Below are 40,689 nucleotides of genomic sequence, written 5' to 3' on the forward strand. Positions count from 1 at the left end.
TCAAAAAACGCCTAATCACATTTAAGTGATTAGACGTAAAATTTCATAATCAACTCCAATTACTGGGGTTCATTGCAGGTAGGGTCCTTTATTCGGGTTCATCAACTGCAAAATCTCCGAAGTCTGCGTTAACAACTTTAGCCAAGGCATGAGGTTCGATTAGAAGTGATTGTCCAAGTTTACCAGCTGAAACGATAATCTTTTCGGAACGCTCAGCTTCATTATCAAAGTATATTGGATAATTATGTAATGAATGTATCCCAACCGGACTATTTGCTCCGTGTTCAAAACCACTAGTTTTGATCAAATCTTTTAAAGGCACCATACCGACTTTTTTATTACCGGATATTTTTGCCAATTTTTTGTAGCTGAGATGTTTATCTAATGGAATCATTCCAACAAGTGGACCAGTTTTATTTCCTGTCAAAACCAATGTTTTGTATATCTTATATCCATCCTGCATACTACCATCATGGACCAATTCTTGAGTATCACCCTCGGCTTGAGTGAGGAAAGTCATTGCTTTATATTCGACTTTCTCTTTATCAAGAATTTTTTCGACTAATGTTTTTGAAATTTTTTTATTTTTCTTACTCATTTTACCCACCAGATTAATAAATTACTTCTTTAATAATCATAACAAACAACAAAACTTTTGAAAGTTTTTAAGTCTTTAATTAAAATAATAAGTAAATCTTTAATAATTTGTTATATAATGACAACGTTTAATAGTCAAAGGAGCGAAAAGAATGAGTTTTTTTAAACGCAATAATAAGGACAATGACCCTATTCAAAATGATTTCAGCAAAATATCTCAAGAAATCAATAAAAGCCCAAAAAGGTTATCAGAAGCACAGAAATTATTTAAGGATAATGAATCTTTAAGAAAAATTGCTGCTAAAGAAAAACTTAATGAAAAAAGTTTAGATTAGATCTATCAAAGATGATTCGATTATGAAAATAATCGGATTATTTTTTTGAACTTAACTAATATGTAGAAAAAAAGTAAAATACAAATACTTTTATAGTATTTATAACTTATGGTATGCATAAGTAAAAATCTATGATATATTATAAAAAACAAAGATAAGAGGTGTTTTAAATGGGAAAAGTAATGGCAAAGAATCAACTATTAGAAACTAACGTATTTGTAGAAAGATTTTTAACTTATCGTGAGGTTTTCGTTGAATATTTCAAAACTATGAGTTTAATTGAGCGAGGGGAAGCTTTGACACATGAAAATTATTCTCGTTTGACACATAATTATGTGATCAATGTAAAACGATTCAGCTTACTTTGTAATTCATATATCACAAAGTATAAATTAGAAGACTCCACAATCGATAAGACACTAAATAGTTACTTCATTGAGTTGATCAATGGACTAGAGTGCATGGATGAAAAACAGAATATTCTAAATAGAGAACTTTCTAATAAGGCACAACAAAAAATTAAGAAGTGTGAACTAAGCTTTATGGAAACTATTGGAAAATATATTAAATAAGACGTCAGAAACGTCTTTTTTTTATGCTCAATATTTAGTAATCTTAATAGTAATACGGAGGAATTTTTATGATTTGGAAAAAAATAAGTGTTTCAATTCCCAACAACTTTGATCAGGAAATTATTTCTGATGTATTTATGAAAATTGGTGCTAACGGAACCGAATTAGTTGATGATGATGATCAATCTGTTTGTACTAAGATAAATTCGTATTTCGATGAAGATAGTTATAAACCAGAGTTAAAGAATAATTTAATAAATGAAATTTCAAGATTAGCAGACTTTGGATTCGATGTTTCCAATTTAACTGTTTCTGAAAGTGACGTTGATGATAATAGTTGGGTCAATGAATGGAAACAATATTATCATCCAGTGCACATTAGTCGTTATTTAACGGTTGTTCCTAATTGGGTCGACTATCAGCCTAAATTTATGGATGAACATTTGATAGTTATGGATCCAGGCAAATCATTTGGTACAGGGACACATCCCACTACATATTCTTGTATGCAGGCTCTGGAACTGATTCTAGGTGATGCAGAGTCATTATATGATGTCGGAACTGGTTCAGGTATTCTCTCCATTCAAGCACGACAACTAGGTGTTTCAAATATTAAGGCTTTTGATCTTGATCCAGAGGCAGTTGAAGCTGCTAAATTGAATTTACAATTAAATGAAGGCTGCCAGAATATTGAAGTATATGAAAATTCATTATTAGAAGGTGTAACTGGAAAGGTTGATGTAATCGTGGCTAATATATTGGCCGATGTTATCATGCAATTTATCCCAGATATAGATGAACATTTAAATTCTAATGGATTTGTTGTTTTATCAGGTATAATTAATGAGAAAGAATCTTTGATCACTGCCGAAATGGAAAAACATGGCTTTAAAGTGCTAGAGGCCTTTCATTTAAAGGGCTGGTCAACACTGATTTGTAAAAGAGTAAAGGACGCTGAATTACAAGATGGAGCAATACTTCGTTAATCAAATATTTTCTACTGAAACAACTACAATAGAAGATACTGAAATTTTTAAACATGTCATAACTGTATTAAGACATAAGGTATCAGACAAAATTTATTTAGTTGATGAACTAAAAGGACTTTATTTAGCAACGATCGAAAAAATTGATAAAGATAATAAGACGATTACATTCAAACTTTTGAAAAGTGATAAGTCTTCCACAGAATTGCCTGTTAAAGTCACAGTTGCTTGTTCATTGTCAAAGAAAGACAAAATTGAATGGATCACGCAAAAATCTACAGAATTAGGCGCAGCAGAGATCGTATTCTTTAATTCTCAATATTCGATCATGCATTGGAAAGAAAATGTAATTGAAAAGAAACTTGATAGATTGCAAGAGATTGCTAAAAATGCGGCTCAACAAGCGAAGCGTCGTATAATTCCTCAAGTTAGTTATTTGAATGATTTAAAAAAATTAGCCGATGATGAATCTAAATTAAAGTTTGTTGCCTATGAAGAATCGGCCAAACAGGGTGAATCGAGCCTTTTAGTACAAAGTTTGGATCAATCTTCAGCAAAGTCGGTGATTGGTGTTTTTGGACCAGAAGGCGGTTTTTCACCTGAAGAAGTCGACTTTTTGCAAGACAATGATTATTTGTCAGTTGGATTAGGCCCAAGGATAATGAGGGCCGAAACAGCACCATTGTATTTCCTATCAGTGCTATCATATAATTATGAATTATCATCAAAATGAGGAATGAAAATTGAAAAATCTTTGGAAAAAAGTTGAAGCATCAAAAACAACTTATATTGCACTTATATCTATCGTTCTAGTATTTATCATGCCAATTCTGTTTAATCTATTTCATTTAGGAAAATCTAATCGGATCATTTGGTTATTCTTTGTGATCAATATCTTCTTTTCTGGATTTCTCGGTTGGTTTTGTCGAAAGTATGCGCTATCGTTTTATAATTTGATCATTTTCCCAGTAATATTTGTGATCAGTGTTTTCATAAAATATGGACGATATGGATACTTTTTAGCAGGAATATATTTAATTTTAAGTATTTTAATTTATTTCTTATTTGATAAGGAAAATTGATTGTTTTTTTTAAATAAAGAAAGCATAATAATACGTAAAGAAAAGCACTCATAGAGTGCTTTTTATTGTAGAAGGGGTGGGACAAAATTTGAAAAAGAATAGAGATTATACTCCTGACGAAGTCCTAGACATTTGCCGCAAATATATGAATGAGGAACATGTTGAGTTTGTTAATAGATCATATAAATTTGCTGCCTATGTCCATAAAGAGCAAAAAAGGGCTACTGGTGAGCCATATATTATTCACCCAACTCAAGTGGCTCAGATTCTTGCTTCTTTACACATGGATCCATATACTGTAGCGGCGGGTTATCTTCATGATGTAGTTGAAGATACTAATATCACACTTGGTGATGTTAATGAGTTATTTGGAGATCAAGTTGCTACTATCGTTGACGGAGTCACCAAGATAAGCAAGTATAAGTATCGCTCTCATCAGGAATTGTTGGCTGAGAATCACCGTAAGATGCTTTTGGCAACCGCTAAAGATCTACGAGTAATTATGGTAAAACTCGCTGACAGATTGCATAATATGCGTACTCTTAAAGCTTTACGTCCTGACAAACAACGTCGAATTGCCACAGAAACGTTGGAAATTTACGCTCCACTTGCCGATAGATTAGGTATTAGCAAGATCAAATGGGAGCTTGAGGATCTATCTCTTCATTATATTAACCCTCAGCAATATTACCGTATCGTTCATTTAATGAATAGTAAGCGTGATCAAAGAGAGGCTTATATTGCAGAAGCAATAGATTATATAAAAACTAGTGTTGATGCGTTAGGTATCAAGTATGATATCTATGGCCGGCCTAAACATATTTATTCTATTTATAAAAAGATGCGTGATAAACACAAGCAATTTTCAGAATTGTATGACCTTTTAGCAATTAGAATCGTCGTTGACTCTGTTAAGGATTGCTATGCTGTATTAGGTTCAATTCACTCAAAATGGAAGCCTATTCCTGGTCGTTTTAAAGACTATATTGCTGTTCCAAAAGCTAATGGTTATCAATCTCTTCACACGACAATCATCGGACCTGGAGGTCAACCACTTGAAGTTCAGATCAGAACTTATAAGATGCATGAAATTGCTGAATATGGTGTTGCCGCTCACTGGGCTTATAAAGAGGGAAACTTTGAAGGCGTCCAAATTGATGAAAATGAGCAAAAAATTGATGTCTTTAGAGAAATTCTAGAGTTACAAGAAAATTCTGACAATGCTGCTGATTTTATGAAGTCAGTTAAGGGCGAGATATTTAATGATCGTGTATATGTCTTTACACCTCAAGGTGAAGTTGTAGAATTGCCAAAGGGTTCAACGACACTGGATTTTGCTTATCAAGTACATACTGAAGTTGGTAATCATTCAGTTGGTTCAAAAGTTAATGCCAGAATGGTTCCTTTGAATTATCAATTAAAAAATGGTGATATTGTCGAAATTTTGACTAGCGCCAGTGCTAAACCAAGTCGAGATTGGGTAAATGTTGTCTATACATCTAGATCTAGAAATAAGATCAAACGTTATTTCCGTGTTAAAGATCGTCAAGAAAATATTGATATTGGTCGAGAATCTATCGAAGAGGAATTAAAAAATCGTTCACTATCTGCTAAGAAGTATCTCGATAAAAAACATTTGGAATTAGCAATGGAAATCTTCAACTTTACTGATCCAGATGAATTGTTCAATGCCGTTGGTTATGGCGAATTGTCTGCTATCAATGTGGTCCATAAGCTACTAAGTGAAGATCCTGATAAGAAAAAGGAAGCTGAGAAAAAAGAGCTTGAAGATTCATTGATAACCGATGATACTGAAGAAAAGAAAACACAACAAAATGAAAGTACCCAAGTAAAGAAAACACAGGATAATCCTAACAACAGTATTTCGGTTCAGGGTATCGATAATCTATTGATACGCTTGGCAAAATGTTGTAGTCCTATTCCTGGGGATGAAATTGTTGGTTATATCACTAAAGGACGTGGATTGACTATTCACAGAGCTGATTGTCCAAATGTCCAAAGTGAAGAAGCCAAACGACGTTTTATTGAAGTTAGTTGGGATAATGTTACTCAAGATAAGCGTTATTCAGCTGAACTAGATATCTACGCATTCAATCGTAATGGATTGTTAAATGAAGTATTGCAAGTTATCAATTCCACAACTAATTCATTAAATAATGTTAATGGACGTCTTGATAGAGAGAAAATGGCAGTCATTCATGTGAGTGTCGGAGTTAATAATAAAGAACATCTCGATAAAATAATTTCTAAACTGAATAATATACCTGACGTTTATGAAATCAAAAGGACAATAGAATAATATGAAAGTAGTTATCCAACGAGCTTCAGAAGCAAAAGTTTCGGTTAATAATAAGGTCTTAGGTCAAATTGATCAGGGACTTTGCTTATTGGTTGCCTTTGCTGATGAGGATACAACAGAGACATTGAATTATATGGCTCATAAAATTGCTAATATGAGAATTTTTACTGATGATGAAGGTAAAATGAATTTATCGATTAAAGACGTCAAAGGTAGCATTTTGTCAATCTCACAATTTACGCTCTATGCTGATACTAAGAAAGGGAATCGCCCTAGTTTCACTGGAGCAGGAGATTTTGAGTCATCTAGTCAAAAGTATGACCAGTTTAATCAAACATTAAGAAGTTATGATTTAACTGTCGAAACTGGTGAATTTGGTGCAGATATGCAAGTTGCTCTGACTAATGATGGACCAGTAACAATAATAATGGAGCGATAAAATGACAAGTATAATTTGGGATTTTGACGGAACTTTAGCCAATAGTTATCCAGGGATGGTTGCAGCGACTCAAAAGGCCTTGGAAGAAAATTTCAAAATAAAACTTTCAAAAGATACTATTTATAGTGGGATCAAGAAAACATCTATCAGAAAATTTGTAGCTGAACTATTGGAAAAAAATGAGAATACATCAATTGATGATCTTGGTAGTTTTTACAAAACATATACACTATATGAGAATGAATTTCATGATCAGATACGATTGATGCCACATGCAAAAATAAGTTTAGATTATTGTAGGATTCAAGGTTATCAACAATTTATCGTTACTCATCGTGATAAGTCGATCCATGATATTGCTAGAAAATTAGAAATATCTGATTACTTTGAGGAAATCGTCAGTGTTGCCGATGGACATACTAGAAAGCCAGATCCTGATATGCTGAATTACTTGATAGCTAAATATAGTTTGCAAACGCGGGATATATTTGTTATCGGTGACCGTAAGATTGATATAGATTTTGGTAAAAGTGTTTCCGCTAAAACTATTTTATTAAACGATGAAGAAAGTTTTAATGAAGATTATAAAATTAATGATTTAAATGATTTGAGTAGAATTATATAATTAAAGATGTGTAAATAACTGCACATCTTTTTTTGCTGTCATGGGAGGTAATTATGCCAAAATATCTAACGTTTGATTGTTATGGAACACTGATGAATGAGGATAATACTTATGACGAGGTTGAACGTTTGGCCAAAATCATAGGAGTGGATCCTAAAAAAGCACGTGCAAGGTTCATTAAGTATCAAGATGATCCATCGAATGTTCATCCTTATCAAGATTATGATCTTTTGACGAGAAGTAATTTGATCAATCTGGATTTTCAATTTGATTTAGACCATCAATTTGAAAAATATTATGTTGAGGTTTTAATGGCACATCGTGAATTAAAGCCATTTCCTGAGGTTAATGAGACACTTCATAAGCTGACCGATATGGGATATAAATTGATTATGATGTCTAATTCATCGTGGGATATTATTCCTTATAATGCTGATCAGCTCGATGCCGAATTCGATATTTGGACAGCAGAGGATGTGCATGTTTATAAACCTGATATCAAGTTTTTTAAGAGAATTCAAGAACATTATGGATTCACTAATGAGAATCATATTCACATTGCTCAAGGATATGATACTGATATTGTGACAACTAATAAATTAGGATGGAATTCAATATGGGTTAACCGTGAATATATGAAACCTACACAAGCGGCACGTCCTACACACGAAATACATACCTTAGATAAAGTTATTGATATATTATCTTAATTTTTAAAACGTTTTCTGCTCCCTTAATTGATAATAAGTTGTAAAATATTAAGTTGCACGTTATATATTTTATATTTCATTATCGGGGGATTTATTTATGGAGAGTTTAGAACCGAAGAAGTCCTTTATTAGTTGGCCTGTGCTGGCCCTAATGAGCTTCGTTACGGTAATTGGTTTTGATGACTTAACCTACAACTTTCAAAACCAAGGAATGGGTGTTATCACATCCTGGGTTATCATGCTATTTTTATATGTCATTCCATATTCACTTATGGTTGGACAATTAGGATCGGTCTTTAATCACGAAGGCGGTGGATTGACATCTTGGGTTCGCGGAACTAGTGGCGAATTTTTGGGATACTTTACAGCATGGACATACTGGGCTGCATCAGTTCCTTATGTTGTTGATACGGCTAATTCAATCGTTGTTGGATTAGGCTGGGCTTGGAACGGAAATGGTAAACTCCAAGACACAATGTCTAATGGTTGGTTTGCATTTTGGACCGTTATAACTTTTATCGTTTTTATTTTTGTCCAATCAAGATTTAAACATTCACTTGAAATATTGAGTACTATCGGTGGTGTTGCAATGTTTGGGATGACAGTATTATTTGTTATCATGACGTTTGCCGCTTTGGCAATGGGTGGACATATTGCCACTCAACCTATGAATGTTCATACAATTGTACCTAAGTTCGATTTACATTATTTGACTACTTTAGGACTATTGATCTATGCCATGAATGGGGCCGAACTTATTGCGCCATTCATTACTAAGATGCGTAAACCTAAGAGTGAATTTCCTAAGGCTATGATCATGTTGGCTGTTATGACAGCTTTCTTAACTATTTTTGGATCATTCTCATTGGGTGTTTTCTTTAATGCCTATCATTTACCAAATGATTTGAAGATGAACGGTTCATATTATGCTTTTCAGGCGTTAGGTGAACAATTCCACATAGGTAATTCATTGATGTATATTTTCTCTTGGACGGAAGTGTTCTACTTGGCAGCGTTATTGGCTGTTTTATTGGACGCTATGACAAGAATGTTGATTTCTGATACTGGGGCAAAGTTTATGCCAAAAGTTCTTCGTAAGAAGAATAAGGCTGGTTTACCGGTAAATGGTTATCTATTAACTTGTGGCTTGAGTGCATTTATTATGTTATTGGGTATTTTCTTACCAAGTATGAATGATATCTTTAACTGGCTATTGAATCTTAACGGAATCATTTCTCCAGGTGTTACATGTTGGATCTTCTTTGCCTTTATTAAGATTCGTATGGATAGTAAAAAATACCCATCAGATTACGTTTATATCAAGAATGATAAACTAGCTTTATCAGTTGGTTGGTGGTGCTTAATAGTTACTGGTGTTGCCACAGTATTTGGTATTGCACCTCAAGATGTTTCTTTAGGTTCAAGTACATGGTGGTATGAGTTGATCATTAACTTTGTTGCTATTATTGTTTTGATTGGTTTAGGAACAATTATGCCTTATGTAACACGTCGTGAAATTAGAAGCAAGACCGGTTCTGCATTTACACGTTTGCAATGGACAGGTATTTTGTCAGCATTACTAGTAGTAATCGTTGGTGATTTATATCTTGGTGGTTCAAAAATGAATAACAATATTGCTATGGTCGCTGGATTAAGTGTTATTGGTATTCTTATAATTGTTGCTATTGGCTGGCATGAACGTGATTTAATTTCAGAAGGTTAATTGAAAGGCTGAGAGAAATCTCAGCTTTTTTGTTTGCAGTGATTTATTAACAAGGAATAATCTAATAAATATGAATTATCAATTTGAAAAGTATTATTTTGATGTACTGGATGACCATCGAAATTTGGTTCCTTTCCCAGAAGTAATTGATATTTTAAATAAATTTATTGATCTTGGATATGCACTTGTTCTAATGACTAATTCGTCATGGGGTGTGGTATCTAAAAATGTTGAAGCCCTAAAAGTTCCATTTGATATTGGGACGGCAGAAGATATACATGCTTATAAACTTGATTAAAATTTTTCAGAATTGTTGAACAATAATACGGATTCAATAACAGCAATGATTATCATATGGCCAAAGGTTATGGAGCAAATATTGTTCCATGTAGCAAAATTAATTAGAATAGTATTTTGGTAAATAGTGACTATAAAGAAGCTACTACTGTTCAATCCACGTATAAAGTTAAAATTTGTTAAATAAAAAAGGGTACGGTTTCGACCGTGTTTTTTGTATCTATATCCTCTACATAGTTTTGAAAACTAGATTGAATGATAATTGATATTATGATAAATTATATTGGTAATTACAAAGAGGTGCTTTTTAATGGACGAATTGCAAGAATGGTTAGATAATTTAGAAAAGTTCAAATTGCCTAGGTGGAATGACCTTCCGGAACTTGATTTATATCGTGATCAGTTATTAACACTCATTGAAAAATATTTAAGTCCCATTTGGATCGAAGATGGACCAATAGTTACATCTTCGATGGTGAATAATTATGTGAAGAATGGTTTACTGCCGCGTCCCATTAAAAAGAGGTATACCAAGGATCATTTGGCTTATTTGATTGCTATTACCTTTCTAAAACAAGTGATTTCCATGAATGAGATCAAATCTGGATTAGAAGTAATGACTAGCCTAAATGGTGGGATAGAGAAGGCGTTTGACTTCTTTTGCGAGAAGCAAGAATTGGCATTTAGAATGCTAAATTATCGTAATGAAAAACAAAAGATTTCTGAAGATAATTCAACATCGGCCTACTTGATGGTAGAGATGGTGACTTTGTCTTTTGCCACCAAGTGGATGACACGTAAAGTATTAATGATCGAAAATGGAGCATTAGAAGAAGAGAGTAAAGAATAATGACTGAAAAAATTGCTGTTTTGGTAGATTCTTGTTGTGATATACCAGAGGAATACTTAGAAAAGAATGGTATCTATGAAATACCAATGCAAATTATTTATAAAAATAAAACATATCTTGATCGAGTAGATATTTCGGCAGTTGAAGTATACGATGATTTGGAATCAGAGATACCTAAGACGTCATTGCCTTCAGGTGAAGTAATTCAAAGAACGTTAGATGAAATTCATGAAGATGGTTATACTCATATTATTTCAATATCTATTTCGTCAGGATTGAGCGGAACCTATAACTTTTTAAAGGTCTTACTAGATGATGATGGCAGATTTACTTACACATCATTCGATACAAAACAAGTTGCTGTTGCGGCAGGTCTTATAGCCGTGGGAACTAAAGATGAAATTGATGCCGGATCGGATTATGAAACGGTTTTAAAAAAGACTCAAAAGATGATCGATAATACTGTAGTTTATTTCTGTATTCCAACTCTTGAGTATTTAAGAGCAGGAGGCAGAATTGGATTAGTTACGTCGGTGGTCGGAAGTATGCTTAAACTAGCTCCAATAATCACTTGTAATTCCGATGGTATATATACAATCGCCGCTAAGGCTCGAGGAATGAAGCGAGGGCAAAGAATGATGTTAGATATGGTTACAAAGTTTATAGGTGATCATGAGAAATATTTATTGGCCGTTGGACATGGAGCAGATGAAAAATCCGGCGGGAATATGATGGCATTATTAGATAGTAAGGGAATCAATGGGACTGAAAACTTCTTTGGTCAAGTTGGACCAGCATTGGGCGTACATACTGGGCCGGGCTTAGTAGGTGTCGGAGTTTGTTTACTGGATTAAATTTTGGCAGAACTTTTTATGAAGTTCTGTTTTTTTAATTGACTTTAAAAATAAATAAATGTATTATAGTTCGCATACGAACGATAGGAGGAAACATCATGATTAATCCCAAGACAACGATTACGTTTCAAATTAGAGATCTATCTTTAAAAATCGATCGGTATGTTAAATCAAACTATCCGATCTTTAATCATGACGATAAGCATTTTTCAAAGCTTCAAGGGATGGCTGCAGGATATTTATTTTTGAATGATAGTAAAGAAATTTTTCAAAGGGATCTTGAACACGCCATGTCTATCAGTAAGTCAACGGCCAGTGGATTGGTCAGCCGAATGGTAAAAAATGGCATTATTGAAACAACACCCTCGGGTAAGGATGCTAGGTATAAACGTCTTATTCTAAGGCAAGAAGCCAAGGACGCTATGATTGAAGTTGATGCATCTGCTCAAGAAATTGAAAAATCACTTAGCGAAGGGATTTCAAAAGAGGATATGAAGACCTTTTTTAAGGTTATAAAAATGATTTCTGATAATGCTGAATAAAGCATTTTATTTTTAGATATATAGTTCGCATGCGAACTCATGATTAAGAAGGAGTTGCTAATGTTTAAACTGTTAAGAAGAATGAATAAAAAAGAATATGGAATGATTGGTTTAAGTACAATTTTTATCGTTATACAAGTTTGGCTAGAATTGAGCATTCCAGGATATATGTCGACTATTACGGAAAAGATTGAAACCAAAGGGACAACAATTGGTCAAATAATACAACCAGGCATAATGATGATTTTACTATCCGTTTTAAGTGTTTTAGCGGCTGTAATAACTGGATATATTGTGGCAAAAATTGCAGGTGGTTTTACTGCTCGTGTCAGGAAAGATGTCTTCAATCAAGTTATGGATTACTCGACGCAAGATATAAAGAAATTTTCTGTTTCCAGCTTGTTAACACGATCTACTAATGATATAACTCAAATTCAGCAATTTGTAGCTATGGGATTACAAGTTATTATAAAGGCTCCAATCACAGCAATATGGGCTATTACTAAAATTGCCGGTAAAGGATGGCAGTGGACTACAGCAACAGCAGTAGCAGTTGTTATTTTATGTATCATGTTGACTTTTATTTTAACTAAAGTACAACCTAAATTTAAAATGGTACAAAAATTAACTGACAGGTTAAATTTAGTAACTCAAGAAAACCTATCAGGTATTCGGGTTGTACATGCTTATAATGCAGAGGAATATCAAAATAATAAATTCAATAAGGCCAATAATGATTTAACTGATACAAATTTATACGCCAATCGAATTTTAGCATTAATGAATCCAGGAATGAGCTTTATCTCTAGTTCATTGACATTAGCTGTTTATGCAATTGGAGCAATTATTATCAATCAAGCAAACGGGGCACAAAGATTAAGTTTGTTCAGTAATATGATTGTCTTCTCATCTTATGCTATACAAGTTATTTTAGGATTTTTACTTTTATCAATAATATTTGTTATTTTACCTCGCGTTTTGGTTTCAGCTGGCAGAATTAACGAGGTCCTTGATATTAAGCCATCAATCCTTTTTAACGATAAATCTAATGAAAAAATAAAAGAAAAGGGAACAATTAAATTTGATAATGTTAGTTTCAAATATCCTGATGCTGAAGATACAGCAATAAAGAATTTAACTTTCCAAGCTGATCAAGGACAAACAATCGCTATTATTGGATCAACAGGTAGTGGTAAGAGTTCGACTTTGAATCTTATTCCGAGATTATATGATGTAACTAAAGGCCATGTTCTAGTGGATGGAATTGATGTTAAAAATTATTCCGAATCTGATTTAAACGATCGTATAGGATATATTCCTCAAAAGGCTGTCCTATTTAGCGGCGATATCAAGAGTAATATTAATTTTGGTGAGAGTAGCAATAAATCTAATAATTTGAGTGATCAAGAAGCATATATGGCCTTGGAATTAGCTCAGTCTAGAGATTTTGTTGAAGAGAAAGAAGCAAAATTAAATTCTAATGTAGCACAACATGGTGATAACTTCTCGGGTGGTCAAAAACAAAGATTGGCAATTGCACGTGCCATTGCTAGAAAACCTGAAATATTATTATTTGATGATTCATTCTCAGCTTTAGACTATGCAACAGATAAAAAGTTACGTGATGATCTTAAACAAAATGCAGCTGATACAACTAAAATTATCGTTGCCCAACGTATCAGTACCATTATTGATTCTGATGAAATCATCGTATTGGATAAAGGACAGGTAGTTGGACAAGGTACACATGAAGAATTACTTAAAAACAATAAAGTTTATCAAGAAATCGCTTATTCACAACTTTCAAAGGAGGAATTGGCTTAATGCGTAAAGCTAACACAAGAGACATTAGTATTAAAGATGGTGTGTCAGAATACGGTCGTTCATATATCTTTCCAGTTTTGATAGCCGTAATATTTGCCGTTCTAGGTAGTGTGACCTCTATTATTGGCCCTAGCCAATTAAGCAAAATTACTGATTTAATTACGAAAGGATTACTTGGAAATATTGATGTTCAACAGGTTTTAAAAATTACAATCATTATGGCGGGGATTTATATTACTGGTGCGATTATGTCGTACGGGCAAGGCTTTATTATGGCAACAGTCACACAGAAGTTTACTCAGAAATTAAGAACCAATATTGTTAAAAAAATAAATAAACTACCATTACAATATTTTGATACTCATAACGAGGGAGATACATTGAGTCGTGTTACCAATGATTTGGATACCATGGGACAGTCTCTAAACCAAAGTTTAGGAACTTTGATTTCATCTATAACGTTGTTTGTAGGATGTATTATAATGATGCTATTTACCAATATAATTATGAGTATTACAGCAATTATATCTGTTTTGGCCGGATTCATTTTAACTTTGGTTATTATGGGACACTCACAAAAATACTTTAATAGTCAACAGAATCGATTAGCTGATATTTCTAGTTATACAGAAGAGATTTATTCAGGACATGAAGTCGTTAAAACATCTAATTATACTAATGAAGCGAAAAGTAATTTTGATAATATGAATAATAAATTGTATGATTCCGTTTGGAAATCACAGTTTATGTCTGGAATTATGCAACCATTGATGGGATTCGTCGGTAATTTTGGTTATGTTATGGTCTGTATTGTAGGTGCAATTATGGCAATCGATGGGAAAATCGGTATGGGTACGATTGTCGCTTTTATGATCTATGTCAGATTATTTTCACAACCTTTATCACAGATTGCCCAGGCATTTTCTAGTTTACAGTCGGCTCAAGCGGCAATGAAACGTGTTTTTGGTTTTTTAAAGGAATCAGAAGAAACTAGTGATGAAAGTAAAACTGATAAATTAGTTAAATCAACGGGTAAAGTTGATTTTGATAATGTCCAATTTGGATATCTGCCAGGTCAAAAGATCATTAAAAATTTTACAGTTCATACTAAACCAGGCCAAAAGATTGCTATCGTTGGACCAACAGGCTCAGGGAAGACCACTACGGTCAATTTATTGATGCGTTTTTATGATATGAATAGTGGATCAATAAAAATTGATGGGGTGGATATCAATGATATGAAACGTTCAGAAGTTCGTGACCAATTTGATATGGTCCTACAGGATGCATGGTTATTTGACGATACGGTTAGAAATAACCTTGTGTACAATCAAAAGAATGTTAATGATGAGCAAGTTCAATATGCCTTAAAAGTTGTGGGACTAGATCATTTTATTGAGACTTTGCCGAATGGATTGGATACAATTTTGAATGATACGATTAGTTTATCAGTTGGGCAAAAGCAGCTAATGACAATTGCACGCGCTTTGATCAAGGACTCTCCAATGCTGATTCTTGATGAGGCAACGAGTTCAGTTGATACTAGAACAGAAGAACAAATTCAAAAGGCAATGGATGCCTTAATGGCAGGTAGAACCTCATTTGTTATTGCACATAGACTTTCAACTATCAAAAATTCAGATATGATCCTGGTAGTTAAGGATGGAGAAATTATTGAACGAGGAACCCACGATGATCTAATGTCCGCAAAAGGTTTCTATGCGGGGATGTATAATAGCCAATTTAGTGAGGAAAATTAACTCAATTCAACGCAACAAATTTGACATATGTTTAGACAAATTATAATATACAATTGAAAATGTGTTTGAAAGAGATTGAGGAGATTACAGAAATGCAACAATGGCAGAAATCTACCGTTTATCAGATTTATCCGAGGAGTTTTCAAGATTCGAATGGTGACGGAATTGGTGATATAAATGGAATTATCTCACGTCTTGATTACTTACATGACTTGGGAATAGAACTTATTTGGATCACACCGATGTATGTTTCACCAGGTAATGATAATGGTTATGATATTGCTGACTATTATCAGATCGATCCTATTTTTGGAAATATGAAAGATTTTGAAAATCTTTTAAAAGAGGCGCATAAACGAAATATAAAAATAATTATGGATATGGTCTTGAATCATACCTCAAATGAACATGTATGGTTTAAAGAAGCACTCAAATCAAAAAACAATCCATATCATGATTATTATCTTTTCAAAGATCCAGTAGATGGTCACGAACCTAATAATTGGGTTTCTAAATTCAGTGGCAGTGCTTGGCAATATGTCCCAACATTAAATCAGTATTATTTACATTTGTACGACGTGACAATGCCTGATTTAAATTGGCGTAATCCTAAATTACGCCAGGAAATTTTTAAAATGATGACCTTCTGGGCTGATAAAGGTATTGATGGTTTTAGGTTGGATGTTATCAATAATATTTCTAAAGCTGCAAAAATGCCGAATGATACCTTTAAAACACCAACAGATGATGGAAGAAATTTCTATACCAATGGTCCGCATGTACACGAATATATTCATGAAATGTATCGTAAGGTGTTTGGGCCTAATAATTTTGTAACAGTGGGTGAATTATCATCTACGCCAGTAAGTGAAGCGGTCAAATATACGAATCCTAATCGTGAAGAACTCTCGATGGCATTTACATTTCATCACGTTAAAGTCGACTATACCAATGGTAAGAAATGGACTTTGGGTAAATATAAATTAACTGATTTGAAGAGTATTATCAGTGATTGGCAAGTTAAGATGCATCAAAATCATGGTTGGAATGCTCTGTTCTGGAATAATCACGATCAACCGCGAGCAATTTCAAGATTTTTAAATGATAATAAATATCGGGATCAGTCAGCCAAATTATTGGCAGTAGTACAATTTGGTCTTCAAGGCACGCCGTATATCTATCAGGGCGAAGAAATTGCCATGAAAAATTCATATTTTACAGATATTAAGCAATACAAAGATCATGAGTCGATCAATGCGTACAATACGATGCTTAAAAATGGGACAGACAAAAGTACAGCAATTAAAGTATTGCAGCAAAAATCACGTGAAAATGCACGTATACCAATGCAATGGAATATAAGTAAAAATTATGGTTTTACGACAGGTATACCGTGGTTAAAATCAATCCAAAAGGATAATTATTCGGTTGAGACGGTTAGAAATTCTCCGAACAATATCTTTAACTTTTATCAACGCCTGATCAAGTTGCGTAAGAGAAACACTACCTTGATTGAAGGTAGTTACAAGTTGCTTGATCACGACGATAATTCGGTTTATTCATATGTTAGAATTAAGGATGAAACTAAAATTTTGGTTATGGCGAATTTTACCGAAAAAATTCAATTACGAACTGTGAATAGTAACTACAATTTGATTTTAGGTAATTATGGTGATTTTTATAAAAAAGACAAAGTAGTTAAATTGCGTCCATATGAGGCCTTAATGTTAGAGAAAAAAGATGGTTAACACAAAAGAACCAGTAATCAAAATTGATTACTGGTTCTTTTGTGGCATACATGATCGGTATCTAATATTTGGAATAATTATGTACCTGATTTCGAAAAAATTTCTGCTGTAAATCTTGGAGAATCGCTAGACAAAGGTAACAGTGATTTGCTTGCTGAAATAATTATTAAATAATTGTCTGAAAAGCATCATAAGGACGTTTGAATTGATAGTGGACAAATGGTTACAATAGGAACCCTAGGTTGGGGTAATGATTCATACGATCCAGAGGCAGCTGGAATATTTGAAGGATCGTCACATTATGACGTCCATACTAACAATTGGAAAAACTAATCAATAAAAATAACCGTCACGGGAATTGTTAATTTCTCACGACGATTATTTATGTGTGTAGATTATTTAAAGTATTCTTTTAATCCATTTGTGACATCCTTTGCAACGGCTGCTTTGTAACTGTCAGAATTAATATGTTTATAATCCGTTGAGGAGTTAATGTAACCAAGTTCGATCAATACTGAAGGTTGGCTATTGTAGTGCAATACGTATAAGTCCTTTTGTTGGGTCCCACGATTATCGATAGCCAGATTCTTTAGTTGATTATTGATGTCAGTAGCTAATTGACCATCTTTATCTTTACCATAATAGTAGGTTGTTACACCAGAACCAGCGTTAGATTGATCACTGGAATCGAAGTGGAGACTCACATAAGCATCAGCTTCAATTTTACTTGAAAGACGGGCACGGTCACCAAGTGACTTAGTATCGTCACCAGATCGTGTTAGGACAACTCGTGCACCTGTTTTCTCGATATCAGCCTTAATAGCTTTAGCATATTGTAAAGTGAAGTTTTTCTCGTAAGTTTTCTTTGATGATTCGGCACCAACATCAGTACCACCATGACCAGGATCAATTACGATCGTAGCTTCAGAGATGTTTGTAGCAGCCGATTTAACAGCGCTCTTTGAACCTGATATGGTTACTAACCAACTTGCAATATATCCGACTGATCCATCGGTGTCACGAACTTTGTACCAATTACCAGATTTACTTAGGTAGTCGAACTTCTTACCAACATCGACGCTCTTAATAGCACGACCATTGTCATTTGGTTCAATGCGTAATTTAGTATTGGCTTGTGTGACTGTGACAGTTTTAATGTCATCGTTAGAGGTATTGGAAGAACCAGAGGTCTCTTGGGTTCCCTGGATAAATTGACTCTTAACCCAAGCTGCAGTTCCCTTATAGAGAATCTGTGACCAATCTTGTTCCTGATACATCACGGTAACTTTTTGTGACTGTTCGATAGTTCCGAGAACTTCGCTATCAGAATTATTTTTCTGAAATACAGTCGTATTAGGAACCTTTACGATTCCTACTTTATTAGTTGCTGAGCTGACTTCAGTATTATCGATCAGCCAACTCGCAACCCAACCGATCTTGTCTCCAGAAAGGCGGACTTGGTACCATTTGTTTTTTTCAGCTAAGATGGCTAATTTATCGCCTTTTTTAACTTGTCCCATATTGGAGTATGATAACCCTGGTCCAACTCGGACATTTACCGAATCAGATTCAACAACAATTGAATTAGCATTTGCCAAAGCTACGGTCGACCAACTCGATATGGAGATTAAAAAAACAATGGCAACAAATAGCTTGTTTTTAATTAAAAAAGTTATTATCTTTTTCATTTAAAGGATTCCTTTGTTGTCGCTATAATGATTTCATGTATACATCTATCTTACTGAAAAAAGTAAAAACTTAAAAGATAGAATGCTAAAAATTTATAGAAATTTGACATTTTTATCGAAAAAATATTAATTAAATTGAAATGAAAGCAATTTATTGTTTAAAAAAATCAATAAGTAAGCGTTTACTGTTATATAACGATACAAAAGCAACTTGACAATTAGGCCTATTTTGATTAGTTTATATTTATATTCTTAATTCAGATCAGAAATTACTATACAGAGAACCTGCGGGCTGAGAACAGGTAAGTAATCAGATTGTGACGTTTTATAATCGTTTGACAGGCGTTAACTGTAGCAAAAATACTAGGTGGTACCGTGCATAAGCACCCTTGTCTTCATTGGCAAGAGTGCTTTTTTCGTGCGGTGGTCCATAAAAGGAGAATTTTATGCGTTACCAAAAGCCAAAGGGTACGATGGATATTTTACCCGGTGAATCAGCAAAGTGGCAGTATGTAGAATCTGTTGCACAAAGAATTTTCAGTCATTACCGTTTTTCAGAAATAAGAACACCAATTTTTGAATCGTATGAAGTTTTTGAACGTTCATCCGGTGATACATCAGATATCGTTTCAAAGGAAATGTACGATTTTAAAGACAAAGGTGACCGTCGTTTGGCGCTTCGTCCAGAAGGAACAGCAGGTGTTGTTAGAGCTTATGTAGAAAATAAGCTTTATGGACCAGAGCATATTAAGCCTTATAAAGTTTGGTATAAGGGACCAATGTTTAGATATGAACGTCCTCAATCAGGTCGTCAAAGACAATTCCATCAAATTGGGGTTGAAGCCTTTGGTTCTGATTCTCCAGAATTAGATGTTGAAGTTATCTCTATGGGACTAAATTTTCTAAATGAGTTGGGTATTAAGAATCTCAAGGTAGCAATCAATACTTTAGGTGATCCAGAATCACGTGAAAACTATCATCGTGCATTAGTCGATTACTTTACTCCATTTAAAGATCAATTAAGTGATGATTCTAAAGTTAGATTAGAAAAGAATCCACTGAGAATTTTAGATAGTAAAGATACTAATGATAAGAAGATTGTTGCTGATGCACCATCAATTTTGGATTATTTAAACGATTCTTCAAGAGAACGTTTTGAATATTTGAAACAACTTTTAGATGAGTTAGAAGTTAACTATGAAGTTGATTCAACAATGGTTCGTGGACTTGACTACTATAACCATACTATCTTTGAATTTATGGTAACGGATCCAGCATTTAATAACAAAGAAATTACCGTTTTGGCCGGTGGTCGTTATAATGGCCTAGTTGAAGAATTAGGCGGACCACAGACACCAGGAATCGGTTTTGGATTAGGTGTTGAACGTCTGATGCTTTTATTGAAGGATGAAGATCTAGTTATTAATAATGACTTAGATGTTTATCTTGTTACTATTGGTCAAAAAGCAGAACAAGCTTCAGTAAAGATTTTGTCTCAATTGAGAAATGCCGGATTCGCAGCCGATAAGGACTACCTGCAAAGAAAGATAAAGGCTCAGTTTAAGACTGCCGATCATTTGCAAGCTAAATATACAGTTACGATTGGTGATGATGAGATCGAGAATAATACGGCCAGTGTTAAAAATATGACAACTGGCGACCAGGTAAGTGTTTCATTGAACAATTTAACTGATGAATTAAAGAAAATCGAGGGATAATAATGAAAAAAAGAACGGACTACTGCGGTAGTATTACCGAAAAATATGTTGGTCAACGAATATCTCTAGACGGTTGGGTACAAAAACGTCGTGATCTTGGTGGATTAATTTTTATTGATCTTCGTGATTACAAAGGTATCGTACAATTAGTTTTTAATACTGACCACAAAGAAGCATTAGAAATTGCTGAGTCATTACGTTCAGAATATGTCATCAATGTTCTAGGTACAGTAAGGTTGCGTGACGATAGTGCTATTAATGACAGGATGACAACCGGTAAGGTTGAAGTTGTCGTTGATACTGTTGAACTATTGAACAAGTCAGTTACACCACCATTTGAAATTACTGATGATGTTGATGCTTCTGAAGAAACTAAATTAAAGTATCGCTATCTCGATCTTCGTAGACCTGAAATGCAAAAGGCTATTAGAACTAGGGCGCAGATCAAGCATTCAGTTCACGAATATTTACATGACAATGGTTTTATTGATATTGAAACACCTAACTTAACACCATCAACACCAGAAGGTGCCCGTGATTATCTTGTTCCTTCACGTGTTTATCCTGGACAATTCTACGCATTACCACAATCACCACAATTATTTAAACAATTATTGATGGTTGGTGGATTCGATCGTTACTATCAATTGGCACATTGTTTCCGTGATGAAGATCTTCGTGGAGACCGTCAACCAGAGTTTACTCAAATTGATCTTGAAATGAGTTTCATGTCAGCCGAAGAAATCCAAGAAGTTACTGAAGGTCTTATTGCTCGTGTTATGAAAGACGAAAAGGGTATTGACGTTAAATTACCATTTCCAAGAATCAATTGGGATGACTCCATGGCTCGCTATGGTTCAGATAAACCTGATATTCGTTTTGGTATGGAACTACAAGATTTGAATGAGGTATTTACTGAGAGTGAATTTAAAGTATTCAAGAGTACCATTGATAATGGCGGTCAAGTTAAAGCTATCGTCGTCAAAAATAATGCCGATAAGTATTCAAGAAAAAATATTGAATCTTATCAAGAATATATCAAACGTTTTGGTGCTAAAGGTTTAGCTTGGATCAAATATAACGATGATAAAGTTACTGGACCAATCGCCAAGTTTATTACTGATCAAGAAAGCACATTGGTAGAACGCTTAGGACTTGAAAATAACGACTTAGTTCTTTTCGTTGCTGACAAGAAGAAAATTGTTGCTGATGCTCTTGGCTATTTACGTGTTGCCATTGCTAAGGAATTAAATCTATTTGATCCTAATGAATTTGCTTTTACATGGGTCGTTAACTGGCCATTATTTGAATATGATGAAGGTATTCAAAGATGGACTGCAGCTCACCATCCATTTACAATGCCAAACGAAGAGGACGTTCATTACTTAGATGATGATCCACACAAGGCATATGCCCAAAGTTATGATATCGTCTTGAATGGTTATGAATTGGGTGGTGGTTCCATCCGTATTCATAATGCAAAAATTCAAGAGAAGATGCTTAAGGCTTTGGACTTCACTAAAGAAAAAGCCTATGCACAGTTTGGATTCCTATTGGATGCTTTACAATATGGTTGTCCACCACATGGTGGTTTGGCTATTGGTTTGGATAGATTTGCTATGCTTCTATCAGGTAAGGATAATATTCGTGACGTTATTGCTTTCCCTAAGAATTCAAATGCAACTGAGCCAATGACACACGCCCCTAGACCGGTTGATCCCAATCAATTAGTTGATTTAGGCATTGAAGTTTCAAAAACAAATAAATAATATTAACTTTAAATTAGAGATATCATGAGGATTTAATCCTTGTGATGTCTTTTTTTTAATAGTAATTTAATAAATCTGAGCAAAATCATAGAAATGCTTTAATACTTGGTTATACTAAATAGTACAGATAATAAGGAGTGATTTTGTTGACTAAATATGAGAAGAATCTAAAGGATTTAGATGATATCCAATATAGAGTTACTCAGAATGCTGATACTGAAAGACCTTTCAGCGGTAAATATGACGATTTTTATCAAAAAGGTATCTATGTGGATGTTGCTAGCGGTGAACCATTATTTTCATCGGCTAAAAAATTTGATGCAGGTTGTGGTTGGCCTTCATTTAGTCAACCTATCGCTAAGTTAACTGAAAACAAGGATAAGTCACTGTTGGTTGAGAGGACCGAGGTTAGAAGTAATATTGCAAACTCGCATTTGGGACATGTTTTTAATGATGGTCCTGAGGAATTGGGCGGTTTGAGATATTGCATCAATTCAGCATCTTTGAAATTTATCCCTTACGATGAGATGGACAAAGATTACGGTGATTACAAAAAATATGTCGATGAGGGTGACAAATAATGAAAAAAGAAACAGCTATTTTTGCGGGTGGATGCTTTTGGTGCATGGTAAAGCCATTTGATAGCCAACCAGGAATAATCTCAGTTATTTCAGGTTATACAGGAGGTCATGTCGCCAATCCAACCTATGAACAAGTTTGTACAGGTACTACTGGACACACGGAAGCAGTTAAGATAACTTACGATGCTGACATTTTTTCGTATAAACAATTAGTCGAGATTTATTGGCAAGTTGCTGATCCGACTGACGCAACTGGTCAATTTCAAGATCGTGGTGACAGCTATCGTCCAGTAATTTATTATGCGAATGAAGACCAAAAACAGATTGCAGAGTTAGAAAAAAAGGCTTTAGCAGAATCAGGTCAATTTGACGAACCGATTGTTACACAGATCTTACCAGCAAAAGAATTTTATGTTGCTGAAGACTATCATCAAGACTTCTACAAAAAGAATCCTGAACGCTTTGAAATGGAAGAAAAGGGCGGAAGAGGAAGTTTTATTGAAAAACATGTTAAATAAGCTGAAAAATACTGTATCTGTGCTAAGATTACATTGGTGAAAATGAATTTATTATAGGAGTAATCTCGATATGGATGAAATAGATAAGTTAATTGAGAGGCATCAAAACTTATCAAAACTTTCAGTAGCTTTCTTATATTCAATCACAGTTTCAATTGCTGTTAATATGTTTTGGACTCCCGGAGGAATTTATGGTTCCGGTGTAACTGGTGCCGCACAGTTAGTTTCAACTGTTACTGAACGCTGGTTTCCGTTTCATATCTCCACAGCTGTAATGTATTTTGCATTAAATGCTCCATTATTTGTTTTGTCTTGGCGCAAGATCGATCACAAATTCACCCTATTTACCGTGGTTGCAGTCGCTTTAGCCAGTACAATGATGCATTTGTTGCCGGGTACAAAGATCACGGCTGACCCGCTTATCTGTGCCATTTTTGGTGGTGTAGTAAATGGGTTTGGTACGGGGATGTCATTGAGAAATGGTATCTCTACCGGTGGTATTGATATTTTAGGAATTATTTTACGGAAGAAAACCGGGAAAAGTGTTGGGACGATAAATATTATCTTCAATGTATTTATCATAACCTGTGCGGGTCTGATATTTGGCTGGGTCCACGCTTTATACAGTGCGGTAAGTATCTTTATCAATGGTCAAGTTATAGATATGGTTTATAACAAGGATCAAAAATTGCAAGTAATGATCGTTACGTCAAAGCCTAAGAACGTAATCACAGAGATTCAAAGTGAGATGCGTCGAGGTATCACCATCGTTCATGATGCTGAAGGTGCTTATAAACATGAAGAAAAAACGATTCTCTTCACAATTATCTCTAGAGCAGAATTACACGATCTAGAAACTGCTATGGATGCATCTGACCAACATGCGTTTGTCAGTGTTACCGATACGGTTAAGATAATGGGAAGATTCTATCAAAAGCATATTTACTAGATAAATAAAAGAGAAAAGCTGTCAGCTTTTCTCTTTTTGTTTTAAAATGAAAGTAGTACTTTAAAAGGAGACCACTTATGATAATTGGATCGCATGTTGCAATGAAAGCGCCAAAGATGTTGGCTGGATCTGCTAAAGAAGCACATAGTTATGGTGCTAACGCAATGATGATCTTTACTGGTGCACCTCAGAATACGCGCCGTAAAGATGTATCAGAGATGAATATTGAAGAAGGCCAACGACTTTTAAAATTATATGGTATTGATCATATTATTGGTCATGCGCCATACATCGTTAATTTGGGAAATACCGTTAAACCGGAGAATCTTCCTTTTGGAATATCGTTTATGCATGATGAAATTCAGCGTGCTGATGCGTTAGGTATTGAAGCTCTTAGCTTCCATCCTGGTGCCCATTTGAAACAGGGACCTGAAGTGGCATTAAAACAAATCGCCGAATCTTTGGATAAAGCAATCGATAAGAATCAAAAAGTAAACATTGCTATAGAAACGATGGCTGGTAAGGGGACTGAAGTTGGAATTAATTTTGAACAATTAGCAATGATCTTTGATCACTGTCAGCACAACGATAAGTTGTCAGTTACTATGGATACTTGTCATATGAGTGACGCTGGCTATAATGTAAAAGATGATTTTGATGGTGTTTTGAATGAGTTTGATCACATTTTAGGTGTCGATAAGATATCTGTGATCCATTTAAACGATTCTAAAAATGATCAAGGTTCACATAAGGATCGTCATGAAAACATTGGGTTTGGAACAATTGGCTTTGATACATTGAACTACGTGGCACACCATCCCCAATTAGAACAAGTTCCTAAGATAATGGAAACTCCTTACGTTAAAAAAGATGAGAACGATAAGAAGGGTGTAGCACCTTACAAATTGGAAATTGAAATGTTACGTAATCAAAAGTTTGATCCAGAAATGCAAAATAAATTAAAAAAGAGCTAGCTTCAGGCTAGCTCTTCGTGTATCCATTGATATTTAACTGTTCCATGATCAGTGCGGCAGTTTCTTCAATTGAACGATCAGCCACATTTATGACTGGACAACCTAATTCTTTATAGATCTTATTTGAGTAATCAAGCTCTCGTTGAATCTCGTCTTCTTCTGAATATGCTGTATCTGGATTTAATCCGTACGCAATCATTCTTTGACGTCTGATTTTCGTCAGAACATTCATGTCGTTAGTCAAACCAACGATTTTCTTTGGATTAACATGCCATAATTCGTCAGGAATAGCCGCCTTAGGTACTAATGGCAAGTTGGCAACCTTAATATTCTTGTTTGCCAAGTAAAGTGATAGAGGCGTTTTTGACGTTCTGGAGATACCTAGTAGAACGAGGTCTGCTTCGAGCAGTCCTTTGGCATTTTTACCGTCATCATTATTAACGGTAAATTCCATTGCTGAGATCATATCAAAGTAATTTTGGTTTAGTTCGTGGATCAGGCCTTTTCTTCTTAATGGTTCTTCATGAGTTATTTGACCAAATGTTCCAATAATGGGATTGAGAATATCGTAATAAGTTATTTCATGTTGTTGACAGTAAGTATTGATGATCTCACTGATTTCCTTAGAGACAATAGTGTGTAAAATGACCGCTTTTTTCTCATTTGCGAGATTTAGGATTTTTTTTAATTGATTATCATCCTTTACGAAAGGATATTTTGTATAAACTATATCTAATTGTGGGAACTGTGCAAACGCCGCTTTAGCAACGCGGACAGCCGTTTCACCGGCCGCATCTGATAGTGCAAACACATCAACTCGTTGAGACATAACAAATTCCTCCTAAAAAATTTAAAAAATTGTTTGAACATTACCTTCTTTTTGTTATAATAACATATGAACTGTGAAAGAAATAGACAGTTACGCTTTAAATCGGAAGGAGGGATATCATATATGTCAAAAACAGTCGTTCGTGAAAATGAATCGCTAGATGATGCTCTTCGTCGTTTTAAACGCTCTGTCTCTAAAAGTGGTACACTTCAAGAATATCGTAAAAGAGAGTTTTACGAAAAGCCAAGTGTAAAGAAAAAGCTTAAGTCAGAAGCTGCACGTAAACGCAACAAGAAACGTCGTTAATATATAGAAAGGTTAAAACATTATATGTTTTAACCTTTTTTTTATAAGTTTTTTACATTCTTGTGCTATGATTCAAGATAATAGGAGGGTGTGTGTTTATTGACAGAAAATAGCGAACAAGTTAAGCAGAGTATTACTATTAAGAACCAGCAAGATGCCGCAAATATATTCGGTATCAATGATAGCAATTTAACACTTATTGAAGAGGGTATGTCCGTCAAGATACATGCCTTCGGCGATCAGTTAGATGTTACTGGTGATGAGAGTAATGTAGCCAAAACCATTACCTTTTTGCAAAAATTGATCAAACTTTCGAGTAATAAGATCAGTATTGGGGCTCCTGATATTGTCAGTGGTCTTAAAATGATCGAACGAGGAACCTTAGATTATTTTGAGGAATTGTATAAGGATGAGTTGATCAAAGATTATGGTGGTAATCCTGTAAGGGTTAGAAACTTTGGTCAAAGACAATACATCAATGCTATCAAACACAACGACATAACCTTTGGTATTGGACCAGCCGGTACTGGTAAAACTTATTTGGCCGTTGTTATGGCAGTCGCAGCTTTAAAAAAGGGAACTGTTAAACGTATTGTTTTGACACGTCCTGCTGTTGAGGCCGGGGAGAGTTTAGGATTCTTACCTGGTGATCTAAAAGAAAAGGTTGATCCATATATGCGTCCTATCTATGATGCATTATATGCAATTTTAGGAACAGAGCATACTGGACGTTTGTTAGAGCGAGGTGTGATTGAGGTTGCACCGTTGGCTTATATGAGGGGACGTACTTTGGATGAATCATTTGTGATCCTAGATGAAGCTCAAAATACTACTCAAGAACAGATGAAGATGTTCCTTACTCGGTTAGGTTTTGGATCAACAATGATCGTCAATGGTGACATATCGCAGATTGATTTACCACATAACGCCAAGAGCGGTTTAGTTCAAGCAAAAAAAATCTTAAATAATCTACCACACATCGAATTTGTCAATTTTACATCAGCTGATGTTGTTAGACACCCGGTTGTGGCAGAAATTATCGATGCATATGATGTAACAGATAAAACTGAATAATGATACGGGGATAAAAATGGATTTAGAAATTTTTAACGATGATAAATTAATTGATCAAAAACGCGAAGATTGGGTCGAAAACCTAGTTAAATTTACTTTTAAAGATTTAGAATTGAAGGATAACACACAGCTCTCAATTCACTTTGTAACTAAAGATAAGATTCATGAAATTAATAAAGAATATCGTGATGTTGATCGTGCAACTGATGTTATTAGTTTTGCTATCAATGATGGTGAAGAGTCACTAGATTATTTAGAGAGTCAAATTCCGGATTTACCAGTTGATCTAGGTGACCTATTTATCAGTGTAGAAATAGTTGATGAACATGCTAAAGACTATGAACATTCATTTGACCGCGAACTTGGTTATACGATCGTTCATGGCATCTTACATCTAAATGGTTATGATCATATTAAACCAGAGGATGAAAAGGTTATGATCGGTCTGCAAGAGAAAATTCTTAGTGCTTACGGCTTAGAAAAATAAGGAGTCTAACTAGTGGAAATTAACGAAAAAGAGTTATTCAATGTTGCAATAGAAGCTATGAAAAAAGCTTATACACCTTATTCTCACTACACGGTCGGAGCTGCCTTGGTTGCCGATAATGGTAAGATTTATTCTGGTGTTAATATTGAAAATGCTTCTTACGGACTTACCAATTGTGCGGAAAGGACTGCTATCTTCAAGGCCGTTTCCGAAGGCGCTCGTAAAATAGAAGCACTCATTGTTGTTAATGGAACTTCTGAGATGTCAAAACCTTGTGGTGCTTGTCGTCAGGTTATGAGTGAATTCATGGGTGGATCAGCATCAGTTTTCTTATCTAACAATAGTAATGATTTTAAGGAATACAAATTTAAAGAAATTTTGCCGCTAGCTTTTAGCGATAAGGATATGGATTAATATGGATAAAAATTTTCGTTCAGGTTTCGTAGCGATTGTTGGTCGACCAAATGTTGGAAAATCAACTTTTATGAATCGTATTATTAAAGAGCAGGTAGCTATCACTTCACCAAAGGCTCAAACAACTAGAAATAAGATCCAAGGTATCTATACTGATGAGGAACGTCAGATAATATTTTTGGATACACCTGGTATTCACAAACCTCATAATGGTTTGGATCAATACATGGATAAGGCTGCCATTTCGGCTTTACGTGAAGTTGATGCAGTATTATTTATGACTGAGGCTGGACAAAGTGCTGGACCTGGTGATAAATTCATCATTGATGAACTAAAAAAAGTTAAGGCACCGGTTTTCTTGATCCTTAATAAAATTGATTTGATCAATCCAGATGAAATGGCACCACAGATAAATGAATATAAAGACTTAATGGATTTCTCCGAAGTTATTCCAATCTCTGCTACTAATGGAAATAATATTGAAGATTTAATTGATTCATTAACTAAAGCGTTACCATTAGGACCACAATATTATGATGATGATCAAATTACTGATCACCCCGAATACTTTATTGTTGGTGAATTGATTCGTGAAAAGATCCTTCAGGATACACATGATGAGATTCCTCATTCAGTCGCCGTTATTGTGGATTCAATGAATCAACGGAGTGAAACTGGTAAATTACAGGTTGAAGCAACTATCTATGTTGAACGTGATACACAAAAGAAAATCGTTATCGGTAAAGGTGCCAGTATGTTGAAAAACATAGGTATCGGTTCGAGAATCAAGATCGAGCATTTATTAGGTGAGAAAATCAATTTGAAGTTATGGGTCAAAGTTAAGAAAAATTGGCGTGATGATGCATTGTTCTTATCTCGTGCTGGTTATGCGGTGAAGGATATTAATAACTAATGAAGTTACCATCTGATTTCTTTGGAATCGTTGTTAAAAGACAACGCTATCGAGAAAAAGATGCTTTAGTAACTATTCTGACTAAAGAGTATGGTTTCAAAACATTTTTAGTACGAGGTACTCAAGGCCCTAAGTCGAAGATATCCGGTTCAGTCATTCCATTTTCCTATGGTGACTATTCTGGATTAGTCAAAGAGGAAGGATTGTCGTATTTAAATTCGGCAAGTAATGTGAAGCAGTTTGATGAAATAATCCAAGATATTGAATTGAATGCTTACGCAACATTTCTATTTGACATGGTGTCCAATGCTTTTTTGGATGAAACCATCCCTGATGATTGGTACAAAGAGGTTTTTAAGGCATTATTGTATATCGATAATGGATATGATGCGCAAATCGTTGTAAATATTTTACAGATGCATCTTTTGAAAGTTTTTGGTGTTGAACCAAATATGGATTCATGTGTTGTGGGCGGTGAAACAAACGCTCGCTTTGATTTTTCAGTGATTTTAGGTGGTTTGTTGTGTTCGAAACATTTTAATCAAGATGTTCATCGATTGCATTTGTCAGAAAGAACGATTTATTTTCTAAGATTATTTAGCAAGATATCATTAGATCAAATCAGCAGTATTAATTTAAAAGATAGTAACAAGGATCTGATTCAGCATGCCATAGATTCGATTTATATTGGGTCAGTGGGATCATATCCAAAAAGTAAAACTTTTATTGATAATATGCATACTTGGCACATTTAGTTAATTGACAATTTATGTAAAAGTAGTTATTATTTAATGTGTATAGACAGAGATGCGGGATGGTGAAATCCGCAATAGTTTCATGGCTGAATAACTTGATTTTTATATATAAAAGTGCAGGACTTTGGTCCTGAATAAGGGTGGAACCGCGATTAATCGTCCCTTGCATGTATTTAGTATACCTGCAAGGGTCTTTTTTGTGTCCATCTGAGAGGAGAAAGTAATGGATAAAAAGTTAGATGTACAAAATATGATTTTGACATTGCAAAGATTTTGGAGTGAAAAGGGCTGTATGTTAATGCAGGCCTACGATACTGAAAAAGGTGCCGGTACAATGAGTCCGTATACCTTTTTGCGTGCTATCGGTCCTGAACCTTGGAATGCCGCATATGTTGAACCATCAAGACGTCCAGCTGATGGTCGTTATGGTGAAAATCCTAACCGTTTGTATCAACATCATCAATTTCAAGTAGTAATGAAACCTTCTCCAGAAGATATCCAAGAATATTATTTGGATTCATTACGTGCTTTAGGGATTGAACCTTTGGAACATGATATTCGTTTTGTTGAGGATAACTGGGAGAACCCTTCAATGGGCTGTGCCGGTGTTGGTTGGGAAGTCTGGCTTGATGGTATGGAAGTTTCTCAATTTACATACTTCCAACAGGTTGGTGGACTCCAAGTTCATCCTGTAACAAGTGAAATCACATATGGTGTTGAACGTTTAGCTTCATATATACAAGATGTTAACTCTGTTTATGACCTAGAATGGGGCGACGGAGTATTATATGGTGATATCTTCAAAGAACCTGAATATGAACATTCAAAATATTCATTTGAAGAAAGTAACCAGGACATGTTGTTTAAATTCTTTAATGAATATGAAAAAGAGGCTAACCGCCTGATGGATCTGGGCTTAGTTCATCCAGCATATGATTATATCTTGAAATGTAGCCATACATTTAATTTGTTAGATGCCAGAGGTGCTGTTTCTGTTACTGAAAGAGCCGCTTTCTTGTCAAGAATCAGAAGAATGGCTCACAAAGTTGCCAAGGCTTTCGTCGAAGAACGTAAAAAGTTAGGTTTCCCATTATTGGCTAACAGTGAAGCAAAGGAGAAAGAAAATGACTAAAAATTACTTATTAGAAATTGGGCTAGAAGAAATGCCTGCTCATGTTGTTACAAAGAGTGAGAATCAACTAGCACAAAAGGCAGCCAAGTTTTTAAAAGATAATCGTCTATCTTTCTCCAATATTGAAAAATATTCAACTCCAAGACGTTTGGCAATACTTATTAAGGATGTTGCTGATAAGCAAGAAGACATTGATATTAAGGCTAAAGGTCCTGCAAAGAAAATTGCTAAAGATGCCGATGGCAACTGGACAAAAGCTGCTCAAGGCTTTGCCCGTGGTCAAAAGATGACTGTTGATGATATTTTCTTTGAAGAATTAAAAGGTGTCGAATATGTTTATATTCAAAAACACGAAGCCGGTAAATCGGCTAATGAAATTTTAGGAAATATGACTGAAGTTATTGAATCAATTACTTTCCCAACAAGAATGCGCTGGAGTTCATATGATTTCGAATATATTCGCCCAATTCATTGGTTGATTTCATTACTTGGTAATGAAGAAGTTCCATTGAAGATTTTGGATGTTGAGTCAGGTCGTATCAGTCGAGGACATCGTTTCTTAGGAAAAGATGTAGAAATCGATAACGCAGATAATTATGTTGAAAAGTTACGTTCACAATTTGTTTTAGTTGATGCTAAAGAACGTAAGAATATCATCAGTGATCAAATTAAAAAAATTGCTGGCGACAATGATTGGGTAATCGATGTAGACAGTGACCTTCTTGAAGAAGTTAATAATCTAGTAGAATTTCCAACAACATTCTACGGTTCATTTGATAAAAAGTACTTAGAGATTCCTGAAGAAGTTCTAATCACTTCAATGAAGGATAATCAAAGATACTTCTATGTTAGAAATCACAAGGGTACTTTGGAGCCATACTTTATCGGTGTTAGAAATGGTAATACTGAACACATTGAAAATGTTATCCAAGGTAACGAAAAGGTTTTGGTTGCTCGTCTTGAAGATGCTGACTTCTTCTTTAAAGAAGATCAAAATAAGACAATTGCTGATTACGTTGAAAAGCTTAAATCAGTTAATTTCCACGTTAAGATCGGTACAATGTTTGAAAAAATGCAACGTGTTCATGCTATTTCAGAACATTTGGCTAAATTATTCAATTTAAATAATCAAGAAACAAAAGACTTGTTACGTGCCAGTGATATTTACAAATTTGATTTGGTTACAAATATGGTTGACGAATTCCCAGAACTTCAAGGCGTTATGGGTGAGAAATATGCTAGTTTGATGGGTGAAACCGATGGCGTTGCTAAAGCTGTTAGTGAACATTATATGCCAATCTCTTCTGAAGGTGATCTACCTAAGACAAAGGTCGGGGCTACTTTAGCTATTGCAGATAAGATTGATTCACTAAAGACATTTTATGCAGTTGACCTTATTCCAAGTGGATCAAATGACCCATATGCTTTGAGAAGACAAGCCTATGGTATCGTAAGAATCCTTGATCAAAATCAATGGTCATTAAATATCAATGATCTTCAAGCATTTCTTGCTGGACTTGATGTTAAAGAAGGACTTGATCTATCTAAGAATCAAGCTGAATTTACTGACTTCATGATCGATCGTGTTCGTCAATTACTTAATACAGTTGATCTTAGAAATGATATTGTTGATGCGGTTAGTGAAACTTCAATTGTTGATCCGATTGAAATGATCAATACAGCTAAGGTTCTTCAAAAACATGTTGAAGATGATGATTTTAAGGAAGTTATTGAAGCTTTAAGTAGAGTTGTTAATTTATCTCAAAAGGCCGATTTCAAATTCAGTAGTGAATTGAGTGTTAAGACCGATTTGTTTGAAAATCCATCAGAAAATAAATTAAAAGAAGCGGTTGAAAACATAAGCAACTCTGATACTAAAGATGCTGAAAAGTTGTATACTGCACTAGCCAGTCTAAAACCAACAATAGATAATTACTTTGATGAAAATATGATTATGGATAAAAATGAGGCCGTTAAAGCCAATCGTCTTACTCAACTAGTTATTTTAAACAATTTAATTGCAAAATTAGGAAACTTATCTAGAATTGTAGTTAAGTAAAGTTAATTATTTGTATTTTATAAATCCATGTGTTAATCTTTAGTTCACTGTTTTTATAGACATTGTGAGGAGGTGACAGCAATGGCAACTCGAATTCCACAGGAATTTATAGATGAAGTTACCTCGAAGACAAACATCGTCGATGTTTTAAGCAAATATGTTCAACTCAAAAAAGCGGGTAAGAACTTCGTTGGTCTATGTCCGTTTCACGAAGAAAGAACACCATCCTTCACCGTTACTGAAGAGAAACAGTTTTTTCACTGTTTCAGTTGCGGTCGTGGGGGAAATGTTTATAAATTCATTATGGAAATGGAGAGTAAGACTTTCCCAGAAGCCGTAATTGAAGTGGCTAAAATGGGTAATATTCCTATTCCCGATAGTTACCAAACCGAAAATACTAATTATCAGAATTCAGATAGTAGAACTTTACTGAAAATGTATGAGGAAACGGCAAAGTTATATAACCATATTTTGTTAAAAACAGAAAATGGTAGTCATGCTCTGAAGTATCTTAATCAACGTGATATTGATGATGGTCTAATCAGTACCTTCAGTCTTGGGTATGCACCAAATAATTCGGATCTACTGTTACAGTTCTTTAAAGATCGTTCGATCAGTGAAAATATTTTGAGAAAATCTGGTTTGTTTGCAGAAAATCAAGAGGGAGAACTGTTTGATCGCTTTAGAGATCGGGTGATGGTTCCTATAACTGATGAAGCCGGAAATATCGTGGCATTTTCAGGTAGAATTTTAGATAAGAATGCTAGCACAGCAAAGTATATGAATAGTCCAGAAACGGAAATTTTCAGTAAAAGTAAAGTTCTGTTTAATTTAAGTAATGCTAAAAAGAGTATTCGCGATAATCAGAATGTTATTTTATTTGAAGGTTTTATGGATGTTTTGAGTGCCTATAAATCCGGTGTTACCAATGGTGTGGCATCGATGGGTACTAGTTTGACTGATCAGCAGTTATATACATTGAGTAGACTGACTAATCAAATTAATATTTGTTATGATGGTGATGATCCTGGTGTTGAGGCGACGTATCGAGCGTTAACACAGCTTAATGATGAGCGCTTCACTTATGGAGTTATCAGTGTCCCTGATCAAAAGGATCCTGATGAATATATCAGAAGTGAAGGTTCGGAAAAGTTTAGTGGTTTAGTCAAAAATGGTGTGCAAACGCCTATTTCATTCATTCTTAATTATTTCCGTCGACACTATAATCTTAATAATGAACATGATCAGTTGGAGTTCTTGAATCAATCACTCCAAGAAATCGTTAAATTAAGTTCACCAGTTGAGATTGACATGTACGTTGGACGTGTTGCCGATGAAATGAACGTTTCTAAAGACTCCATTAATAAAGAACTGGATGCTTTGAGACGTAGTAATGCCATCAAACAACCGGCTGAATATAAAGATATCCAAAGGACAGCACTTGGAGGATCAACCACGACTGTTAGGTCGAGTAAATTTGATCGTATTGAGAAATCCGAACGGTGCTTATTGTATTGGACTATCAGTTTTCCGGAGTTGAAAGCCAATTTAAAAGGTAATAATTTTCAGTTTGTTCATGAAAATTATCAAAGAATTTATGAATCCTTGTTAGCCTTTGGCGATATTAATGATAATACGGAAATGTCTGACTTTATGAATGGGCTGGATAATGATGGCAAGAACCTTTTGGCTGAATTAGAGATGATGCAGATGCCTGATGAATACACGGAACAAGAAATCGATGATTATATTTCAAATATCAACAATTCAGATTTGGAATCTCGAGTATCTGATATCAATCAACAACTTAAGCAAGCGGCAATGGTAGGTGACAATAAATTACAATTAGAGCTAACAAAGCAATTAATTGATTTAAGAAAATTGTTAACTAGTAATTAAAAGCATACTGGAGGAAAATACATGGCAACTAAAAAAACAACAGTATCAAAAGAACTTAAAAGTGCTACAAAGAAGCTTGTTAAAGATTTAAAGAAAACTGGAAAGATCACTGAAACTGATCTAACCGAAAAAATTATTACACCATATAAGTTAAAAGGCGACGCATTAAATACCTTTATTGAAGAATTAGAAGATCAGGGTATCGGTGTTGTTGATGAAAAAGGTAATCCAAGTAAACTTTCACTTCTAAAAGAAGAAAAGAGTGCTAAGAAGACTAAAAAAGACACCGCAGCCGCAACCGATATTAAAGTTAACGATCCAGTTCGTATGTACTTAAAGGAAATTGGTCGTGTTCCTCTACTTAATGCTCAACAAGAAGTTGATCTAGCTCTGAAGATTGAACAAGGTGACGAAGAAGCTAAACAAAGACTTGCTGAGGCTAACTTGCGTTTGGTTGTCTCAATTGCTAAACGTTATGTTGGCCGTGGTATGCAATTCCTTGATTTGATCCAAGAAGGAAACATGGGTCTAATGAAGGCCGTTGAGAAATTTGATTATCGTTTAGGATTTAAATTCTCAACATATGCAACTTGGTGGATCAGACAGGCGATTACGCGTGCTATTGCTGATCAGGCTAGAACAATTCGTATCCCTGTTCATATGGTTGAAACTATTAACAAGTTGATCAGAATTCAACGTCAATTGCTTCAAGACCTTGGACGTGAGCCGTTACCAGAAGAAATTGGTGCTGAAATGGATATGGCAACTGGCAAGGTTCGTGATATTCTAAAGATTGCTCAAGAACCAGTTTCATTGGAAACACCTATTGGAGAAGAGGACGACTCTCATCTTGGTGATTTCATTGAAGATTCTGATGCAACGAGTCCTGAGGATCATGCATCCTATGAACTATTAAAGGAACAACTCGAAAACGTTTTGGATACTTTGACAGATCGTGAAGAGAATGTACTTCGTTTACGTTTTGGTTTAGATGATGGTAGAACAAGAACTCTAGAAGAAGTTGGTAAAGTATTTGGCGTTACTCGTGAGAGAATTCGTCAAATTGAAGCCAAGGCTCTTAGAAAATTGCGTCACCCATCAAGATCAAAACAATTAAAAGACTTTTTAGAATAAATATTAGAGAAGAACAGTATGAAATTACTGTTCTTTTTATTTTTTGTGAAATTTTTGAATTAAATAGTTATGTTTTTTTATAAGTTGCGTTAACATTAATATATCTACTTTTTGGAGGATTTATATGCTAGATAAAAAGATTTATGACGAGATTTTTTCTCATTCATTCACAATTCCAATTAAAGTCATTTTTTGGGATGGAAAAGAAAAAAATTATGGGCCAGAAGGAAAATCTGACATAACAATTAAGTTCAATAATAAAGTTGCCATTTCTGAAGTCGTTAAGCATGCCACGCTTACTTTAGGTGAGGCATACATGGATAAGGATATTGAAATCGAAGGTTCGATTCAAAAACTTATCACATCTGCTTACACACAATCCGATAGTTTTATGTCAAGTTTAAAACTAAAGAAATTCGTTCCCAAGTTCAGCCACAGTGAAGAGAGCAATAAAAAAGAGATTCAAGAACATTATGACATTGGTAATGATTTTTATAAGTTATGGCTTGATGATACGATGACATATTCATGTGCTTATTTCCGTACACCAGAAGACACTTTGGAACAAGCACAAATGAATAAAGTTCACCATATTTTGAATAAATTGAATACTAAACCAGGTGAAAGTCTTATTGATATCGGCTGTGGTTGGGGAACAATGATGTTCACGGCCGCTAAAGAATACGGCCTTAAGGCTAAAGGCGTCACGCTTAGTCAAGAACAATACGATTATGTTAAGAATAAAATTGAAGAAGAGAATCTAACCGATCAAATGGAAGTTATTCTTGAAGATTATCGTGAAATCAACGAAAAATTTGATCATGTTGTTTCAGTTGGTATGTTCGAACATGTTGGGGAAACTCACTTGGAAGGTTACTTCAAGACAGTTAAGAAGATGCTCAAGCCGAATGGTACTGCATTGATTCATGGTATTACTGGTCAACATGAAGGCTTAGGTGTCGATCCATGGCTTGTTAAGTATATTTTCCCAGGTGGTTATATTCCTGATATCAAAGAGAATATTGGTCACATTATGGATGCTAAATTGCAAATTGACGACATTGAACCATTACGTCGTCACTATCAAAAAACCGTTGAAATTTGGCGTCATAATTTCTTAAAGGTTGAAGACAAAGTTAAAGATATGTATGGTGAGAGATTCGTTCGTATGTGGGATCTTTACCTTCAAGGTTGTGCTGCTTCGTTCCAAAGTGGTAATATCGATGTAATCCAATACTTATTGACAAATGGACCAAGTGGTTCTTCATTGCCAATGACACGGGAATATATGACAGACTTAGATCGTAAGACTGCGGAATAGAGGTTAATGTGACTTTACTATCAAACAGACTACAAGCTGTGTCCAAAATGGTCGATACGAATGCTCGAGTGGCAGATATTGGCTCTGATCACGCTTATTTACCAGTAGAATTGATTGAAAACAATACAATTGATTATGCAATTGCTGGGGAGGTGGCCTCAGGTCCGATGTCGCGTTCGAAAGAAGATATCGATAAATTTGGGTTAAGTAAAAAAATTGATGTCCGTTTAGGCGATGGTTTAGCCGTTATTGAAGCAGCGGATAAAATAGATACTGTTGTCATTGCAGGTATGGGTGGCATTTTGATCTGTGATATTTTGACACGAGCGACTGAAAATCAATTGTCAAATGTTAACACATTGATTTTACAGCCAAATATTGGAGAACCTTTGGTTAGACATTGGCTGATTGAAAATGGATTTGCCATAGTTGATGAAGATCTTTTAGAAGATGAACATCATGATTATGAGATCATTAAGGCTCAAAAGGTGACTAATAGTTCAGAATTGAGTGAGGCCCAATATCTAATGGGTCCCATTTTAATGAAAAGAAAGTCGGCCGATTTCATTAATAAGTGGCAGCGTAAACTAAATAGTTATCAAAAAGCCGTTGCTAATATGAAGCATGCTAAAGAAATTGATACAAAAAAAATTCACAAAATGCAGCAATATATTAAATATGTTGAGGAGATTTTGTAATGGTCAAAGTACAAGATATTATTAATCATGTAGAAGAATTTGCACCATTAGCTATCAAAGAAGATGGAGATCCAACCGGTTTTCAAATTGGAGATCGTAGTCAAGACGTTCATAAAATTATGACTACATTGGATGTTCGACCTCGAGTAGTTGAAGAAGCTATCGATAAAAATGTTGACATGATCATGGCACATCATCCGATAATGTTTCATTCTGTTAGAAACCTTGATTTGTCATCACCTCAAAATAAAATGTATCAGGATCTTTTATCACATAATATAGCTGTTCATTCGGCACATACCAATCTTGATAAGGCTCATGGTGGTATGAATGATTGGCTAATGGAGAAACTTGAGTTACAAAATGTTCGCTATCTTGATCCTAATGACGATTATTCAATCGGACGTATGGGTAATCTTGCTGAACCGATGGATCTACTGGACTTTGCTAAAAAAGTCCGTGATGTGTATGATTTGCCAAATTTACGCTATGTTAAGTCAGAACTTGGACAACAAGTTAAGAAAGTTGCTATTATTGGTGGAGATGCTGGTAAATTCTATCCTGAAGTTTTGAAGGCTGGGGCTGATACCTTTATTACCGGTGATGTTTATTATCATACAGCGCATGACATGATGTCGAATGGACTAAATGTAGTTGATCCTGGACATCACATTGAAGTTATCTTTATTGAAAAGATGGCTCGTTTGTTAAATGACTGGAAAAAGGCCTACAAATGGGACATTGAAGTTATTCAGTCTGAAGTGAACACAGAACCATATAATTTTATATAGGAAGTGGACAAATTGGCAATTAAATACGAAAAATTAATCCCTCGTTTTTTGGGATATGTTAAGCAAAATACTCGTTCTGACGAGAATTCAACAACTATTCCATCAACGGAAAGACAAACTGTTTTTCTTAATAAGTTAGCAGAAGAGTTAAAAACCGTTGGTTTAAATGATGTTAAAATCAATCCCGTTAACTCTTATTTAACAGCAGAACTACCATCAAATTTAGACTATGATGTTCCTGTTTTGGGATTGATTTCTCATATTGATACTGCTGATTTCAATTCTGAAGATATCAAGCCTAAAATCGTTGAAAATTACGATGGTAAAAGTATCCTAAAATTAGATGATGAAGGTAAGTACACACTGGATCCTAAAGTTTTTCCTTCATTAAATAATTATGCAGGTCAAACATTGATCACAACTAGTGGAGATACATTACTTGGTTCTGATGATAAGTCAGGTGTTAGTGAAATTGTTACTGCTATGGAGTATTTGATTGATCATCCTGAAATTAAACATGGAAAAGTTAAGATTGGTCTTGGTCCTGACGAAGAAATTGGTACCGGGGCCGATAAGTTTGATGTTAGAGATTTTGGTGCCGATTTTGCTTATACTGTCGATGGTGGTCCGGTTGGTCAACTAGAGTATGAAACTTTTAGTGCCGCAGGATTGAAAGTTCATATTACAGGTAAGGATGTTCACCCAGGTTCCGCTAAGGGGATTATGATCAATTCCATGAGTATTGCTAATGATTTCCAAAATGCTTTGCCTAGTGATGAAGTTCCTGAGAAAACCGATGGACGTGAAGGATTCTTCCACCTAGTTTCAATTAATGGAACAGTTGATTCAACTTATTTATCGTATATTATTCGCGATTTTGACCGTACGGGTCTAGAAGATCGTAAGAACAAAATTAAAGTGATCGTTGCAGATTTGAATAAAAAGTACGGTGAAGATACTGTTAAAATTGATATGAAGGATCAATACTACAATATGATCGATATCATAAAAGAGCATATGGACGTAGTTAGGATTGCTGAACGTGCTATGAAGAATCTCAATATTGAACCTGATGAGGCCGCCGTTCGTGGTGGTACTGATGGATCAAAGATTTCCTTCATGGGATTACCAACGCCTAACTTGTTTGCTGGTGGTGAAAATATGCACGGACGATTTGAGTACGTTGCTGAAGAGTCAATGGAAAAGGCCGTTGATGTTGTTTTGGAAATTATCAAACTAAATAACGACAATAAAAAATAGATTTTTAATCAAGATTGGGCACTGCAACTATTTTTTGAGACATTAAAATAAAAGCACTTCTTTTATTGGGCTATTAAGTTCCGGTATTCTACCGGCGACTGATAGCCCAGTTTTTCGAATATTCGTTCTTCATTCCAAAATTTGATGTATTCTTCT

The 40,689-nt window shown here is 34.7% G+C and carries 41 protein-coding genes; 37 read left to right on the plus strand and 4 right to left on the minus strand.

Annotated elements, in window-relative coordinates; translation table 11 throughout:
* Positions 1-88 precede the first annotated feature (88 nt).
* The gene (locus tag EKM64_RS09520; protein ID WP_125678003.1) at positions 89-598 is read right to left on the minus strand and encodes an aminoacyl-tRNA deacylase; all 510 of its coding nucleotides are present in this window, start codon (positions 596-598) and stop codon (positions 89-91) included.
* Positions 599-749: 151 nt separating this feature from the next.
* Here EKM64_RS09520 and EKM64_RS09525 point away from each other — a divergent pair, with 151 nt between their 5' ends.
* The 17 genes from EKM64_RS09525 to EKM64_RS09605 all read left to right on the plus strand — a co-directional run bounded on the left by EKM64_RS09525 (position 750) and on the right by EKM64_RS09605 (position 17,264).
* Positions 750-932, plus strand: a complete 183-nt coding sequence (locus tag EKM64_RS09525; protein ID WP_125678005.1) for a hypothetical protein — start codon at positions 750-752, stop codon at positions 930-932.
* A 170-nt stretch (positions 933-1,102) separates the two neighbouring features.
* A complete protein-coding gene (locus EKM64_RS09530) occupies positions 1,103-1,504 on the plus strand; it encodes a hypothetical protein (RefSeq protein ID WP_125678007.1) in 402 nt (133 codons plus the stop codon).
* A 68-nt stretch (positions 1,505-1,572) separates the two neighbouring features.
* Complete coding sequence (prmA, locus tag EKM64_RS09535) at positions 1,573-2,490, plus strand: 50S ribosomal protein L11 methyltransferase (protein WP_125678009.1); 918 nt, start codon at positions 1,573-1,575, stop codon at positions 2,488-2,490.
* Positions 2,471-3,223, plus strand: a complete 753-nt coding sequence (locus EKM64_RS09540) for an RsmE family RNA methyltransferase (protein ID WP_125678011.1) — start codon at positions 2,471-2,473, stop codon at positions 3,221-3,223. Before prmA ends, EKM64_RS09540 begins: the two co-directional genes overlap by 20 nt.
* Positions 3,224-3,233: 10 nt before the next feature.
* Positions 3,234-3,572: a hypothetical protein gene (locus tag EKM64_RS09545; RefSeq protein ID WP_125678013.1), complete on the plus strand. Its 339-nt coding sequence runs from the start codon at positions 3,234-3,236 to the stop codon at positions 3,570-3,572.
* An 88-nt stretch (positions 3,573-3,660) separates the two neighbouring features.
* Complete coding sequence (locus EKM64_RS09550; protein WP_377769600.1) at positions 3,661-5,892, plus strand: RelA/SpoT family protein; 2,232 nt, start codon at positions 3,661-3,663, stop codon at positions 5,890-5,892.
* Between the two features lies 1 nt (position 5,893).
* A complete protein-coding gene (gene dtd / locus EKM64_RS09555; protein ID WP_125678015.1) occupies positions 5,894-6,331 on the plus strand; it encodes a D-aminoacyl-tRNA deacylase in 438 nt (145 codons plus the stop codon).
* Position 6,332: 1 nt separating this feature from the next.
* Complete coding sequence (locus tag EKM64_RS09560) at positions 6,333-6,956, plus strand: HAD-IA family hydrolase (protein WP_125678017.1); 624 nt, start codon at positions 6,333-6,335, stop codon at positions 6,954-6,956.
* 53 nt (positions 6,957-7,009) lie between these two features.
* Positions 7,010-7,666 carry an HAD family hydrolase gene (locus tag EKM64_RS09565; RefSeq protein WP_125678019.1) on the plus strand — a complete coding sequence of 219 codons (657 nt, stop codon included), beginning with the start codon at positions 7,010-7,012 and terminating at the stop codon, positions 7,664-7,666.
* Positions 7,667-7,763: 97 nt separating this feature from the next.
* Positions 7,764-9,389 (plus strand): APC family permease, encoded by a 1,626-nt coding sequence (locus EKM64_RS09570; protein ID WP_125678021.1) that lies wholly within the window; start codon positions 7,764-7,766, stop codon positions 9,387-9,389.
* A 70-nt stretch (positions 9,390-9,459) separates the two neighbouring features.
* The gene (locus EKM64_RS09575) at positions 9,460-9,687 is read left to right on the plus strand and encodes an HAD family hydrolase (RefSeq protein WP_125678023.1); all 228 of its coding nucleotides are present in this window, start codon (positions 9,460-9,462) and stop codon (positions 9,685-9,687) included.
* Positions 9,688-9,996: 309 nt separating this feature from the next.
* Positions 9,997-10,536: a DUF1836 domain-containing protein gene (locus EKM64_RS09580; protein ID WP_125678025.1), complete on the plus strand. Its 540-nt coding sequence runs from the start codon at positions 9,997-9,999 to the stop codon at positions 10,534-10,536.
* Positions 10,536-11,390 (plus strand): DegV family protein, encoded by an 855-nt coding sequence (locus EKM64_RS09585; RefSeq protein WP_125678027.1) that lies wholly within the window; start codon positions 10,536-10,538, stop codon positions 11,388-11,390. The genes EKM64_RS09580 and EKM64_RS09585 overlap by 1 nt, the downstream gene beginning before the upstream one ends.
* A 98-nt stretch (positions 11,391-11,488) precedes the next feature.
* Positions 11,489-11,932, plus strand: a complete 444-nt coding sequence (locus EKM64_RS09590; protein WP_125678029.1) for a MarR family winged helix-turn-helix transcriptional regulator — start codon at positions 11,489-11,491, stop codon at positions 11,930-11,932.
* Between the two features lie 60 nt (positions 11,933-11,992).
* On the plus strand, positions 11,993-13,756 hold the full coding sequence (locus tag EKM64_RS09595; protein ID WP_125678031.1) for an ABC transporter ATP-binding protein: 1,764 nt from the start codon (positions 11,993-11,995) through the stop codon (positions 13,754-13,756).
* Positions 13,756-15,516, plus strand: a complete 1,761-nt coding sequence (locus EKM64_RS09600; RefSeq protein ID WP_125678032.1) for an ABC transporter ATP-binding protein — start codon at positions 13,756-13,758, stop codon at positions 15,514-15,516. Before EKM64_RS09595 ends, EKM64_RS09600 begins: the two co-directional genes overlap by 1 nt.
* Before the next feature lie 92 nt (positions 15,517-15,608).
* On the plus strand, positions 15,609-17,264 hold the full coding sequence (locus EKM64_RS09605) for an alpha,alpha-phosphotrehalase (RefSeq protein ID WP_125678034.1): 1,656 nt from the start codon (positions 15,609-15,611) through the stop codon (positions 17,262-17,264).
* Positions 17,265-17,659: 395 nt separating this feature from the next.
* On the opposite strand, the gene EKM64_RS09610 is transcribed toward EKM64_RS09605, so the two are convergent.
* Positions 17,660-18,952 (minus strand): N-acetylmuramoyl-L-alanine amidase, encoded by a 1,293-nt coding sequence (locus EKM64_RS09610; RefSeq protein ID WP_125678036.1) that lies wholly within the window; start codon positions 18,950-18,952, stop codon positions 17,660-17,662.
* Between the two features lie 446 nt (positions 18,953-19,398).
* On the opposite strand from EKM64_RS09610, the gene hisS reads away from it, so the two are divergent.
* From hisS to EKM64_RS09640, 6 genes are all read left to right on the plus strand, one after another.
* A complete protein-coding gene (hisS, locus tag EKM64_RS09615) occupies positions 19,399-20,670 on the plus strand; it encodes a histidine--tRNA ligase (protein WP_125678038.1) in 1,272 nt (423 codons plus the stop codon).
* Positions 20,671-20,672: 2 nt separating this feature from the next.
* Positions 20,673-22,439: an aspartate--tRNA ligase gene (aspS, locus tag EKM64_RS09620; RefSeq protein WP_125678040.1), complete on the plus strand. Its 1,767-nt coding sequence runs from the start codon at positions 20,673-20,675 to the stop codon at positions 22,437-22,439.
* 146 nt (positions 22,440-22,585) lie between these two features.
* Positions 22,586-23,020 carry a peptide-methionine (R)-S-oxide reductase MsrB gene (msrB, locus tag EKM64_RS09625; protein ID WP_125678042.1) on the plus strand — a complete coding sequence of 145 codons (435 nt, stop codon included), beginning with the start codon at positions 22,586-22,588 and terminating at the stop codon, positions 23,018-23,020.
* Complete coding sequence (gene msrA, locus EKM64_RS09630; RefSeq protein WP_125678044.1) at positions 23,020-23,538, plus strand: peptide-methionine (S)-S-oxide reductase MsrA; 519 nt, start codon at positions 23,020-23,022, stop codon at positions 23,536-23,538. The genes msrB and msrA overlap by 1 nt, the downstream gene beginning before the upstream one ends.
* 70 nt (positions 23,539-23,608) lie before the next feature.
* Positions 23,609-24,487 carry a YitT family protein gene (locus tag EKM64_RS09635; protein WP_125678046.1) on the plus strand — a complete coding sequence of 293 codons (879 nt, stop codon included), beginning with the start codon at positions 23,609-23,611 and terminating at the stop codon, positions 24,485-24,487.
* A gap of 77 nt (positions 24,488-24,564) precedes the next feature.
* Entirely contained in the window at positions 24,565-25,461 is an 897-nt protein-coding gene (locus EKM64_RS09640) for a deoxyribonuclease IV (protein ID WP_125678048.1), read from the plus strand.
* 7 nt (positions 25,462-25,468) lie between these two features.
* Here EKM64_RS09640 and EKM64_RS09645 read toward each other — a convergent pair whose 3' ends face one another.
* A complete protein-coding gene (locus EKM64_RS09645; RefSeq protein ID WP_125678050.1) occupies positions 25,469-26,290 on the minus strand; it encodes a pyruvate, water dikinase regulatory protein in 822 nt (273 codons plus the stop codon).
* Positions 26,291-26,413: 123 nt separating this feature from the next.
* On the opposite strand from EKM64_RS09645, the gene rpsU reads away from it, so the two are divergent.
* From rpsU to pepT, 14 genes are all read left to right on the plus strand, one after another.
* Positions 26,414-26,596: a 30S ribosomal protein S21 gene (gene rpsU, locus EKM64_RS09650; RefSeq protein WP_057765315.1), complete on the plus strand. Its 183-nt coding sequence runs from the start codon at positions 26,414-26,416 to the stop codon at positions 26,594-26,596.
* A gap of 99 nt (positions 26,597-26,695) precedes the next feature.
* Positions 26,696-27,670 carry a PhoH family protein gene (locus EKM64_RS09655; protein ID WP_125678052.1) on the plus strand — a complete coding sequence of 325 codons (975 nt, stop codon included), beginning with the start codon at positions 26,696-26,698 and terminating at the stop codon, positions 27,668-27,670.
* Between the two features lie 16 nt (positions 27,671-27,686).
* Positions 27,687-28,157 carry an rRNA maturation RNase YbeY gene (gene ybeY, locus EKM64_RS09660; protein ID WP_125678054.1) on the plus strand — a complete coding sequence of 157 codons (471 nt, stop codon included), beginning with the start codon at positions 27,687-27,689 and terminating at the stop codon, positions 28,155-28,157.
* A gap of 12 nt (positions 28,158-28,169) precedes the next feature.
* A complete protein-coding gene (locus tag EKM64_RS09665) occupies positions 28,170-28,571 on the plus strand; it encodes a cytidine deaminase (RefSeq protein WP_125678056.1) in 402 nt (133 codons plus the stop codon).
* A 1-nt stretch (position 28,572) separates the two neighbouring features.
* Complete coding sequence (gene era, locus EKM64_RS09670; protein ID WP_125678058.1) at positions 28,573-29,484, plus strand: GTPase Era; 912 nt, start codon at positions 28,573-28,575, stop codon at positions 29,482-29,484.
* Positions 29,484-30,239 (plus strand): DNA repair protein RecO, encoded by a 756-nt coding sequence (gene recO, locus EKM64_RS09675; RefSeq protein WP_125678060.1) that lies wholly within the window; start codon positions 29,484-29,486, stop codon positions 30,237-30,239. Before era ends, recO begins: the two co-directional genes overlap by 1 nt.
* Positions 30,240-30,462: 223 nt before the next feature.
* Positions 30,463-31,371, plus strand: coding sequence for a glycine--tRNA ligase subunit alpha (gene glyQ / locus EKM64_RS09680; protein WP_125678062.1), 909 nt, complete (start codon positions 30,463-30,465; stop codon positions 31,369-31,371).
* On the plus strand, positions 31,364-33,430 hold the full coding sequence (glyS, locus tag EKM64_RS09685; protein ID WP_125678064.1) for a glycine--tRNA ligase subunit beta: 2,067 nt from the start codon (positions 31,364-31,366) through the stop codon (positions 33,428-33,430). The genes glyQ and glyS overlap by 8 nt, the downstream gene beginning before the upstream one ends.
* A gap of 81 nt (positions 33,431-33,511) precedes the next feature.
* Positions 33,512-35,329, plus strand: a complete 1,818-nt coding sequence (gene dnaG, locus EKM64_RS09690) for a DNA primase (RefSeq protein ID WP_125678066.1) — start codon at positions 33,512-33,514, stop codon at positions 35,327-35,329.
* Between the two features lie 21 nt (positions 35,330-35,350).
* Positions 35,351-36,463, plus strand: a complete 1,113-nt coding sequence (rpoD, locus tag EKM64_RS09695) for an RNA polymerase sigma factor RpoD (RefSeq protein ID WP_125678068.1) — start codon at positions 35,351-35,353, stop codon at positions 36,461-36,463.
* A gap of 124 nt (positions 36,464-36,587) precedes the next feature.
* Positions 36,588-37,784, plus strand: coding sequence for an SAM-dependent methyltransferase (locus EKM64_RS09700; RefSeq protein ID WP_125678070.1), 1,197 nt, complete (start codon positions 36,588-36,590; stop codon positions 37,782-37,784).
* 8 nt (positions 37,785-37,792) lie between these two features.
* Positions 37,793-38,482, plus strand: coding sequence for a tRNA (adenine(22)-N(1))-methyltransferase (locus EKM64_RS09705; RefSeq protein WP_125678072.1), 690 nt, complete (start codon positions 37,793-37,795; stop codon positions 38,480-38,482).
* Positions 38,482-39,273, plus strand: coding sequence for a Nif3-like dinuclear metal center hexameric protein (locus EKM64_RS09710; RefSeq protein WP_125678074.1), 792 nt, complete (start codon positions 38,482-38,484; stop codon positions 39,271-39,273). Before EKM64_RS09705 ends, EKM64_RS09710 begins: the two co-directional genes overlap by 1 nt.
* A gap of 12 nt (positions 39,274-39,285) precedes the next feature.
* Positions 39,286-40,533 (plus strand): peptidase T, encoded by a 1,248-nt coding sequence (gene pepT / locus EKM64_RS09715; protein ID WP_125678076.1) that lies wholly within the window; start codon positions 39,286-39,288, stop codon positions 40,531-40,533.
* A 62-nt stretch (positions 40,534-40,595) separates the two neighbouring features.
* On the opposite strand, the gene EKM64_RS11765 is transcribed toward pepT, so the two are convergent.
* On the minus strand, positions 40,596-40,679 hold the full coding sequence (locus EKM64_RS11765; RefSeq protein WP_225420984.1) for an IS3 family transposase: 84 nt from the start codon (positions 40,677-40,679) through the stop codon (positions 40,596-40,598).
* Positions 40,680-40,689: the final 10 nt, after the last annotated feature.

This window comes from Companilactobacillus keshanensis (assembly GCF_003946205.1).
Classification (GTDB): domain Bacteria; phylum Bacillota; class Bacilli; order Lactobacillales; family Lactobacillaceae; genus Companilactobacillus; species Companilactobacillus keshanensis.

Coding starts and splice junctions, on each gene's coding strand:
- EKM64_RS09520 (WP_125678003.1), bottom strand. CDS start 598: ATGAGTAAGAAAAATAAAAAAATTTCAAAAACATTAGTCGAAAAAATT.
- EKM64_RS09525 (WP_125678005.1), top strand. CDS start 750: ATGAGTTTTTTTAAACGCAATAATAAGGACAATGACCCTATTCAAAAT.
- EKM64_RS09530 (WP_125678007.1), top strand. CDS start 1,103: ATGGGAAAAGTAATGGCAAAGAATCAACTATTAGAAACTAACGTATTT.
- prmA (WP_125678009.1), top strand. CDS start 1,573: ATGATTTGGAAAAAAATAAGTGTTTCAATTCCCAACAACTTTGATCAG.
- EKM64_RS09540 (WP_125678011.1), top strand. CDS start 2,471: ATGGAGCAATACTTCGTTAATCAAATATTTTCTACTGAAACAACTACA.
- dtd (WP_125678015.1), top strand. CDS start 5,894: ATGAAAGTAGTTATCCAACGAGCTTCAGAAGCAAAAGTTTCGGTTAAT.
- EKM64_RS09560 (WP_125678017.1), top strand. CDS start 6,333: ATGACAAGTATAATTTGGGATTTTGACGGAACTTTAGCCAATAGTTAT.
- EKM64_RS09565 (WP_125678019.1), top strand. CDS start 7,010: ATGCCAAAATATCTAACGTTTGATTGTTATGGAACACTGATGAATGAG.
- EKM64_RS09570 (WP_125678021.1), top strand. CDS start 7,764: ATGGAGAGTTTAGAACCGAAGAAGTCCTTTATTAGTTGGCCTGTGCTG.
- EKM64_RS09575 (WP_125678023.1), top strand. CDS start 9,460: ATGAATTATCAATTTGAAAAGTATTATTTTGATGTACTGGATGACCAT.
- EKM64_RS09580 (WP_125678025.1), top strand. CDS start 9,997: ATGGACGAATTGCAAGAATGGTTAGATAATTTAGAAAAGTTCAAATTG.
- EKM64_RS09585 (WP_125678027.1), top strand. CDS start 10,536: ATGACTGAAAAAATTGCTGTTTTGGTAGATTCTTGTTGTGATATACCA.
- EKM64_RS09590 (WP_125678029.1), top strand. CDS start 11,489: ATGATTAATCCCAAGACAACGATTACGTTTCAAATTAGAGATCTATCT.
- EKM64_RS09595 (WP_125678031.1), top strand. CDS start 11,993: ATGTTTAAACTGTTAAGAAGAATGAATAAAAAAGAATATGGAATGATT.
- EKM64_RS09600 (WP_125678032.1), top strand. CDS start 13,756: ATGCGTAAAGCTAACACAAGAGACATTAGTATTAAAGATGGTGTGTCA.
- EKM64_RS09605 (WP_125678034.1), top strand. CDS start 15,609: ATGCAACAATGGCAGAAATCTACCGTTTATCAGATTTATCCGAGGAGT.
- EKM64_RS09610 (WP_125678036.1), bottom strand. CDS start 18,952: ATGAAAAAGATAATAACTTTTTTAATTAAAAACAAGCTATTTGTTGCC.
- hisS (WP_125678038.1), top strand. CDS start 19,399: ATGCGTTACCAAAAGCCAAAGGGTACGATGGATATTTTACCCGGTGAA.
- aspS (WP_125678040.1), top strand. CDS start 20,673: ATGAAAAAAAGAACGGACTACTGCGGTAGTATTACCGAAAAATATGTT.
- msrA (WP_125678044.1), top strand. CDS start 23,020: ATGAAAAAAGAAACAGCTATTTTTGCGGGTGGATGCTTTTGGTGCATG.
- EKM64_RS09635 (WP_125678046.1), top strand. CDS start 23,609: ATGGATGAAATAGATAAGTTAATTGAGAGGCATCAAAACTTATCAAAA.
- EKM64_RS09640 (WP_125678048.1), top strand. CDS start 24,565: ATGATAATTGGATCGCATGTTGCAATGAAAGCGCCAAAGATGTTGGCT.
- EKM64_RS09645 (WP_125678050.1), bottom strand. CDS start 26,290: ATGTCTCAACGAGTTGATGTGTTTGCACTATCAGATGCGGCCGGTGAA.
- rpsU (WP_057765315.1), top strand. CDS start 26,414: ATGTCAAAAACAGTCGTTCGTGAAAATGAATCGCTAGATGATGCTCTT.
- ybeY (WP_125678054.1), top strand. CDS start 27,687: ATGGATTTAGAAATTTTTAACGATGATAAATTAATTGATCAAAAACGC.
- era (WP_125678058.1), top strand. CDS start 28,573: ATGGATAAAAATTTTCGTTCAGGTTTCGTAGCGATTGTTGGTCGACCA.
- recO (WP_125678060.1), top strand. CDS start 29,484: ATGAAGTTACCATCTGATTTCTTTGGAATCGTTGTTAAAAGACAACGC.
- glyQ (WP_125678062.1), top strand. CDS start 30,463: ATGGATAAAAAGTTAGATGTACAAAATATGATTTTGACATTGCAAAGA.
- glyS (WP_125678064.1), top strand. CDS start 31,364: ATGACTAAAAATTACTTATTAGAAATTGGGCTAGAAGAAATGCCTGCT.
- dnaG (WP_125678066.1), top strand. CDS start 33,512: ATGGCAACTCGAATTCCACAGGAATTTATAGATGAAGTTACCTCGAAG.
- rpoD (WP_125678068.1), top strand. CDS start 35,351: ATGGCAACTAAAAAAACAACAGTATCAAAAGAACTTAAAAGTGCTACA.
- EKM64_RS09700 (WP_125678070.1), top strand. CDS start 36,588: ATGCTAGATAAAAAGATTTATGACGAGATTTTTTCTCATTCATTCACA.
- EKM64_RS09710 (WP_125678074.1), top strand. CDS start 38,482: ATGGTCAAAGTACAAGATATTATTAATCATGTAGAAGAATTTGCACCA.